This is a genomic window from Micromonospora sp. NPDC005215, from assembly GCF_040607915.1.
Lineage (GTDB): Bacteria > Actinomycetota > Actinomycetes > Mycobacteriales > Micromonosporaceae > Micromonospora.
In genome coordinates this window covers 1-57,671 of sequence record NZ_JBEXHQ010000007.1, presented here as the reverse complement: position 1 = coordinate 57,671, position 57,671 = coordinate 1, and the positions used below count along the sequence as shown (strand labels likewise).

49 protein-coding genes and 1 pseudogene (1 of these 50 running past the window's edge) are annotated in these 57,671 nt (G+C 71.7%); 26 read left to right on the top strand and 24 right to left on the bottom strand.

What is annotated here, in order from left to right; genetic code table 11:
• From ABZU25_RS08470 to ABZU25_RS08455, 4 genes are all read left to right on the top strand, one after another.
• Positions 1-707: the 3' portion of a sugar ABC transporter permease gene (locus tag ABZU25_RS08470; RefSeq protein ID WP_355028673.1), read on the top strand. Its footprint begins 286 nt before the window's first position; 707 of the gene's 993 nt are visible here — the last part of the coding sequence; its start codon lies off the left edge, out of view; it ends in the stop codon at positions 705-707.
• Positions 700-1,539 carry a carbohydrate ABC transporter permease gene (locus ABZU25_RS08465; RefSeq protein WP_355028672.1) on the top strand — a complete coding sequence of 280 codons (840 nt, stop codon included), beginning with the start codon at positions 700-702 and terminating at the stop codon, positions 1,537-1,539. Before ABZU25_RS08470 ends, ABZU25_RS08465 begins: the two co-directional genes overlap by 8 nt.
• A gap of 29 nt (positions 1,540-1,568) precedes the next feature.
• The gene (locus ABZU25_RS08460) at positions 1,569-2,945 is read left to right on the top strand and encodes a GH1 family beta-glucosidase (RefSeq protein WP_355028671.1); all 1,377 of its coding nucleotides are present in this window, start codon (positions 1,569-1,571) and stop codon (positions 2,943-2,945) included.
• A 106-nt stretch (positions 2,946-3,051) separates the two neighbouring features.
• Positions 3,052-3,720, top strand: coding sequence for a TMEM175 family protein (locus tag ABZU25_RS08455; protein WP_355028670.1), 669 nt, complete (start codon positions 3,052-3,054; stop codon positions 3,718-3,720).
• Here ABZU25_RS08455 and ABZU25_RS08450 read toward each other — a convergent pair.
• Entirely contained in the window at positions 3,707-4,297 is a 591-nt protein-coding gene (locus ABZU25_RS08450; protein ID WP_355028669.1) for a nucleotidyltransferase family protein, read from the bottom strand. The genes ABZU25_RS08455 and ABZU25_RS08450 overlap by 14 nt on opposite strands.
• A gap of 112 nt (positions 4,298-4,409) precedes the next feature.
• Between ABZU25_RS08450 and ABZU25_RS08445 the strand changes: the two genes are divergently transcribed.
• The 6 genes from ABZU25_RS08445 (at position 4,410) to ABZU25_RS08420 (ending at position 9,698) form a co-directional block, all read left to right on the top strand.
• The gene (locus ABZU25_RS08445; protein WP_355028758.1) at positions 4,410-4,943 is read left to right on the top strand and encodes a 2Fe-2S iron-sulfur cluster-binding protein; all 534 of its coding nucleotides are present in this window, start codon (positions 4,410-4,412) and stop codon (positions 4,941-4,943) included.
• Positions 4,940-5,923, top strand: a complete 984-nt coding sequence (locus tag ABZU25_RS08440; protein ID WP_355028668.1) for a xanthine dehydrogenase family protein subunit M — start codon at positions 4,940-4,942, stop codon at positions 5,921-5,923. The genes ABZU25_RS08445 and ABZU25_RS08440 overlap by 4 nt, the downstream gene beginning before the upstream one ends.
• Entirely contained in the window at positions 5,920-8,001 is a 2,082-nt protein-coding gene (locus tag ABZU25_RS08435; protein ID WP_355028667.1) for a xanthine dehydrogenase family protein molybdopterin-binding subunit, read from the top strand. The genes ABZU25_RS08440 and ABZU25_RS08435 overlap by 4 nt, the downstream gene beginning before the upstream one ends.
• Before the next feature lie 28 nt (positions 8,002-8,029).
• Positions 8,030-8,395 carry a metalloregulator ArsR/SmtB family transcription factor gene (locus ABZU25_RS08430; RefSeq protein ID WP_355028666.1) on the top strand — a complete coding sequence of 122 codons (366 nt, stop codon included), beginning with the start codon at positions 8,030-8,032 and terminating at the stop codon, positions 8,393-8,395.
• On the top strand, positions 8,395-9,036 hold the full coding sequence (locus ABZU25_RS08425; RefSeq protein WP_355028665.1) for an SRPBCC family protein: 642 nt from the start codon (positions 8,395-8,397) through the stop codon (positions 9,034-9,036). The genes ABZU25_RS08430 and ABZU25_RS08425 overlap by 1 nt, the downstream gene beginning before the upstream one ends.
• Positions 9,037-9,170: 134 nt before the next feature.
• Positions 9,171-9,698 carry an NUDIX domain-containing protein gene (locus ABZU25_RS08420; protein ID WP_355028664.1) on the top strand — a complete coding sequence of 176 codons (528 nt, stop codon included), beginning with the start codon at positions 9,171-9,173 and terminating at the stop codon, positions 9,696-9,698.
• 60 nt (positions 9,699-9,758) lie between these two features.
• Here ABZU25_RS08420 and ABZU25_RS08415 read toward each other — a convergent pair whose 3' ends face one another.
• From ABZU25_RS08415 to ABZU25_RS08405, 3 genes are all read right to left on the bottom strand, one after another.
• The gene (locus ABZU25_RS08415; RefSeq protein WP_355028757.1) at positions 9,759-11,705 is read right to left on the bottom strand and encodes an ABC transporter ATP-binding protein; all 1,947 of its coding nucleotides are present in this window, start codon (positions 11,703-11,705) and stop codon (positions 9,759-9,761) included.
• 75 nt (positions 11,706-11,780) lie between these two features.
• Positions 11,781-13,238, bottom strand: a complete 1,458-nt coding sequence (locus ABZU25_RS08410; RefSeq protein WP_355028663.1) for an ATP-binding protein — start codon at positions 13,236-13,238, stop codon at positions 11,781-11,783.
• Positions 13,239-13,293: 55 nt separating this feature from the next.
• Positions 13,294-14,952 carry an FAD-dependent oxidoreductase gene (locus tag ABZU25_RS08405; protein WP_355028662.1) on the bottom strand — a complete coding sequence of 553 codons (1,659 nt, stop codon included), beginning with the start codon at positions 14,950-14,952 and terminating at the stop codon, positions 13,294-13,296.
• A gap of 151 nt (positions 14,953-15,103) precedes the next feature.
• Between ABZU25_RS08405 and ABZU25_RS08400 the strand changes: the two genes are divergently transcribed.
• The 7 genes from ABZU25_RS08400 (at position 15,104) to ABZU25_RS08370 (ending at position 22,227) form a co-directional block, all read left to right on the top strand.
• Positions 15,104-17,341 carry a hypothetical protein gene (locus ABZU25_RS08400; RefSeq protein ID WP_355028661.1) on the top strand — a complete coding sequence of 746 codons (2,238 nt, stop codon included), beginning with the start codon at positions 15,104-15,106 and terminating at the stop codon, positions 17,339-17,341.
• Positions 17,342-17,366: 25 nt separating this feature from the next.
• Positions 17,367-17,858: an SsrA-binding protein SmpB gene (gene smpB, locus ABZU25_RS08395; protein WP_355028660.1), complete on the top strand. Its 492-nt coding sequence runs from the start codon at positions 17,367-17,369 to the stop codon at positions 17,856-17,858.
• Positions 17,859-17,987: 129 nt separating this feature from the next.
• A complete protein-coding gene (locus ABZU25_RS08390; RefSeq protein ID WP_355028659.1) occupies positions 17,988-18,380 on the top strand; it encodes an SCO5389 family protein in 393 nt (130 codons plus the stop codon).
• Positions 18,381-19,146: 766 nt separating this feature from the next.
• On the top strand, positions 19,147-19,569 hold the full coding sequence (locus tag ABZU25_RS08385; RefSeq protein WP_355028658.1) for a MerR family DNA-binding transcriptional regulator: 423 nt from the start codon (positions 19,147-19,149) through the stop codon (positions 19,567-19,569).
• A complete protein-coding gene (gene modA / locus ABZU25_RS08380) occupies positions 19,566-20,351 on the top strand; it encodes a molybdate ABC transporter substrate-binding protein (protein WP_355028657.1) in 786 nt (261 codons plus the stop codon). The genes ABZU25_RS08385 and modA overlap by 4 nt, the downstream gene beginning before the upstream one ends.
• Positions 20,348-21,163, top strand: a complete 816-nt coding sequence (locus tag ABZU25_RS08375) for an ABC transporter permease (protein WP_355028656.1) — start codon at positions 20,348-20,350, stop codon at positions 21,161-21,163. The genes modA and ABZU25_RS08375 overlap by 4 nt, the downstream gene beginning before the upstream one ends.
• Positions 21,160-22,227 carry an ABC transporter ATP-binding protein gene (locus tag ABZU25_RS08370; RefSeq protein ID WP_355028655.1) on the top strand — a complete coding sequence of 356 codons (1,068 nt, stop codon included), beginning with the start codon at positions 21,160-21,162 and terminating at the stop codon, positions 22,225-22,227. The genes ABZU25_RS08375 and ABZU25_RS08370 overlap by 4 nt, the downstream gene beginning before the upstream one ends.
• Positions 22,228-22,266: 39 nt before the next feature.
• On the opposite strand, the gene ABZU25_RS08365 is transcribed toward ABZU25_RS08370, so the two are convergent.
• The 4 genes from ABZU25_RS08365 to ABZU25_RS08350 form a co-directional block, all read right to left on the bottom strand.
• Positions 22,267-22,680, bottom strand: coding sequence for a type II toxin-antitoxin system Phd/YefM family antitoxin (locus ABZU25_RS08365; RefSeq protein ID WP_355028654.1), 414 nt, complete (start codon positions 22,678-22,680; stop codon positions 22,267-22,269).
• A 43-nt stretch (positions 22,681-22,723) separates the two neighbouring features.
• Positions 22,724-23,281 (bottom strand): GNAT family protein, encoded by a 558-nt coding sequence (locus ABZU25_RS08360; RefSeq protein ID WP_355028653.1) that lies wholly within the window; start codon positions 23,279-23,281, stop codon positions 22,724-22,726.
• A gap of 80 nt (positions 23,282-23,361) precedes the next feature.
• A complete protein-coding gene (locus tag ABZU25_RS08355) occupies positions 23,362-23,802 on the bottom strand; it encodes a hypothetical protein (protein ID WP_355028652.1) in 441 nt (146 codons plus the stop codon).
• Positions 23,803-23,835: 33 nt separating this feature from the next.
• The gene (locus tag ABZU25_RS08350; RefSeq protein ID WP_355028651.1) at positions 23,836-25,062 is read right to left on the bottom strand and encodes a hypothetical protein; all 1,227 of its coding nucleotides are present in this window, start codon (positions 25,060-25,062) and stop codon (positions 23,836-23,838) included.
• 176 nt (positions 25,063-25,238) lie between these two features.
• Between ABZU25_RS08350 and ABZU25_RS08345 the strand changes: the two genes are divergently transcribed.
• Both ABZU25_RS08345 and ABZU25_RS08340 read left to right on the top strand, forming a co-directional pair.
• A complete protein-coding gene (locus ABZU25_RS08345) occupies positions 25,239-26,795 on the top strand; it encodes an NAD(P)/FAD-dependent oxidoreductase (RefSeq protein ID WP_355028650.1) in 1,557 nt (518 codons plus the stop codon).
• A 102-nt stretch (positions 26,796-26,897) separates the two neighbouring features.
• Entirely contained in the window at positions 26,898-27,434 is a 537-nt protein-coding gene (locus ABZU25_RS08340) for an alpha/beta hydrolase (RefSeq protein WP_355028649.1), read from the top strand.
• 12 nt (positions 27,435-27,446) lie between these two features.
• On the opposite strand, the gene ABZU25_RS08335 is transcribed toward ABZU25_RS08340, so the two are convergent.
• Positions 27,447-28,277, bottom strand: a complete 831-nt coding sequence (locus tag ABZU25_RS08335) for an RNA methyltransferase (RefSeq protein WP_355028756.1) — start codon at positions 28,275-28,277, stop codon at positions 27,447-27,449.
• A gap of 362 nt (positions 28,278-28,639) precedes the next feature.
• Here ABZU25_RS08335 and ABZU25_RS08330 point away from each other — a divergent pair, with 362 nt between their 5' ends.
• Entirely contained in the window at positions 28,640-29,611 is a 972-nt protein-coding gene (locus ABZU25_RS08330; RefSeq protein ID WP_355028648.1) for a hypothetical protein, read from the top strand.
• A 24-nt stretch (positions 29,612-29,635) separates the two neighbouring features.
• On the opposite strand, the gene ABZU25_RS08325 is transcribed toward ABZU25_RS08330, so the two are convergent.
• Positions 29,636-30,454 (bottom strand): hypothetical protein, encoded by an 819-nt coding sequence (locus ABZU25_RS08325; protein ID WP_355028647.1) that lies wholly within the window; start codon positions 30,452-30,454, stop codon positions 29,636-29,638.
• Between the two features lie 312 nt (positions 30,455-30,766).
• Between ABZU25_RS08325 and ABZU25_RS08320 the strand changes: the two genes are divergently transcribed.
• A complete protein-coding gene (locus ABZU25_RS08320) occupies positions 30,767-31,876 on the top strand; it encodes a tetratricopeptide repeat protein (protein ID WP_355028646.1) in 1,110 nt (369 codons plus the stop codon).
• Positions 31,877-31,906: 30 nt separating this feature from the next.
• On the opposite strand, the gene ABZU25_RS08315 is transcribed toward ABZU25_RS08320, so the two are convergent.
• The gene (locus ABZU25_RS08315) at positions 31,907-34,705 is read right to left on the bottom strand and encodes a CHAT domain-containing protein (protein WP_355028645.1); all 2,799 of its coding nucleotides are present in this window, start codon (positions 34,703-34,705) and stop codon (positions 31,907-31,909) included.
• Positions 34,706-34,779: 74 nt separating this feature from the next.
• Between ABZU25_RS08315 and ABZU25_RS08310 the strand changes: the two genes are divergently transcribed.
• Complete coding sequence (locus tag ABZU25_RS08310) at positions 34,780-35,181, top strand: hypothetical protein (protein ID WP_355028644.1); 402 nt, start codon at positions 34,780-34,782, stop codon at positions 35,179-35,181.
• Positions 35,178-36,080, top strand: a complete 903-nt coding sequence (locus ABZU25_RS08305; protein ID WP_355028643.1) for a hypothetical protein — start codon at positions 35,178-35,180, stop codon at positions 36,078-36,080. Before ABZU25_RS08310 ends, ABZU25_RS08305 begins: the two co-directional genes overlap by 4 nt.
• A gap of 118 nt (positions 36,081-36,198) precedes the next feature.
• On the opposite strand, the gene ABZU25_RS08300 is transcribed toward ABZU25_RS08305, so the two are convergent.
• Positions 36,199-37,446, bottom strand: coding sequence for an MFS transporter (locus ABZU25_RS08300; RefSeq protein WP_355028642.1), 1,248 nt, complete (start codon positions 37,444-37,446; stop codon positions 36,199-36,201).
• A gap of 123 nt (positions 37,447-37,569) precedes the next feature.
• Here ABZU25_RS08300 and ABZU25_RS08295 point away from each other — a divergent pair, with 123 nt between their 5' ends.
• Entirely contained in the window at positions 37,570-38,529 is a 960-nt protein-coding gene (locus tag ABZU25_RS08295) for a LysR family transcriptional regulator (RefSeq protein ID WP_355028641.1), read from the top strand.
• A gap of 124 nt (positions 38,530-38,653) precedes the next feature.
• On the opposite strand, the gene ABZU25_RS08290 is transcribed toward ABZU25_RS08295, so the two are convergent.
• Entirely contained in the window at positions 38,654-39,277 is a 624-nt protein-coding gene (locus ABZU25_RS08290) for a hypothetical protein (RefSeq protein ID WP_355028640.1), read from the bottom strand.
• 43 nt (positions 39,278-39,320) lie between these two features.
• Entirely contained in the window at positions 39,321-40,682 is a 1,362-nt protein-coding gene (locus ABZU25_RS08285) for a serine hydrolase domain-containing protein (protein ID WP_355028639.1), read from the bottom strand.
• Positions 40,683-40,842: 160 nt separating this feature from the next.
• Between ABZU25_RS08285 and ABZU25_RS08280 the strand changes: the two genes are divergently transcribed.
• On the top strand, positions 40,843-44,307 hold the full coding sequence (locus ABZU25_RS08280; protein WP_355028638.1) for a ThuA domain-containing protein: 3,465 nt from the start codon (positions 40,843-40,845) through the stop codon (positions 44,305-44,307).
• Between the two features lie 278 nt (positions 44,308-44,585).
• On the opposite strand, the gene ABZU25_RS08275 is transcribed toward ABZU25_RS08280, so the two are convergent.
• The gene (locus ABZU25_RS08275) at positions 44,586-45,755 is read right to left on the bottom strand and encodes a DDE-type integrase/transposase/recombinase (protein ID WP_355028637.1); all 1,170 of its coding nucleotides are present in this window, start codon (positions 45,753-45,755) and stop codon (positions 44,586-44,588) included.
• Between the two features lie 303 nt (positions 45,756-46,058).
• On the bottom strand, positions 46,059-49,133 hold the full coding sequence (locus ABZU25_RS08270; RefSeq protein WP_355028636.1) for a S8 family serine peptidase: 3,075 nt from the start codon (positions 49,131-49,133) through the stop codon (positions 46,059-46,061).
• A gap of 239 nt (positions 49,134-49,372) precedes the next feature.
• Here ABZU25_RS08270 and ABZU25_RS08265 point away from each other — a divergent pair, with 239 nt between their 5' ends.
• Positions 49,373-49,717: a cupin domain-containing protein gene (locus ABZU25_RS08265; RefSeq protein WP_355028635.1), complete on the top strand. Its 345-nt coding sequence runs from the start codon at positions 49,373-49,375 to the stop codon at positions 49,715-49,717.
• Between the two features lie 210 nt (positions 49,718-49,927).
• Here the strand turns inward: ABZU25_RS08265 and ABZU25_RS08260 are convergent, their stop codons facing one another.
• The 8 genes and pseudogenes from ABZU25_RS08260 to ABZU25_RS08225 all read right to left on the bottom strand — a co-directional run.
• Positions 49,928-51,118 carry a hypothetical protein gene (locus ABZU25_RS08260; RefSeq protein WP_355028634.1) on the bottom strand — a complete coding sequence of 397 codons (1,191 nt, stop codon included), beginning with the start codon at positions 51,116-51,118 and terminating at the stop codon, positions 49,928-49,930.
• A complete protein-coding gene (locus tag ABZU25_RS08255) occupies positions 51,111-51,959 on the bottom strand; it encodes a sugar phosphate isomerase/epimerase family protein (protein ID WP_355028633.1) in 849 nt (282 codons plus the stop codon). Before ABZU25_RS08255 ends, ABZU25_RS08260 begins: the two co-directional genes overlap by 8 nt.
• Positions 51,956-53,107, bottom strand: a complete 1,152-nt coding sequence (locus ABZU25_RS08250) for a dihydrodipicolinate synthase family protein (protein WP_355028632.1) — start codon at positions 53,105-53,107, stop codon at positions 51,956-51,958. The genes ABZU25_RS08255 and ABZU25_RS08250 overlap by 4 nt, the downstream gene beginning before the upstream one ends.
• Positions 53,104-54,255 (bottom strand): Gfo/Idh/MocA family oxidoreductase, encoded by a 1,152-nt coding sequence (locus tag ABZU25_RS08245; protein WP_355028631.1) that lies wholly within the window; start codon positions 54,253-54,255, stop codon positions 53,104-53,106. The genes ABZU25_RS08250 and ABZU25_RS08245 overlap by 4 nt, the downstream gene beginning before the upstream one ends.
• A gap of 38 nt (positions 54,256-54,293) precedes the next feature.
• Entirely contained in the window at positions 54,294-55,088 is a 795-nt protein-coding gene (locus tag ABZU25_RS08240; RefSeq protein WP_355028630.1) for an ABC transporter ATP-binding protein, read from the bottom strand.
• A gap of 4 nt (positions 55,089-55,092) precedes the next feature.
• Positions 55,093-56,097, bottom strand: a complete 1,005-nt coding sequence (locus ABZU25_RS08235; RefSeq protein WP_355028629.1) for an ABC transporter substrate-binding protein — start codon at positions 56,095-56,097, stop codon at positions 55,093-55,095.
• Positions 56,098-56,120: 23 nt separating this feature from the next.
• Entirely contained in the window at positions 56,121-57,032 is a 912-nt protein-coding gene (locus ABZU25_RS08230; protein WP_355028628.1) for an ABC transporter permease, read from the bottom strand.
• A gap of 252 nt (positions 57,033-57,284) precedes the next feature.
• A pseudogene (locus ABZU25_RS08225) lies at positions 57,285-57,671 on the bottom strand (cupin); the annotation flags it as partial.

The window sequence follows — 57,671 nt, the reverse complement described above, 5'->3', positions numbered from 1 at the left end:
CCGGCAAGGAGCTGCTGCACTCGTTCTGGGTCACCCTGGCCTACAGCCTGCTCTCGGTCGGGTTCGCCTGGCTGCTCGGCATCGCGGCGGCGGTCGTGTTGCAGAAGCCGTTCCGGGGCCGGGCGATCCTGCGGGCGCTCTTCCTCACCCCGTACGCCCTGCCGGTCTACGCCGCGGTGATCACCTGGAGCTTCCTGCTGCAACGCGACACCGGCCTGGTCAACCACGTCCTGGTCGACCAGCTCGGGCTGCTCAACGAGCGGCCGTTCTGGCTGATCGGTGACAACAGCTTCTGGTCGCTGCTTGTGGTGTCGGTGTGGCGCAACTGGCCGTTCGCGTTCCTCTGCCTGATGGCGGGTCTGCAGAACGTGCCGGGCGAGCTGTACGAGGCCGCCGCGATCGACGGCGCCGGGTTCTGGCGTCGGCTGCGCTCGGTCACCCTGCCGATGCTGCGGCCGGTGAACCTGGTGCTGCTGCTGGTGCTGTTCCTGTGGACCTTCAACGACTTCAACACCCCGTTCGTGCTCTTCGGCGGCTCCGCCCCCGAGCAGGCCGACCTCATCTCCATCCACATCTACCGCAGTTCCTTCAAGACCTGGGACTTCGGCTCCGGCTCGGCCATGTCGGTGGCGCTGCTGCTGTTCCTGATGATCGTCTCGGCCGCCTACCTGCTGATCACCAACCGTCGGAGGGACGACCATGCGTGAGACCGCCGGTGAGCGCTGGGGCCGGCGCATCGTGCTGACCCTGCTCACCCTCTTCGTCGTCATTCCGCTCTACGTGATGGTGACCTCCGCGGCGAAGCCGTTGCAGGACGTGCAGAACGGCTTCACCTGGTGGCCGAGCCGGCCCACGCTGCAACCGTTCGTGGACATGTGGAGCACCGTGCCACTGGCCCGGTACCTGGTGAACAGCCTGGTGGTGTCGAGCATCGCGGCGCTCTGCTCGGTGGCGGTGGCCATCTTCGCGGCGTTCGCCGTCAGCCGGTACCGGTTCCGGGGCCGGGGTGTCTTCTCGGTGACGGTGCTGTCCACCCAGATGTTCCCCGGCATCCTGTTCCTGCTGCCGCTGTTCCTCATCTACGTCAACCTGGGCAACGCCACAGGCATCGAGTTGTACGCCAGCCGTACCGGCCTGGTGATCACGTACCTGACCTTCTCGCTGCCGTTCTCGATCTGGATGCTTGTCGGCTACTTCGACTCGATCCCCCGAGGGCTGGACGAGGCGGCGCAGGTCGACGGGGCCGGGCCGCTGCGCACCCTGTTCCAGGTCATCCTGCCGGCCGCCGTGCCCGGCGTCGTGGCGGTCACCGTGTACGCGTTCATGACCGCCTGGGGCGAGGTGCTCTTCGCGTCGGTGATGACCGACGAGGGCAGCCGCACCCTGGCCGTCGGCCTCCAGGGCTACTCCACCCAGTTCAACGTCTACTGGAACCAGATCATGGCCGCCTCGCTGGTGGTCAGCGTCCCGGTCGTCGTCGGGTTCCTGGCCCTGCAGCGCTACTTCGTGGCCGGTCTCACCGCCGGCGCGGTCAAGTGAGTCAGTCAATCCCAGAGGAGACCCGTCCCGTGCCCGACCTGTCCAAGCTGCCACCCGACTTCCTCTGGGGTGTCGCCACGGCGGCGTACCAGATCGAGGGGGCCGTCGACGTCGACGGCCGGGCGCCGTCCATCTGGGACACCTTCTCGGCGATCCCCGGCAACGTCGACAACGGCGACACCGGCGCGGTGGCCTGCGACCACTACCACCGGTGGCCGGAGGACCTGGCTCTGCTGCGCCGGCTCGGCGTGGACGCGTACCGTTTCTCGGTGGCCTGGCCCCGGGTGATGCCCGACGGCGTCGGTCGGGTCAACCCCGCCGGGCTGGACTTCTACGACCGGCTCGTCGACAGGGTGCTCGCCGACGGGATCCGGCCGTTCGTCACGCTGTACCACTGGGATCTGCCGCAGGCGTTGCAGGACCGGGGCGGCTGGCCGGAGCGCGCCACCGCCGAGGCGTTCGCCGACTACGCGGCGGTGGTGGCCGCCCGGCTCGGTGACCGGGTCGCCGACTGGAACACGGTGAACGAGCCGCTCTGCGTGTGCTGGATCGGGCACCTGGAGGGAAAGATGGCCCCCGGCGAGCGGGACCTCACCCGCGCGGTGCACGCCTCGCACCACGTGCTGCTCGGGCACGGCCTGGCCACCCAGGCGATCCGCGCCAACGCCGCCCGACCGGCCTCGGTGGGTCTGGTGCTCAACCTCAGCCCGATCGAGGCGGCCACCGACCGACCCGAGGACGTGGCGGCGGCCCGCCGGGCGGACGGGCACGTCAACAGGTGGTGGCTGGACCCGATCCACGGGCGCGGCTACCCGGCCGACATGATCGCCACCTACGGGGTCGAGCCACCGGTACGCGGCGACGACCTCGCGGTGATCGCCACGCCCACCGACTTCCTCGGGGTGAACTACTACTTCCGGCAACTGGTGGTCGACGACCCGACCGGCGCGGCGCCGTACGCCCGGCAGGTGCCGGTGCCCGGCTCGGTGGAGACCGCGATGGGTTGGGAGATGTACCCGGCGGGTCTGGAGCGGCTGCTTGTCGACGTGCACGAGGAGTACCGGCCGGGCCGGATCATCGTCACCGAGAGCGGCTCGGCCTGGCCGGACGAGGTCACGGTGGACGGCACGGTGGAGGACAAGGAGCGCACCGACCACCTGGAGCAGCACCTGGCGGCGTGCGCGTCGGCGGTGGCCCGGGGTGTGCCCCTGGACGGCTACTTCGTCTGGTCACTGCTTGACAACTTCGAGTGGGCGTACGGCTACGACAAGCGCTTCGGGCTGGTGCACGTCGACTACCCGACCCAGCGCCGGACGGTGAAGGCGAGCGGCCTGCGCTACGCCGAGCTGATCCGCGCCCACCAGCGTCTCGCCGGCGCGACCGGCGCCGCGACACCGGTGGCCTGACCGGCGGGCAGTGCGGCGGCCGCCCGGGGTGACCCTGGGCGGCCGTTCGTGTCCCGGTCGGACGAAATCGCCACCGGCCGTCGCGCCGAGTGGCTAGCCTGCGGCAATGTCCGCAGCACCCGACGAGGTCGAGCAGCCCGACGCCGGAGCGCGAGTGTCAGGCATCGACCGGATGACGGCCTTCAGCGACGGCGTCTTCGCCATCGTCATCACACTGCTGGTCATCGAGTTGCGGGTGCCGGAGTACCACGGGGGCGAGTTGCTGACCGGCCTGCTCGGCGAGGGCGCCTCCTACCTGGCCTTCGTGGTGTCGTTCGTCTACGTCGGGGTGCTCTGGCTCAACCACCACGCGCTGCTGCGGCTGATCCGCGGCACCACGCTCACGCTGAGCTGGATCAACCTCGGCGTGCTCTTCGGTGCGGTGATCATTCCGTTCCCCACCGCAGTGCTGGCGTCGGCGTTCACCCACGGCGACACCGACGACCAGCGCGCGGCCGTGGCCCTGTACGCCCTGGCCGCCGCCCTGATGTCGGCCCCCTGGCTGGTGTTCTTCAGCTACCTGCACCGACACCCGGCGCTGCTGCGGCGTGGGGTCGGTCCCGAGTACGCGCGCAGGCAACGGCTGCGACCGGTCACCGGCCTGATCCTCTACGGGCTCAGCGGTCTGCTCGGTTGGTTCGTCAACCCGCTGCTGGGCCTGATCGGCGTCATCGTCATGATCACCTATCACGCTGTGACAAGCGAGGGGTTGCCCCGCTGGCTCACCCGTCGCTGACCAGCCGCAGCAGGTCGGCCGGGGTGTCCACGTCGAGCGGAGCGCCGACGTCGTCGCAGGGCACCTCGACCACCAGGTCCGGCCGGTCGCGCAGCAGGTCACGGGCACCCCGGTCGCCGATCGCGTAGCTGTCCAGCAGCGGCCAGCTGCCCCGACCCAGCAGGACCGGGTGCCCCGGACGGCCGGCGTAGGTGGCGACGGCGACGAGCGCACCGCCGGCGTACGCCGCCCGCACCCGCCGGATGGCGACCGGGCTGAGCAGCGGCTGGTCGACGAGGACCACGACCGCGGCCGGCACGTCGGCCGGCAGCGAGGCCAGACCCCGGCACAGTGACGATCCCAGCCCTTCGGGCCAGCGGTCGTGGTGGACCGGCACCGCGCCGGGCAGGTCGGGCACCTCGTCGGCGCCCGCTCCGAGCACCACGTGCACGGGTGTGCAGCCGCCGTCGCCGAGCAGCCGGACCCCACGCCGCACCAGCGGCTCGCCAGCCAGCTCGACAAGCGCCTTCGGGCGTCCGTACCGCCGACCGGCCCCGGCGGCCAGCAGCAGTCCGGCGGTCATCGGCAGATCCTCCACCCAGGCCACCTCCCGCGTTATTCGCCCCTGTTCGTACCGGTAAAGCTAATCTGGGCCGGTGCAGGGCGGACCCGAGAACGCGACGACAACCGACGAGCGGCACTCGTCCCGGGTGGCGTTCGAGGTCAACGGCTCGGCCCGGGCGGTGACGCTGGACAACCGCACCACACTGCTCGACGCGCTGCGCGAGCACCTCGGCCTGACCGGGGCGAAGAAGGGTTGCGACCACGGCCAGTGCGGCTCCTGCACGGTGCTGCTGGACGGTCGCCGGGTGAAGAGCTGTCTGATCTTCGCGGTCACCGTGGACGGCCGCTCGGTGGTCAGCGTCGAAGGGCTGGCCGGTCCGGACGAGCTGTCCCCGATGCAGGCCGCGTTCATCGCGCACGACGCGTTCCAGTGCGGCTACTGCACGCCGGGGCAGCTCTGCTCCGCCCGCGGGATGCTCGACGAGGTCGCCCGGGGCTGGCCCAGCGCCGTCACCGACGACCTGAGCGCACCCGTTGAGCTGAGCGACACGGAGATCCGCGAACGGATGGCCGGCAACCTGTGCCGCTGCGCCGCGTACCCGCACATCGTGGCGGCCGTCCGCGAGACGGCGGGTCTGCGCGAGACGGCGGCCGGCGCGATGAGGGCGGCGACGCGATGAGGGCGTTCCGCTACCACCGGCCGGCCGACGTGGCCGACGCGGTCGCCGTGCTCAGCGCCGAGCCGCACGCGGCCTACCTGGGCGGCGGCACCAACCTGGTGGACCTGATGAAACTCGGGGTGCAACGCCCCGACGTGCTGGTGGACGTGACCGGGCTCCCGCTGGACACCGTCGAGGAGTTGCCCGAGGGCGGGCTGCGGATCGGCGCGACCGTCCGCAACAGTGACCTCGCGGCCCACCCGGTGGTCCGCCGGGACTACCCGGTGCTGGCCCGCGCCCTGCTCGCCGCCGCCTCCGGACAGCTACGCAACATGGCCACCACCGGCGGCAACCTGTTGCAGCGCACCCGCTGCGTCTACTTCCAGGACACCGGCAAGGCATGCAACAAGCGTGAACCGGGCAGCGGTTGCGCCGCGTTGCACGGCCAGAACCGCGACCTGGCGGTGCTGGACTGGTCCGAACAGTGCGTGGCCACCCACCCGTCCGACCTGGCCGTGGCGCTGACCGCACTCGACACGGTGGTGCAGGTGCACGAGACCGACGGGCCCCGCGACATCCCGATCGCCGCCCTGTACCGCTCCCCCGGCACGCACCCGGAACGGGAGACCACCCTGGCCCGGGGAACGCTGATCACCGCCGTCCGACTGCCGCCGCTGCCGGCCGCGCGACGCTCGACGTACCTCAAGGTGCGCGACCGGGCCTCGTTCGCCTTCGCCGCCGGCTCGGTGGCCGCGGTGCTGGACCTCGACGGCGACGTGGTCCGCGACGTGCGGCTGGCGTACGGGGCGGTGGCGCACCGACCGTGGCGGGCGTACCGGGCCGAGGAGGAGCTGCGGGGTCGACCGTTCAGCCCCGAGCTGGCCGCGCGGGCCGCCGACGCGGAGCTGGCCGAGGCCCGCCCGTTGCGACACAACGGCTTCAAGGTGCCGCTGACCCGGGCCATCACCGTGCGGGCGCTCAGCGAGCTGGCATCGTCGTGACCACCGACGCCGTCGGCCGCGCGTACCCCCGGTTGGAGGGCCGCGAGAAGGTCACCGGCACAGCCCGGTACGCGGTGGAGTACCCGGTGGACGGGGTCACCTTCGGTTGGGCGGTGCCGTCGGCGGTGGTCCGGGGCCGGATCACCCGGGTCGACACCACCGACGCGCTCGCGTCGCCGGGCGTGCTGGCCGTCCTGCACCACGGCAACGCGCCCCGCCTCGCGCCCGGCCCCGAATCGGAGCTGTGGCTGTTGCAGGAGCCGGCGGTGCACTACCGGGGGCAGTACGTCGCCGTGGTGGTGGCCACCAGCCTGGAGGCGGCCCGCGAGGGCGCCCGGCTGGTCCGGATCGACTACGACGCCGGCCCGCACAGCACAGTGCTCACCGACGAGCACCCCGGCCTGTACCGGCCGGATCACGTCAACCCCAGCTATCCGACCGACACCGCCGAGGGTGACTTCGACGCCGGGTACGCGGCGGCACCGGTGCGGGTGGACGTCACGTACCGCACGCCGGCGTACCACAACAACCCAATGGAGCCGCACGCCACGACGGCGCAGTGGCGCGACGGCCAACTGCTGGTGCACGACTCCACCCAGGGCTCGTCGTCGGTGCGGGCCACGCTGGCCGAGCTGTTCGAGCTGCCCCCGGAGGCGATCCGGGTGGTCGCCGAACACGTCGGTGGCGGCTTCGGCAGCAAGGGGTACGCCAAGTCCTCGGTGGTGCTGGCCGCCCTCGCGGCCCGGCACGTCGACCGGCCGGTGAAGCTGGCGCTGACCCGCCAGCAGCTGTTCGGGCCGGTCGGTTACCGCACCCCCACCATCCAGCGGGTCCGTCTCGCCGCCGACGCCGACGGGCGACTCACCGCGATCTGCCACGACGCGATCAGCCAGACCTCGACCATCCGGGAGTTCGCCGAGCAGACCGCCGTCTACACCCGCAGCATGTACGCCGCACCGCACCGCCGCACCACGCACCGGCTGGTCCGCCTCGACGTGCCCACGCCGTTCTGGATGCGCGCCCCCGGCGAGTGCCCCGGCGCGTACGCCCTGGAGTCGGCGATGGACGAGCTGGCCATCGCCGCCGGCATCGACCCGGTGGAGCTGCGCATCCGCAACGACACGGCGGTCGACCCCGACCAGGGGCGGCCGTTCACCAGCCGCAACCTGGTGGCCTGCCTGCGTGAGGGTGCGCAGCGGTTCGGCTGGACCGACCGGGACCCGACGCCCCGCGCCCGGCGCGACGGGCGCTGGCTGGTCGGCACGGGGATGGCCGGGTCGAGCTACCCGGCTCGGGCCAGGCCGTCCTCGGCGACGGCCACGGCCCGGCCGGACGGGAGTTTCCTGGTCCGGATCAACGCCACCGACATCGGCACCGGCGCCCGCACGGCGATCTGGCAGGTGGCCGCCGACGCCCTCGGGGTGCCGCCGGAGCGGGTGGAGATCCAGATCGGGGACAGCGCCCTGCCGACCGCGCCGGTGGCCGGGGGCTCGATGGGCACCGCGAGCTGGAGCTGGGCGGTGATCCGCGCCTGCCAGGCCGTGCGCGACAAGATGCGCGACAATTCCGGCGAGGTGACCGCCGAGGCCGACACCGCCGACGAGGTGGGCGGGCAGCCCGCGCTGCCCCGGTACGCGTACGGGGCGCAGTTCGTCGAGGTGCGGGTGGACGCGGACACCGGCGAGGTACGCCTGAACCGGATGCTCGGGGTGTTCGCGGCCGGTCGGGTGGTGAACCCGACGACGGCCCGCAGTCAGCTCATCGGCGGCATGACGATGGGGCTGTCGATGGCCCTGCACGAGGAGGGCCTACTCGACGAGCGGTACGGCGACTGGGTCAACCACGACCTGGCGACCTATCACATCACCGGCTGCGCGGACGTTGAGTCCATCGAGGCGTACTGGCTGGACGAGCGGGACGACGAGCTGAACCCGGCCGGGGTGAAGGGCATCGGCGAGATCGGCATCGTCGGCGCGGCGGCGGCGGTCGCCAACGCGGTGCACCATGCCACCGGTGTGCGGATCCGGGACCTGCCGATCCGGCTGGACAAGCTGATCGGTTCATCATCCTTGGCTTAAATAAGCTGCTGCTGATATAACTGTCGTCGTGCACGCCTTCGACGTGCTGGGCGATCCGGTCCGGCGCCGCATCCTGGAGCTGCTCGCCGCCGGCGAGCAGACCGCCGGCGCGGTCAGCGCGGTGATCCGCGACGAGTTCGGCATCTCCCAGCCCGCCGTGTCCCAGCACCTCAAGGTGTTACGGGACAACGGTTTCGCCACCGTGCGGCCGGAGGGCGCCCGGCGGCTGTACGCGGTCGACCCACTGCCACTGCGTGAGGTCGACGGCTGGCTGGAGCACTTCCGCCGGTTCTGGACCCCGCCCCTGGCGGCACTCGCCACCGAGCTGGCCCGGGGCCGACGCGAACGTCGGCTCTGCGAGCCGGCCGACCCACCCGACGAGAGGAACACCTGATGTTCGACGCCACCGAGCAGATCAACGCCGTGCAGCGCACGGTCGGCAGCCGCACCCTGGAGGCCGGCGAGGCTCGGGTGACCACGATCAGCCAGACCTACCAGGCGACGGCCGAGGATCTGTGGGACGCCTGCACCAACGCCGAGCGCATCCCCCGCTGGTTCCTGCCGATCTCCGGCGACCTGCGGCTGCACGGCAAGTACGAGCTCCAGGGCAACGCCCACGGAGTCGTCGAGAGCTGCGAGCCGCCGCACCGCTTCACCGCCACCTGGGAGTACGGCAACGAGGTGAGCTGGATCGAGGTGCGGATCACCCAGGTCGACGACGAGCGGGCGCGCCTCGACCTGGACCACATCGCGCACGTCGACCAGGACCGGTGGGCCCAGTTCGGGCCGGGCGCGGTCGGCGTCGGCTGGGATCTCGGGCTGCTCGGTCTCGCCTCCCACCTGGCCGGCGACGGCAGCGGAGTCACCCCGGAGCAGAGCGCCGAGTGGACCGCCTCCGCCGAGGGCCGACGGGCCATGGAGCTGAGCAGCCGACTGTGGGGCGCGGCGAGCATCGCCGCCGGCACCGACCCCGACGAGGCGAACGCCGCCGCCGCGCGTACCACCGCCTTCTACACCGGCGCCCCGGAAGCCTGAGCGCAGCGGCTCAAGCGCGGGACGGCTGCCCGAGCAGCACGGCGGCAATGCGGGGGCGACGCCCCGGGCGCCGGCCGCACAGTGGGCACCGGACGGCGGCAGCCCGAGCGGCGATCGGAGTAACGTGCTGCGCCATGACCGGCACGCCGTACTCGCACTGCTCCTACTGCGGCGCGGCCTACCCGGCGGCGGCCGGGTGGCCGCGGGTCTGCGCGGTCTGCGGCGAGACCGTCTGGCGCAACCCGCTGCCGGTGGCGGTCGCGGTGCTGCCGGTCCGCACGGCCGAGGGCCTGGGCGTGGTGGTGGTCCGCCGGGACATCGAGCCGGCCCGTGGCCTGCTCGCGCTGCCCGGCGGGTTCATCGAGTACGGCGAGGAGTGGTCCGACGCGCTCGTTCGTGAGCTGCGGGAGGAGACCGGCCTGGTCGCGTCCGCCGAGGACGCCCGACTGTTCGCGGTGCACGGCGCCCCGGCGGGCGGCACGATGATGATCTTCGGCCTGCTGCCCGAGCAGCAGGCCGAGGACCTGCCCCCGTCCAAACCGACGGAGGAGGCAACCGAGTGGCTGGTGCTCACCGACCCGGTCGAGCTGGCCTTCTCCACCCACACCCAGGTCCTAGCCCGCTTCCTGACAACCCCACCCCCCCGCCCACGCCCCCGTTGATCAAGAGGTTTGCGTCACCACCAGCCCCGATCCTGACGCAAACCTCTTGATCAACTCCGGTCAGTGGGTGTCGGCGGGGCGGCGTTCGTCGGTGCCCGTCAGGTAGCCGCTGGCCTGCAGGTTGAACAGCTCGCGGTAGAGGCCGTTGGCGGCCATCAGCTCGTCGTGGTTGCCGTGCTGGACTAGTCGGCCCCGTTCGAGCACGAAGATCCGGTCGGCGTGCCGGACGTTGGCCAGCCGGTGGGTGATCAGCACGACCGCCCGGTCGGGGCGACGGCGTAGGTGCTGGAACAGGGCGTGTTCGGCACGCGCGTCCAGGGCGGCCGAGGGTTCGTCACAGATCAGCAGGGCGGCGTCGCGGTAGAGGCCGCGAGCCGCGACGAGCCGCTGCCACTGCCCGCCGGACAGTTCGTGGCCGTCCTTGAACTCCCGGTCGAGCAGCGTGTCGTAGCCGTGCGGCAGGCCGACGATCATGTCGTGCGCGGCGGCCGCACCGGCGGCCTCCTGCACGCTCGGGCCGGATCGGTCCGGTGGGCGGTCGTGCCGGCCGACGCGGATGTTCTGCCCGGCGGTGAACGGGAACTTCCACCACTCCTGGGTCATCACGGCCACCTGGGCGCCCAGGGTCCGTGGGTCCAACTCGGCGGCGTCGACACCGTCCCAACGGATCGCCCCACCGGTCGGTCGGTAGAGCCCCGCGATCAGTTTGGCCAGGGTGGTCTTGCCGGAGCCGTTCTCGCCGACCAGTGCGATCACCTCGCCCCGGCGGACGGTCAGGCTGACCCGGTCCACGGCCGGGGCGCCGGTGTCCGGGTAGCGCAGGCTCACGTCGTCCACCTCGATCACGTCGACACCGTCGGCCACCCGGTTGCCGCCGATCGGCACCCGGGCGTGGGCGCGCGCCAGGAAGTCCCGGTAGTCCTGGTAGTAGAGGGCGTCCTCGTACAGCGAGTTGGTGGCGACGACCGCCACGCCCAGGCTGGTCCGCGCCGACTGCAACGCGAGCAGGGCGGTGGCCGCGGCGGCGAGGGCCACCATCCCACCCAGCAGCAGGCCGCCCAGGACCGCGTACACCCCGAAGGTGGCCAGGCCCGCGACCGTCGCGCCGGCGACCCGGGTGCCGGTCTGCGCGCGGACCAACCGCAGGTGGGCGCGGGTCTCGACGGCCATCACCCCGCGGTACTCGGCGAGCAGGAAATCGCGCATCTGGTACGCGCGCACCTCGGCGGCGGTGTGCCGGTTGGCCATCAGGTGGGCCAGCATCCACATCCGACGCTGCCGGGTGATCCGGGCCAGCATCGCCAGGTACTCGCGGCGGGCCATCCGCACCGCGGTGATCGCCTGGGGCACGGCGGCGAGCAGCAGACAGGGCAGCAGCAGCGGTTGGATGACCGTCACCGCCACGGCGGTGGCCAACATGCCGACCACCCCGGTGACCAGGTTGACAGTGTGGTCGACGATGTACGCCGCCTCCGCCATCCCCCGGTCCCGTGCCCGGTCCATCTCCTCGGCGAAGCCGGCGTCGTCGAACGCGGCCAGTTCCACAGCGGTGGTGGCCTCGAACAGCCGCAGCTCCACCTGGTAGTTGATCTGCGGGGTGAGCCGGGCCTGGGCCCAGCCGGCCGCGATGGCCAGGCCCCCGCGCGCCGAGACCGCCGTTGCCGCCACGACCAGCGCGGGCAGGGCCGCTCGGACCCGGTCCGGGGTGGGACCGGCGGCGAACAACTCGCTCAGCACGCTGGTCGTGGCCAGCAGACCGAACGTGGTCATCACCCCGGCGGCGACGTTCAGGCCGATGGAGGCGAGCGTGTCCCGACGGTTGGTGACCCAGGCCAGGCCGACGGCCTCGCGGACCAGCCGGGGCAGTCGGCGGGCCACCGCCCAGAAGCCGGTGTGTGCGAACTCGTGCGCGTGATGCAACCAGTCGGGATCCTCCAACTCCGGCAGCATCGTGCCCGGTGGATCATCCGGCTGGTCGTTCTCGGCGGGGGTGCGCTGGCGGGCCATCGACTCCACGGACCCTCCTCGGGGGCGGGATCACCAACGCTGCCCGAGACTACTGGCGGCCACCGCCTGTTGTCTCTAGGTAGTCGGCGCGTCGCGTGGCGCCTCCGGTGCGCCCTCCGTGATCGGCAGCAGCACCCGGAACGTGGTCCGGCCAGGCTCGGTCTCCACCCGGATGTCGCCGTGGTGCTTGTGCACCACGATCCGGTACGAGATGTCCAGCCCCAGGCCGGTGCCCGCGCCGACCGGCTTGGTGGTGAAGAACGGCTCGAAGATGCGCGGACGCACCTCGGGCGGGATACCCGGGCCGGTGTCGGTGACCTCCACCGCCAGCAGGTCGCCGACCCGTCCGGTGTGGATGGTCAGGACCCCCTTCTCCCCCATCGCACCCAAGGCGTTGTCGATCAGGTTGGTCCACACCTGGTTCAGCTCGGCCGCGTACGCCGGGACCGGCGGGATACTACGGTCGTACTCGCGGACCAGCTTGACCTCGGCGGGGATCTTCCCCTTGAACATCACAAGCGTGGCGTCGAGCAGGTCGTGCACGTCCACCACCCGGTGGGGTGCGCGGTCCAGCTGCGAGTACTGCTTGGCGGCGCCGACCAGGCCGGAGATCCGGGTGACCGAGTCCCCGATCTCGCGCATCAGCAGCTCGGTGTCCACAGTGTAGGTGAGCCAACGCACCGCCGCCTCCAGGTCCGCGGCACCGACCGCGGCCTTCACCTGCGCCAACCAGGCCGCGTCGAGACCGCCGCCCACCAGGATCGGCGCCAGGTCCCAGGCGCCGTCGACCCCGTGCTCCTCCAACCAGTCGGTGAGGGTGTCCTCGGCGTCGGCGGTGGCCATCGGGGTCAACGTCGGCGCGGTGGCCACCCGGGCCACCGCCTCCTCCTGCAACGCGACGAGGCCGTGCAGGGCGGTGCCGTCGAGCCGACCATCGGCGATCATGGCGAGCTTGTGCCGCATCCCGGCGACCCGGTCACGCAACACCGAGGTGGCGCGCACCGCTGCCGCGGCCGGGTTGTTCAGCTCGTGGGTCAGCCCCGCCGACAGCGAACCGAGCGCCAACAGCCGCTCCCGTTCGCCGACGATGGTCTGCGAGTCCCGCATGCCGAAGAACAGCCCCTCCAGCAGGTGCATCGGCATCGGGAACCAGGACCGCAGCGCGTGCGCGAAGTCCTCCGCCGGCAGCACGAAGAAGTCCGAGTCGGTCACCGCCCGCAGACTGTTGCGGTAGACCTGGTCGACCTGGTCCCCCAGGTACGCCTGGACGGCCCCGCCGTACACGCCGCGCTGGTCGGTCCGGCTGACCTCGACATCGTCGCCACGCACCTGCCGGCTCAGCGCCACCGCGCCGCGCACCAGCACGAAGAAGCAGGTCGCCGCCTCGCCCTCGGCGTACACGAGGGTGCCGCCGGCACGCTGCTCGACGCGGCCACGCTCCGCCAGCCAGTCCAACTGCCCGTCGTCGAGCGTCTCGAACAGGAACAGGGTGCGCAACTGCGCGGGTGTCAGCCGATCAGACGCGGTGGTCACAGGGTCTCCTTCGGTCGCGACTGCGGGGCGCGCGGCACCGGCTCACTCCCCGCGCTCACTGGGCCTCCAGGTAACGGTGCACGAGCGAAACGGCCATCGCGCCTTCGCCGACGGCCGAGGCGACCCGCTTGACCGACTCGGCCCGCACGTCCCCGGCCGCGAACACCCCCGGCACGCTGGTCTCCAGGTGGTACGGGTCCCGCGACAGCGACCAGCCCGCCGGCCGACGCCCGCCGGCCAGCAGGTCCGGGCCGGTGACGATGAAGCCGCGCCCGTCCCGGACCAGCACTCCGTCCAGCCAGTCGGTACGCGGCTCCGCGCCGATGAAGATGAACAACCAGGAGGTGTCGACCGAGCGGGCCGCCCCGGTCCGGGTGTCGCAGAGGGTGAGCCGTTGCAGGTGGTCCTCACCCGCCCCGCCCACCACTGCCGTGTGCGGGTGCACCGTGATCCGGTCGATCCGCTCCAACTGGTCGATCAGGTACCGCGACATCGAGGCGGTCAGGTCCGCGCCCCGGATCAGCAGGTGCACCCTCGACGCGTACCGGGAGAAGTGCACCGCCGCCTGGCCGGCGGAGTTGGCCCCGCCGACGATGTAGACCTCCTGCTCGACGCAGCTCGGCGCCTCGGTGGCGGCGGCGCCGTAGAACACCCCCCGACCGGTGAAGTCAGCCAGCCCGGGAGCGTCAAGCACCCGGTACGACACCCCGGTGGCCAGCACCACGGTGTGCGCAGCGATCTCGGAGCCGTCGCCGAAGCGCAACAGCCGGGCACCGCCGGCCTCACTCAGACCGACCACCTCCCGGGCACTGAGCAACTCGGCACCGAACTTGACCGCCTGCCGCCGGGCCCGATCGGTCAACTGCGCACCCGAGACGCCGTCGGGGAAGCCCAGATAGTTCTCGATCCGGCTACTCTGCCCGGCCTGCCCGCCGGTCGCCCGCCGCTCGACGAGCACGGTGCGTAGCCCTTCCGACGCACCGTACACCGCCGAACCGAGGCCGGCCGGGCCGCCGCCGATCACCACCAGGTCGTAGAAGTCCGACGCGGGCACCACGGTCAGCCCCGCCAGCGCGGCCAACTCGGCCTCGCTCGGGGCGATCAACGCCTTACCGTCGGCCGTCACCACCAGCGGCACGTCCGCCTCGGTGGCCCCGGCCGCGTCGAGCAGGCGGACGCCCTCCGGGTCGTCGGACAACATCCACCGGTACGGCACCAGGTTGCGCGCCAGGAAGTCACGGACCTTGAACGACGGCGCCGACCAGCGGTGCCCGACGACCCGGATCTCGGCGCTTGCCGCGTCCGGGGTGACCGACCACGCCTCCAACAGCCCGTCGACCACCGGGTACAGCTTCTCCTCCGGCGGATGCCAGGGCTTGAGCAGGTAGTGGTCCAGGTCGACGACGTTGATCGCCTCGATCGCGGCGTCGGTGTCCGCGTACGCGGTGAGCAGCACCCGGCGGGCCGCCGGGAAGATGTCCATTGCCGCTTCCAGGAACTCCACGCCGGTCATCTCCGGCATCCGGTGGTCGGCCAGGAGCAGCGCCACCTGTTCGCCGCGCAGCTTGACCTCCCTCAGCGCGTCCAGCGCCTCCGGTCCGGAGGAGGCCCGCAGCACCCGGTAGCGGTCGCCGTAGCGGCGGCGGATGTCCCGAGCCACCGCACGGGACACCACAGGGTCGTCGTCGACGGTCAGGATCACCGGGTTCGCCATGGCGCCATGAAACCACCTGTCGAGGGTCGGCCGCACCACCGCCCAGCACGGCGGCACGGTTGACCGGGTTCGGGATGGGTAAGCCGGGGAGCCGCGTGGGTGGTCGTACGTCGACGACACGCGCGGCTGCCGCGCACACCTCGGGGGGCCCATGGCGGACGTGTCGCCGACCGGACCGACCACGTCGGGCGGGATCGTGGAGCTGCGGGTGCACGGCGTCTCCGGCGCGGGAGCCGACCAGGTTCTGGACCGGCCGTACGTGCACCAGGTCGCCGGGGACCGCAGTGGCGGGTTCTACCGACCGCGCCCCGGCTACCCGGACTCGACCGGGACGGACGGGGTGACGCTGGAGGCGTACCGGTGGAGCGACCTGCCGTCCGGCACGGCCGTGCGGACGCTGTCACTGGTGTTCCTGTTGCCGTTCATGCTCTGCAACGTGGCGCTCTGGATGCGCCCGGCGAACCCCGCCTCGAAGCTCGGCTTCATGGCGCTGTGCCGGGTGCTCGCCCTCACCCTCACCATGCTCTACGTGCTCTCCATCGTCGGGGTGGCGTTGGACCTGGTCGCCTGGCGCTGCATGGACACCCCGTCGTGCCTGGCCGGGCGGAGCTGGCTGTCCTGGCTCGGCGGACGCCCGACCGGGCTGCGCCTGGGTGTGCTGGCGTTGGTGCCGGTCGCCGCCATCGGGCTGGTCTGGTGGCTCGGCGCCCGTCCGGGCCACTCGTTCGACGCGTTCCGGACCCCGTCGACCCCGACCTCGAAGCACCAGTTGAGCGCGGTCGGCCAGTGGGACGGCGAGCCACTGGTGGGTCGGCTGCGCTCGGTGCACGTCGCGGCGGCGTTCGCCACCCTCGACGGCAGCCTGCTGGCCGCCCGTGCCAGCCAGCACCGCTCGTGGGTGATGGTGATCCTGCTGACGGCCACCGCGGCGGTACTGCTGAGCTGCCTGGTTCTGGTCACCGTGGTGCCGAGCATCGACCGCACCGACCCGTTACCCCGGGTGGACGGCGTCTTCCGCGGGCTGCGCACGATCGCCTGCGGCCTGACGATGCTGGTGATCGTGCACGTCGTCATCAGCCCGGCCCCGTGGCCGCAGGGCGGTGCGCTGCCCGGCTACGGCGCGATCGTGGCCTGGCTGTTCGTCAGCCAGGAGATGCTGGTGGTCGTGCTCGCCGCGCTGGTGATCTGGCGGCGGGGTCGCGGGCAGCGCGGGTCGCCGCTGCGCGCGTTGGGAGCGCCGGTCCTCATGACGATCTCGGCCGGGCTCGCCGTGGCGTTCTCCGCCGAGCTGGTCTACCGGGTGGCGGACCTGCTCGACCGTGACGGGACGACCGCGGACAGCTTGGAGACCAGCCCTCCCCTGGCGTACAAGTGGGCGATCTTCGGGTTCTTCCTGGCGGTGGTGACCGCGTTGCTGGTGGCCGGCCTGGTCACCAGGCTGACCCGGCGCGGGCGGCGGCGGGCCGCCCGGACGATAGTGGCCGCCGACTTTCCGCACGCGCCCCCGGAGGCGGCGGACCGGCTGCGCCGGGTCGAGCAGGCGGTGGCCCGGGCCCGGTTCACCGAACGGCTGGAACCGCTCTCCGTGGTGTACGCCGGCCTCGCGGCGCTCGGCCTGGCCACCAGCGTGCTCGGCCTGCTCCAGCTCCTACCGGGCGACGTGACGCAGCGCTACGTCGGAGTGCCCGAGGGCATGGTCAACTTTCTGATCGGGTCGGGCAGCTACGCGATCGCCGCGATCCTGCTCGGCCTGGTGGTGGGCGGCATCTTCGCGTACCGGACCGCGCAGTTCCGTCGGTACGTGGGTGTGCTCTGGGACCTGGGCACGTTCTGGCCCCGGGCGGCGCACCCGTTCGCGCCGCCCTGCTACGCCGAGCGGGCCGTGCCGGAGTTGGCCAAGCGAATCTCCTACCTGGTGGAACAGGGACAGGGCGTGCTGCTGGCCGGGCACAGCCACGGCTCGGTGCTGCTGGCCGCCACGGTGCTGCAACTGCCCACCCGGATCACCGACCGGGTCGCTCTGCTGACCTACGGGTCGCCACTGGGTCGGTTGTACTCGCGGCTGTTCCCGGCCTACGCCGATGACCCGGCGCTGCGGGAGATCGGCGAACGGGTCGGCTGGCGGTGGATCAACCTGTGGCGCGACACGGACCCGATCGGCGGTTGGATCTTCGCCTCCCACCGGCCCGGGGAGGCCGAGACGCTGACCGGGCCGGCGGCGATGGTGGATCGCCGGTTGGTCGACCCGCAGGACGTGGTGCCGGCGCCCAGCGACAGCGTTCCCCCACCGATCCTGGGGCACTGGCCGTGCGAGTCGCAGGAAGAGTTCGCCGAGGCGGTACGGGAGCTGACCGGGCGACTGCGCCCCGAACGCCGGACGACCGGCTGAGGCAGCGGCCGGATATCGTCGCGGGGTGAGCCCGTCCAAGCAGCCCGAACGCCGGTTGATCGCCTCGAACAAGAAGGCCCGGCACGAATACACAGTGCTGCGCACGTACGAGGCGGGCATCGTGCTTGTCGGCACCGAGGTGAAGTCGCTGCGTGAGGGGCGGGCCTCGCTGGTGGACGCGTTCGCGCACGAGCGCGACGGTGAGATCGTGCTGTACGGCCTGCACATCGCCGAGTACGCGTACGGCACGTGGACGAACCACGCCCCGCGCCGCAACCGCAAGCTGCTGCTGCACCGGGCCGAGATCGACCGGATCCTGGACAAGGTCCGCGAGGGCGGGGTGACCCTGGTCCCGCTGTCGATGTACTTCGAGAACGGCTACGCCAAGGTCGAGCTGGCCCTGGCCAAGGGCAAGCGCTCCTACGACAAGCGGCAGACGCTGGCCGAGCGGGACGCCAACCGGGAGATCGCCCGCGAGCTGGGTCGGCACCTCAAGGGCCATCCCCGCCGACCCTGACCTGCTGTCATTCACGATTTCCGCGCGCGGGTCGCGCCCGCAGATCGTTGACGTCCGCCCGATGACGTGGTCTGCTCGGTCGACACCGTTAATGAAAACGGTATTCGTTGGCTGAAGCGGAGGAGAACCATGTCACTCACCGTCCCGCCCGCCCTGCTCGACGCCGCCGAACGCGGTCCCGTCGACGACGAGGCCTTCATCGCCTGCGTCCGCGACTCACTCCCGTACGCCTGGGCCACCGTCAGCCGGGTGGTCGCCGAACTGGAGGCCGGCGACGCCGACCTGGCCGACAACGTCGTCCCGCCGCCCACCGACGCCGACCGGGGACAACTGCTACGCGCACTGGCGAGCGACGCGATCCGCGCCGGCCTGGAACGACACTTCGGCGTACGCCTGGCCTTCCAGAACTGCCACCGCGTCGCCGCGTTCCGCCCGTCGGCCGTGGACGGGGAGCGCTACGGCCGCTTCGTGTCGACCCGTGGCCAACTGCTCAACCAGTCCCCCGAACTCCGCAACTGCTGAGGGGGTCGTCGGGGCGGGCGGAGCCCCTGCGGCCCGCCCGCCCCCGCCGTCCCGCACCCCACGCCCGCACGCCCCACGCCCCGCACGTCCCGCGCCCCGCGCCCCGCGCCCCGCGCCCCACGCCCCCCCACGCCCCGCGCCCCGCACATCCCACGCCCCCCACGCCCCGCGCCCCCACGCCCCGCGCCCCGCACATCCCGCGCCCTGCGTCCCGCGCCCCGCGCCCTGCGTCCCGCGCGCGCCCCGCGCCCCGCGCCCCGCACCCCGCACCCCGCACCCCGCACCCCGCACCCCGCACCCCGCACCCCGCACCAAGATCTACGCAACTTCGCTGATGTTGCTGCCTCCGACGCGCGTGAGACAGCAACATCCCTGATATTGCGCGGATCTTGGCGCCAGGCGCGGATCTTGGCGCGGAGCGCGGAGCCCCGAAGCGCGGAGCCCCGAAGCGCGGAGCCCCGAAGCGCGGAGCCCCTAAGCGCGGAGCCCCGAAGCGGGAGCGGGAGCGCGGAGCCCCGAAGCGCGGAGCCCGGGAGCGCAGAGCGGGAGCGGGTTCGGGTGGCGCGCGTCCGTTGGTCACGCTCGATCCAGGAAGTAGTGGCCTCACCAGCAGACCGCCGCCACTACTTCCTGAATCGAGCACGATCTCGCCTCGTGACGCGCAGGAACGGTGGCCGCAACTGCCGGCACCGACGCCCTTTTGTCTATGCGAGTGCTGCCCGGTAGGACGTTATGGGCTCGCACCTGCGGGCGTTAGGGTGAGCGGGTGACGACGTACCGGATCGGGGAGGCCGCGGACCTGCTCGGCGTCAGCGCCGACACCATCCGCCGCTGGGTGGACGCCGGGCGGCTCGCCGCCGGGCGCGACGAGCACGGCCATCGGATCATCGACGGCGCCGACCTGGCGGGTTTCGCCCGCGCCCAGGCCGCCGACCCGGACGCGGGCGCCGAGTTCTCCTCGGCCCGCAACCGGCTGCGCGGCATTGTGGTCGACGTTCGCAAGGACGCCGTCATGGCCCAGGTCGACATCCAGGCCGGCCCGTTCCGGGTTGTGTCGCTGATGAGCCGGGAGGCGGTCGACGAGCTGGATCTGCGGGTCGGTTCGGTGGCCGTCGCGGTGATCAAGTCGACGACGGTGGTGGTGGAGCGGGCCGCGTCCGCCCCGGCCCGGGGGCGGTCGGCGGGATGAGCACGCGGGCGGTGCGCACGGCGGTGGCCGTGCTGGTGGCGCTGGTCGTCGCCGGCTGCGGGGCGGGCGGCGACCGGGCATCCGGTGGTGCCGTCGACGGCCGGGTCACCGGCACGGTGACGGTCTTCGCGGCCGCCTCGCTGACCGAGTCGTTCACCCGCATCGGCAAGGACTTCGAGGCCGCCCACCCGGGCAGCATCGTGACTCTCAACTTCGCCGGCAGCTCCGCGCTGGCCAACCAGATCAACCAGGGTGCGCCGGCGGACGTGTTCGCCTCGGCCGCTCCCACGACAATGACCACTGTCACCGAGGCCGGCAATGCCGACGGCGTACCGAGCATCTTCGCCCGCAACCAGTTGGTGATCGCGGTGCCCCGGGGCAACCCGGCAGGGGTGACCGGGCTGGCCGACCTGAGCCGGTCCGGCGTGAAGGTGGCGCTCTGCGCCAACCAGGTGCCCTGCGGCGCGGCCGCCCGCACCGCCCTGGACGCGGCCGGCGTCGCGCTGACCCCGGTCACCCTGGAGCAGGACGTCAAGGGCGCGCTCGCCAAGGTGAAGCTCGGCGAGGTCGACGCGGCCCTAGTCTACCGTACGGACGCGCGGGCCGCGAGCGCCGACGTGACCGGCGTCGAGTTTCCCGAGTCGACGCGGGCGGTCAACGACTACCCGATCGTCGCGTTGCGGGACGCGCCGAATCCGGCCGGCGCGCGGGCCCTCGTCGCGTACGTCCGCTCGGCGCCGGCGCAGGCCATCCTCGCCGAGGCGGGCTTCCAGACTCCATGAGTCGGGTCCTCGATCACGCCACACCCCGACGGCGCGGGCGGGTGCCGGCGGCGCTGTTGATCCCCGCCGGGTTGGGGCTGCTCTTCCTCGTCCTGCCGCTGTTTGGTCTGGTGATCCGGGCGCCCTGGACGACCCTGCCGCAGCGCCTCACCACGCCGGGGGCGCTGACCGCGCTGCGGCTGTCGGTGCAGACCGCGACCCTGGCCACCGTGTTCTGCCTGCTGCTCGGGGTGCCGCTCGCCTGGATGCTGGCCCGGGTCGAGTTTCCCGGCCGCCGACTGGTCCGCGCGCTGGTCACCGTGCCACTGGTGTTGCCGCCGGTGGTCGGTGGGGTGGCGCTGTTGCTGGTGTTCGGCCGGCGGGGGCTGCTCGGCGGTTGGCTGGACGCCACGTTCGGCATCACCCTGCCCTTCACCACCGCGGGCGTCGTGTTGGCCGAGTCGTTCGTCGCCATGCCGTTCCTGGTCATCGCCGTGGAGGGGGCGCTGCGCGCCGCGGACCACCGCTACGAGGAGGCCGCCGCCACCCTGGGTGCCGGCCGGTGGACCACCTTCACCCACGTCACGTTGCCGCTTGTGGCACCCGGGCTGGCCGCCGGGGCGGTGCTCTGCTGGGCGCGGGCGTTGGGCGAGTTCGGTGCCACCATCACCTTCGCCGGCAACTACCCCGGTCGGACACAGACCATGCCGCTCGCCGTCTATCTGGCTCTGGAGACCGACCTGGAGTCCGCGATCGTGCTCAGCCTGGTGCTGCTCGTCGTGTCGGTAGGCATTCTGGTGGCGTTGCGGGATCGCTGGATGACAAGCGCATGAGGCCGCCGCTGCTCGACGCCCGGCTCGTCGTCGACCGGGGCGCCTTCCGGCTCGACGTCCCGCTGCGGGTGGCACCCGGCGAGGTGGTCGCGCTGCTCGGGCCGAACGGCGCCGGCAAGACCACAGCGCTGCGCGCGCTGGCTGGGCTGCACCCCCTCACGGCCGGGCACGTCACGCTCGACGGCGTCGATCTGGATCGGCCGGCGGACCGGGGCTGGGTGCCCACCGAACGCCGGTCGATCGGCGTGGTCTTCCAGGACTACCTGCTCTTTCCGCACCTCAGCGCCCTGGACAATGTGGCCTTCGGGCCGCGCCGGCACGGCGTGGACCGGCGGGCCGCACGTGCCACAGCCCGGGAGTGGCTCGGCCGGGTGGGGCTCGACACGCAGGCGCACCGCCGCCCCCGGCAGCTCTCCGGGGGCCAGGCGCAGCGGGTGGCGTTGGCCCGCGCGCTGGCCGTGGCGCCGGCACTGTTGCTGCTGGATGAGCCGCTCGCCGCGCTGGACGCCCGCACCCGGCTGGACACCCGCGCGGAGCTGCACCGGCACCTGTGCGCGCATCCGGGTGCGACGGTGCTTGTCACCCACGACCCACTGGACGCGCTGGCGTTGGCCGACCGGCTGGTCATCGTCGAGGGTGGCCGGGTGGTGCAGGAGGGCGACGGGCCGAGTGTCACCGCCCGCCCGCGCACCGACTACGTCGCCCGGCTGGTCGGGCTCAACCTCTACCGGGGCAGGGCCGAAGGGCATGCGGTACGTGTCGCGCCGGGCCTGACCCTCACCGTCGCCGACCGGCTGGACGGCGAGGCGTTCGTGGCGTTCCGTCCGGCGGCGGTGGCCCTGCACCCGTCCCGTCCGGAGGGCAGCCCGCGCAACACCTGGGCGGGAACGGTCGCCGGCGTCCAGCGGCACGGCGACAACGTGCGGGTGCAGGTGGATGGCCCGATCGGGGTGGCCGCAGACGTCACGCCGGCCGCCGCCGCCCAACTGCGGCTGATCCCCGGTCAACGGGTCTGGGTGGCGCTCAAGGCGACCGAGACCCACGCGTACCCGGCTACCGGCTGACCGCTGGCAACGCAGGTGGCACAGGCGACGCGGACGCGGTCAGCCGGCGAGCAGGTCGTTGTGCGCCGCGCGCAGCCGGGCCAGCGTGCTGTCGCTGCCCGGGACCACCCGGCGATCCAGCTCGGCCCACGCCTCGGCCAGCGCAGCGCGGATCGCGGACAGCTCGGCGGCGTGCCGCTGGGTGCTGCGTCGGTGCTGCTCGTCGAGGCGACGCGCCCAGCCGGCGGTGACAGTGGCGAGCCGGTCGGCGTCGGCGCGGGCCTGGGCGCCGCTGCGGGCGGCTGCGGCGGGAACGATCGCGGCGACCGGGCGGGGATCGCCGTCGCGGGTGACGACGGTGACCGCGTCGGTCAGCTCGGCGAGCGCGACAAGCTGACTGAACCGCGTGCGCGCCTCACGCAGCGGCACGGAACGCGGCTGGTCGGGACGGGGGGTGAGCGCGGGGACGGCCATGGATGGATGGTGCCGCCGGGGTACGACAAAAAGCGCCGGTCGGCTACGAGGTGCCGGGCTGGGCCAGCCACTCGTCGGCGAGCACCGACCAGACCTCCAGGTCGATGCGTCCGCGAGGGCTCGGGTAGAGCTGGCGCAGGGTGCCGTCGTGGCGCAGGCCGAGCCGGCGGGCCAGGGCGATGCTGCGGGCGTTGGCGGCGTTGGTACGCCACTCGACCCGCTGGATGCCGCGCTCGCGGACGGCCCAGTCGACGATCCGGCGGATCGCCGGGGCGACCATGCCCCGTCCCTGCGCCGCCGGCTCCAGCCAGCAGCCGACCTCGCAGACGCCCAGCACGACGTCGAACGACACGAACATGACGCCGCCGACGAGCGTGCCGCGCCACCACAGCCCCCAGATGCCGCCGGTGTCGCTGGCCCACCGGTCGGCGTACCGCTGCAACACCGCGCGGGCCGACGGCAGGTCGGTGGCGACGAACGACGGCGACACCCAGGGCTGGATGTGCTCCCGGGCCCGATCCAGGTGGGCGAGGAACTCCTCGGCCCGCCACGGGTTCAGCGGGCGCAGCTCGACCTCCTCGGTCAGCGGCAGGGCGAACACCGGACCTCCACTCGGGTTGGCGGCAGGGACGGGAAGCAGCCTCGCACAGGTTCGTCGCCGTGGTCCGGCTGCCCGCGTGCTCAGGTGGGCAGGTGGGTACGCAGTGCCGCGAACTGCGCCACGGTCAGGTACGACGGGTTGGCCGCCTGCGGTTGGCGGAACACCTCCAGGGCGGCGAGCCGCTCGTCGGCGCGTAGTCGCCGCCGGGGCACCCGGTCCTGCTCGGCGAGAATGGGCAGGTCCAGTGGCACCGACCACTGCTGCCCCGGCGGCCCTGGTTCGGCCGGCCCGGTGACCCGACCGATCCCCCACAACCCGTAGGGCAGTCGACAGCGACTGCCGCTGGCCCAGAAGACGATCGCCTGTCCGGCGCTCATCAGCCGCGCCCGGTAACCGGGGCGTACGCACCAGCTGGTCACCTGCGGGTCCCGGGCGAACCGGGCGGTCAGGTCGACCAGGTCGGCGTTGCCCTTGATCAGCCAGGCCCCGAGGTCATCGAGGCGCACCCGCGGCTCGCTCACCGCCTCATTCTGCCCCGTGGACGGCCGGACCAATCAGATGATCATGTGGGTCCAGTAGGTGAGCCACAGCACGAACAGCACGCCCTGCACCACGGCGAGGGTCGCGGTCAGCCACACGTCGACGCCGGCGTGGCGGGCCCACCGGGCCAGCACCAGGGCCACCGGGAACGCGGCGAGCAGGTACCGCAGCAGGCTCCGGTACACCGCCGGGCCCATCGACAGCGGCACCAGCACCATGAGTACGCCGTACACCAGGTAGGCCACTTCCCGGCGGCGGAACCCGGCGACCAGCACGGCCAACACGGCCACGGCGAAGAGGACCCGGGCGGCGTCGCGGGGCTCCCCGGCCAGCCCGTTCAGCAGCACCGGCACCGGGTTCTGCACCTCGATGCCCCAGCCGGTGTGCTGGGCGTGCTGGTAGGCGAACCAGTCTCCGCCGCGCCACCGGCAGAACGCCATGAAGGTGAACCAGCCGGCGGGCAGCAGCAGCAACGGCCAGCCGATCCGTAGGTAGCCGAGCAGGGCGCGGGGGCCGAGCCGCCAGTCGTGCTGGCGCAGCAGGACCAGGGCCAGCGGCAGCGCGACGAGCAGGCCGACGGAGCGGCTCATCGCCAGGAAGTAGCCGAGCACACCGACCAGCAGCCACTGGCGTCGCTCGGCGTGGTAGAACGCGGCCAACGCGAGACAGACGAAGAGCGACTCGGTCAACGCGGCCTGAAACAGGAACGCGGTCGGCAGCAGCACGAGGTACCTGGTGAACCGGCGGGCGGCGGGTGCGTCGCCGAGCAGCACCTCGGCCAGCCGGTAGCCGTACCAGAGCGCCAGCAGGAACGCGACGTTGCTGATCAACAGTAGGGCCAGCGCGTTGTCGCCGCCGAGCAGCGCGCCGACCGGCCGGGCCAGGAACGGGTAGAGCAGCGGAAAGCCGAAGTCCCGCCACGGCCCGGTCAGGGGCAGCTCGCTCAGCCGCAGGTAGAGCAGCCCGTCCCAGGCGAACCAGAAGGAGATCCACCGGTGCCCGGAGATTTCGCGCTGCTGCGCCCACATCAGCGCCTCGTCGGGCGGCGGCGCCCCGGGCACGCCGTCCCAGGCGTGCAGGACCAGTAGCCCGAGCAGGGTCAGCAGCAGCTTCGCGCCGAGGAACAGGCCGATCACGTACGGCCAGGGCGTCGGCACCCGACGGGCCACGCGCGCTCCGGCGCGGCCTGCCGCGGCCAGTCGGACGGCAAGCGTCGCCGCGCCGCTTCGCCACCGGTGCATCCGCCCCGCCCCCCGGTTCGCCGGCCCACCCGCCGCACAGGAGTGTGGTCCAACCCGTTGTACGCCGCCAGACGCCACTCCGGAGTGGAAACGATCGTTGACCGGGAGTGACATTCGGCGCAGAACGGGTAGGCGCGGCACCTCCGACGATGGCGCAGAGCAGGGAGTGCGGCAGCATGGGCGAGCAGCACGGCACGGTGGTCATCGGCGCGGGACCCGCGGGGCTCACGGCGGCGCACGAACTGCTCCGGCACGGTCGGACGGTCCGGGTCTTCGAGGCCGACGAGGTGGTCGGCGGGATCAGCCGGACCGTGGAACGCGACGGGTGGCGGTTCGACATCGGCGGGCACCGCTTCTTCACGAAGGTCCCCCGGGTGGAGGCGTTCTGGCACGAGATCCTGCCGGACGAGGACTTCCTGACCCGGCCCCGGATGAGCCGGATCTTCTACCGGGGCGCACTGTTCAACTACCCGCTCAGCGCCGTCAACGCGCTGCGCAACCTGGGGCTGTCGGAGGCCGCCCGCTGCCTCGGCTCGTACGCCCACGCCCGGCTCCGGCCGCCACGGGACCAGTCGCACTTCGAGGGCTGGGTGTCGGCCCGGTTCGGCTGGCGGCTGTATTCGATCTTCTTCAAGACGTACACCGAAAAGGTCTGGGGGATGCCGGCGGACCGACTACAGGCGGACTGGGCCGCGCAGCGGATCAAGAACCTGTCACTGGCCAAGGCGATCCGCAACGCGCTGCTGCCCAAGCGGTACCGCACGGACGTGACAAGTCTGATCGAGCAGTTCCAGTACCCGAAGTACGGGCCGGGGATGATGTGGGAGCGCTGCGCCGAGCAGGTGCGCCAGCGCGGCGGGCAGGTGTCGACGGGCACCTGGGTCACCGCGGTGCACCGCGACCCGACGCGACGGCGGGCGATCAGCGTGACGGTCAACGGCGCGGGCGGGCAGCGCACCGAACCGGCCGACCACGTGATCTCGTCGATGCCGATCTCGGAGCTGGTGTCCGTACTGCGTCCGGCGGCGCCACCGCAGGTGCTGGCCTGCGCCGCCGACCTGCGCTACCGCGACTTCCTGACGGTCGCGCTGGTGGTGCCGGCGGAGTTCTCGTTCCCGGACAACTGGATCTACGTGCACGATCCGGGGGTACGGGTGGGCCGGATCCAGAACTTCGGCTCCTGGTCGCCGTACCTCGTCAAGGACGGCCGCACCTGCCTGGGCCTGGAGTACTTCGTCTTCGAGGACGACGAGATGTGGCGTACCCCGGATGCCGACCTCGTGGTCCTGGCCACCGCGGAGCTGGAGCGGCTGGGGTTGGCGCGGCCCGGCGTGGTGGAGGCCGGCCACGTCGTGCGGATGCCGAAGGCCTACCCGGTGTACGACGAGCGCTACCAGCACAACGTGGACGTGATCCGGGCGTGGCTGGCCGAGGCGGTGCCGAACGTGCACCCGGTGGGGCGCAACGGCATGCACCGCTACAACAACCAGGACCACTCGATGCTCACCGCGATGCTCACCGCCGAGAACATCGCCACCGGCAGTACGCATGACGTCTGGACGGTCAACGTCGAGCAGGACTACCACGAGCAGTCCTCCGGGGGCGACCGGCGCGGCACGGGCCGGGACGCGCCGGTGCTGCCCAGCCGGATCGTCGCCGCCCCGATCGCCGCTCCCGTCCCGGTCCGCGCCGGGGGCGACGGCGACCGGGCCGCGCAGGTGCCGCTGGCCTGACAGGACCGGGACACTCGGGCCGCGCCGGCCCCGCAGACCCCGCGCCGCAGTCGCTCGTACGGATCACGTGGTTTGATCTGGCGTCGATCCGAAGGGGGCAGGGTGGGGCGCAGAGCGATCATCTTTCACGGGACCGGTGGCAACCCGGACGTCGTCTGGTACCGCTGGCTGGCGCAACGGCTGGAGGCCCGGGGCTACGCCGTCGAGGTGCCGCACCATCCGGGCATCAATGTCGAGCCGATCGCCACGTTCCTGCCAAAGGTGCTCAACGGGCACCGCTTCGACGAGGACACGGTCCTGGTGGGCCACTCCGGCGGCGCGGCGCTCCTTTTGGCGCTCCTCGAACATGTCGACGCGACAGTCGACCAGGCGATCCTGGTCGCCGGCTACTGCACCCGGCCCAACGACAGCGACGAACCGGTCCTGCAGCAGAGCTACGACTGGGCCGCGATCCGGTCCCACGTGCGGGACATCTACTTCGTCAACTCCCGCAAGGATCCGTACGGCTGCGACGACCGCCAGGGGCGCGCAATGTTCGAGCGACTCGGCGGCACCCAGATCGTGCGCGACGACGGGCACTTCGGCGACCACGACCAGCCGTACGAGCGGTTCGACCTGCTCGACCGGCTCATCCCCTGACGCGCGGGGCCGCTATCCGCGCTTCCCGCGGGCCCTCTGGCGAGCCGATTCGTAGAGGACGACGGATCCGGCCGTGGCGGCGTTGAGGGAGCTGGCCATTCCCACCATCGGTATCCGGATGAGGTGGTCGCAGGCGTCGCGCCACGCCGAACTCAGCCCGGACGTCTCGTTCCCGACCACCAGCAGTGTCGGCTGGGCGAAGTCGTACTCTGCTGCCTCCGCCGCGCCGCTCTCGTCGGTGCCCACCACCTGCACACCGACGCCGTCTGCTCGAATGGCCTCGACCCAGTCGAGCACCGGCCGGTGTGAGGGCACCCGCACCGCGGGGACCGAGAAGAGCGAGCCCGTGCTGGCCCGAACCGATTTGGGGTCATAGACATCGGCGGCATGGCCGGTCAGGATGACGCCACTGGCGCCGAAGGCGTCCGCCGACCGGACCAGCGTCCCGATGTTTCCGGGACTGGTGGGCCTGTCGAACACGACAGCGAGCAGGTCGGGACCAACCGGGATGCGACCCAGGTCGTCATCGGGCAACGCCACGATGGCGAGCAGCTCCGGGGCGACGTCCACCTTGCCGCCCAGCTCGAACATCAACTCGCCGGCGACGGCAACCTTTGTCGCGCGGGTCGCGTCGAGGGTCTCGTGCGCCCAGGCCGACAGGTGCGCGTCCGCGTTGTACAGGAGCTGGCGGACCTGCCACCCGAGTTGGATCGCCAGCTTGATGGGTCGGACGCCCTGAACGAGGAACTCGCCGCTGCGCTGGCGCTTGGTGCGGTTGCCCAACAGCGCCTCCCACTGTTGGAACCGTGCGTTGCGAGTTGTCACCCGTAGGACCGCCACCAACCCCGCCTCCATCGCGTCTGGCCGTTCGTTGTTCGGCACGCCGCGCGCCGGCCGCACAGCCAGCCGGAACGGGCGGGAGCGTCGGCCACCCTGGCCCGGCGAGGCAGGCAGGCACCGACTGTCAGAACTGACGAATGGCGCACCAGAACGTACCGAGCGTACTGGGGCGGGCACCGCGACCGGAACGCGCTCCGGGAGGAGTCTGTCGTGCTCGGCCCCACGGCCCCTCCCCCGGCCGGGGCAGGGGTTCCCCTGCGGCGGGGAGGAGGGGGCCACCCCTCGCCAGAGATCATCGGTCCATGGCTGTCCCTGTGGTTGCCAACCTCCGCGCTGGCTCGCCCGCACGTCGCGGGCAAAGGTGGGTGCCAGCGGGCACCGCGCTGTGGGTCACGGCGTACGCGGTCGTGCATGCCTGGTGGGCTGTCCGGGGCGCGCCACCATTCGCCGAACCGGGTGAATCCTTCTTTCCCGGCGGGTGGCTTCCGGTGGTGCCCGCGCTGCTGTCGGCAGCAGTGGTCCTGCTGATCAGATCGGGCACCGAACGCGACCGGAGCACCGGGGTTCGCTGGGCGCTGGCCGCACTCGGCTGGCTGTCCGGTGTGTCGATGGTCCTGTACTCGTTCATGTTCCCGCTGAGCCTCCTGATGATCCTCGGCGGCCTGTTCGGGATGGATCTGGACGCGATGGACTGGGTGACCCTGCTGGCACAGGGCAGTGGCGCCCTCGGCGGCGCCCTGACCATCGCCATCGCCAACGCGGAGCAACGGCGGGCACGCGGGGCCTGCCACGGCTGCGGTCGCGTTCATGGCCGCTCGCCCGAAGGGCGAGACGCTCCCGCGCCCTCCTGGGCGTTGTTCGCGGGATACCTGGCGGTCGCCGCCTGCCTGGCACGCTTCGTCGCCGAGATCGCGCACGGCTTCGTGTCGAGCAAGGCACCGGAGATCCCCTGGAGCTTCATGATCACTTTTATCGTCCTGATGCTCCTCGCGGGCACGCTGCTGCCGCTGGCGTTGGTGCACCACTGGGGTCGGATCTGGCCCGGATGGGTGCTGCCGCTCGCCGGCCGAAAGGTCCCGCGCTGGCTGGTGGCCGGCCCCGGACTCTTCGTCGGCGCGGGCCTCACCACCTATTTCGGCATCGGCGGCATGACCGCCTGGGCCACCGGCAACAACGTGGACGGGGCGGCGTGGTTCCTGGCCATCGTGCTGCCGGCCTACACCCTGTGGGGCCTGGGGCTGATGGTCGCCGCCAGTTCGTACGTCAGCCAGACCAAACCCGAGTGCGCGCTGAGTCGAACGGGCACTCCAGGGCCCGTACCTCGCCCCCAGCCGTAGCCGGGTCCACCTCGCGGCGAACCCTCAGCGCGACAGGTACGGGCAGTACGCCACAGTGGCGTCGTCCGGGGCCGGACCATCGGGGCCACCGCCGGCTTCGGCTTCGGCCTGGCGGACGCGACGGATGACGCCGGCCGGGCCGTCGGCGGCGAGCAGTTCCAGCACGCCGGGCCAGTCGGTCCGGCCGTACGGACTGACGATGCGGCTAGCGCCGTTGCTGAACAGCGCGATGCCGTTCAGATCGGCAAGGCGCCGGCTGCCGGTCACCGCCTCCAGCGCCGCGCGCGGGTCGTCCTTGGCGATCCAGTAACCACCCGGCCGGTTCCGGCGGGCACGCAGCGCCCTGGCACAGGAGGCGCGAATGCTGTCGTACTCCGGTGTTTCCCGGCCAACACCGCTCAGCGGGGCGGAGCAGTCGCGCCGGGCTATCACCTCGCGCTCGTCGGTGATCACCTGCGGGCCACCGTGGGCCTGGTCGAGGACGAGGAAGGAGTCCGCGAGGAGCAGATAGTCCAGGCGGCCCCGGTGTGCGCGGGCCAGCACGACTGTCGCCTGCGGGCTGCTGGGATCCGCGATGTCGCAGGTGTGCCGGTGCGCGGCGGCGATCTCGTCGATGGCGGCGGCGAGGATGGCTCCGAGGTCCCGTCCGTCGTCGGGCGACAGCTGGCCGAGCAGCGCGCCGCCGAGTCGGTGGGTATACCAGGCGACCCCGTGCCGGCAGAGCGACTCCGCTCCCGGGATGCCAGCGCCGTCCAGCAGGACGACAGCACCGGGCACCGCACCGACGAAGTCCTCGTTGCGCCGGTCTGCCCTGCCAGCGCTCGTCGCCAGACTGGTGTGCACCACCGACTCCTGACCTCGCGGGCGCCGATCCGCAGGGGCACCCGCCCTGCCACCGCCTGCGCATGCTCGGCGCACGGGTCGCGGTCGCGTCGTGGCTCGTGGTCCGAGTCGTCGCCGTCGGCACAGCTGCGGCTGATCCCAACCACGCCATTTTATCTTTAGCGAACCTGTGCCAGAGATACGGCGCGCGACTGCCCTGCGTCCTCCGGCACCGGCCACGAAAAGACCAGGGGCGATATCGTTTGACGTCGACACGTAGTCTGCCGTCGATGACGGGTCGTAAGGTTGTCGACACTGCGGGAGGTGCGGGCGGTGGGCAGATGGTTCAACCGCAGCCGGAAACGCGACGACGAGCCGCCACGCGAATCGACGCCGTCCGGGCCGGTCATCGAGATCACCGTCACCCAGGGCGGTCGCTCGACCACCAGGACGGTCGGTGGTCTCACGGCCTTCGGGCTGCAATACCACGCCTACCACGAGCAGTACGGCGCGACCGACGCGCGGACGTTGGAGGCGGGGTCCCGTTACGCGCAGGAGCTGATGCGCGGCAACAACATCGACGAAGCTGTGGCCGTCTATCAGGAGATCGTCGGGTTGCGCAGCTCGGCGCTGGGGCCGGAGCATCCAGACACCCTGCGCAACAAACACAGCCTGGCCTTCGCGCTCTGGCAGCGCGGCTCCCACGCCGAGGCGGAACGGGTGCAACGGGACGTCTACGATGCGCGGCGCCGGGTGCTGGGCGACGGGGACGCCGAGACGTTGCGCAGCGGCAACAACCTCGGCTGGTTGCTGATCGAGCTGGGTCGGGTCGACGAGGCCGAGCCGCTGCTGCGGCGGGTCGCCGACGGCATGGCGCGGACGCTGGGCAGAGACGACACGGACACCCTGTCCTGCCAGATGAAGCTTGCCGGGATCCATCACCTGCAGGGTCGCAGCCAGCAGGCCGAGCGGGCCCTGCGGGACGTGGTCGAGCGGGTGACCAGGACGTTGGGCCCCACCAGCCCGGTGTCACTCCAGGCCCGCAGCAACCTGCTGGTCGTCCTGCTCGACAACGGCCGGGCGGCCGAGGCGGTCGACGCGGCCCGTTCGCTGGCGGACGACGCCGGGCGCGCCCTCAGCAACACCGACGGTGTACGCCTGCATGCCCGGCACTCCCTGGCCAGAGCGCTGGACGGAGTGGGCCGGCGGGCCGAGGCGATCCAGTTGCTGGCGGACACGCTGCCGGACAGTGAACGGGGCCGAGGCGCCGACCATCCCGCGACCCTGGAGATGCGGACGCTCTTCGCACTGCTGCTGGTCGAGGCGGGTGACCGGCGGGCGGGCCAGGAGGCGCGGGCCGCGCTGGCCGGGTGCGAACGCGTGTACGGCCCGGCTCACCCCGACACGGAGAAGGCCCGGGCACTGGTCCGGCTCACCCGCTGACGCCGCCGGGGGGTGGCCGGTGGGCGGCGGTCAGCCGCCGGTGTGGATGTGCGCCGCCCACAGCGTCGGCGCCAGCGGGTAGCGGTCCCGCAGCACCCGCACGGCCGAGTGCAGCGCGTACGCCGCCGCCCCGGTCGCGTCGTTGTGCTCGTAGAAGGCGGTGGTCAGGGCGAGGGAGACCGCGTCGTCGATCTCCCACAGGGTGCCGATGACATGCCGGAACCCGGCGAGCTGGAAGGCGCCGGTGATGTGCAGCGACTCGTCGACCAGGGTCGGCGGGGCCTGGGCGGTCGCGCAGGCCGACAGGAAGGCGAACTCCGCGTCCAGGTCGAGCCGGGACACGTCGGCCACGGTGAGCGGGCTGTCCTGGTGGTCGTGTACGAGCAGCCGACCCTGCGCCGGGTCGTGCGGATCGGCCAGCGCGTGGCACGCGAAGTGCGCGTAGGCCGAGCCGGCCAACCGGTCCAGGACCTGCTGCCGGGTGGCCGTCGCGTCCAGCCCCAGCCACGCTCCGGGCAGCGCCCGCGCCGCCGACGCGGCCTCGCGTTCGGCGCTGGGCAGCGCCCCCGGGCCACCGGGGGTGGCGCGCATCGCCACGACGCAGGACCGGGCATCGGGCCGGGACTGTCGCGGCCCGGTGCGTTTACGGGCGAGCGCGGTCACGGTCGGGGTGTAGGAGGAGACCACCCGGTCGAGGGCGGACCGGCCGGCGCCGGCCTGCGCGGCGTGCAGGGGGAAGAACGCCAGCGGGCCGACCGGGCACCACCAGACGCGCGGCAACTCGCCGGCTGCCCCGGGCGCGTCGATTCGGTCCAGCACCGGCCCGACGAGGGTATGCCACAACCATTCCAGTACGCCGCTGAGCGCCGACTGGGCGCGCAGCCGACTCCGCGCGTCCGCCGCCGGATCGTATGCCGTGGTAGTGGCCTCCTGGAGCAGCCGCAGGTGTGCCATCGCGTCGGTCAGCGACAGATCCGGCAGGGGCAGCACCGCCACGCGGTGCTGCCGCAGGATGAGCGCGTCGCAGCGCAACTCGCTCGCGATCGGCACGATCACGGTCCCGTCGACCTGGTCGAGCAGCTGCTGGGCGCTGGGCGGACGCAGGAAATCGCCCAGGCCGGGCAGCTCCCGGATCGTTGCCAGCAGCACGTTCCACTCGGTTTCCCGGTCCCGGCCGAAGGTGGTGGGCCGGGACGATTCGGGGACGGGCGCTTCGAAGTCGCGGCGCATCCGTTGGAAGTCGGCCGCCAGACGCCCGTCGGCGCGTTGGAGCGCTGCCCACTCGCCGTCCGCCGTCAACCGCTGGTGCAGTAGCAGGCCCCGGCCACGCTCCAGCAGCTCCAGGGCCCGCTCCGGCTGCCCGGCGCCGACCGCGCAGGAGGCGGCGGTCGCCGCCAACCCGGCCGTCGAGCCGAGGTCCGCGTACTGGTCGTGTCGGGTACGCCCCCGGGAGGCCAGCCGCGGCAGCAGGGTGATGGCCTCGTCGAAGGCATCCGTCGCCTCCTTCCACCGGCCCAGCGCGGTCAACGTGTAGGCCGCCTTGTCGAAGGCCTGGATCCGGACCGGCACGGCGCCGGAGTCGGTGCGGCCGGCGGCGCGCGCTCGCTCGACGGCCTCGGTGAGCAGGGCCGGCTCACCGGTACGCAGATAGGTCGCCCGCAGCGCCTGGGCGATGGACAACCCGGTTTCGGCACGCTGCGGATCGCGCGCGGGCAGGGCGTCCAGCGCCCTCCGCAGCAGGACGAGCGCCTCCTCCAGGTAGGCGGGCTCCCCGGTGGCGTCGTAGAGCAACCGGAGGCTGTAGCCCAACTGGTCCAGGTACAACGCGTGATTGGGCTCCCCGCGTACCGAGAGCGCGAGCGCCCGGCGCAGCAGGCCGATCGCCGTCTCCAGGGAAGAGATGTCGCCGGTCAGCTGATGCGTCTTCATGCCGACGGTGGAGAGGCTGGCGAGCGCTGTCCGATGGTGCGGATGCCGCTCGGGGACGGTGTTCAGCGCGGCGGCGAACTCCTCCCAGGCCTGGCCGAGCAACTCGGGGCGGCCGGTGCGGTCGACCAGGGTGAGCAACGTCTGCCCGGCCAGGAAACGCGCATCGTCGCTCCGCGGGGTGTGTTCCCGCAGCAACGCGACGGCCCGTTCGACATCAGCGGTGTGGGTGGTCCCGGCCGCCCTGGCCAGCAGGCACCGGGCACGCAGCATGACGACCTGGTCCTGGTTGGGCCCGGTGGCGTCCACCGAGGACACCAGCTCCATCGCCTCGTCGACGTAGTCCTCCACCCCGGTGAGCTGGTAGGCGCGCAACAGTGCCTCCGCGTGAATGCCCCGCAACGCGGGCCGATGCTCCTCGCTGATCCACCGCTCGGCCATCTTGGCGATGGCCGTGAGCCGGTAGAGCGTGTCCACCGAGCCGTCGAAGTCGTGCCGGACCCGATAGACCTGGCAGGTCTTCAGGCTGAGCAACGCGCTGTTGCCGAGGTCGGCCGAGGCGTCGTCCGCGAACTGCAGATACTGCTCGGCGATGTCCAGCAGCTGCGGCTCACTGTCGATCCGGGCTCTGGCCAGCAGCACATCGGTGAACGTGGCAAGCGCGCGGACACCGTGCGCGGTGCCCAACTCTTCAGCCAGAAAGGAGTCGGCCATCGTGCGGATCGCCGCCTCCAGCACGACGGTGGCCTCGATCAGGTCCTGCCGCGCCTGGTCCGCGTGGTATCGGTCGAGCAGCGCGGCCCCCAGCTCCACCTGGGCCTCGGCCCATCGCCGGTCGCCGCGCGGCTGCCCGGCCGCGGCACGACGCCAGTGGCCGACGGCGTCCCTTGAATAGCGACTCACCGGCGCACCTCCCCGTCGCGGTTGCTCCCCAGCCTGCCAGCCGCGCGCCCACATCGACAGGAGATAATCAGCCGATGAGTCAATCGGCGCCGGACAGGCGACTCGACGACGACCGGGCGACCCGGCTGGCCCGGGTTTGCGCGGACATCGCGCAGGTGGGCGACCTGCTCGGCCTGGAACCGGCCCAGGCCCTGGCGCGGCTGCGGGACCGGTCGCTGTCCGACCAGGGCGTGGACGCGGTGCTCGCCGAGGTGACCGAGTTGATGCGCCGCAGCGGGCTGGTCGGGGGTGACACGACCGTCCGCGGAGACCGCTACCTGCCACTGGCCGGCATCCACGGCCACCGCCCGGAGGTCGTCCAGGTGTGTCCCGGTGACCTGTGCGACCGGGTGGAGATCCCCCGGCCGGACGCCGGCCCACCGCCGCGCTGCGCCGTGTGGGACTGCCCGCTGCCGACGTTTCGGATGGACCGGTGAACGCGGTCATCGCCTCGCTCGGCGGGAGGCTGGCAGAGCGGTGGCTCGCCGGGCTGGCGCTGCCCGGTGTGGTGTTGGTGGCGGTGTGCGCCGCGGCGGTGCGGCTCGGCCACGCCCACTGGTGGGACCTGCGGCTCCTGCGGCAGGAGGTGGACCGGCTCGCCCTCGGGTCACCGGACCGGGGCACCGGATCCGCGCTGCTGATCGTGCTCGGTGTCGTGCTAGCCAGCGTCGTCGCCGCGACGGCCGCCCAGAGCCTGGAACGCCTGGTCGTGGCCCTGTGGACCCAGGACTGGGGCCGGGCCGGCAATGCCGTGACCCGCCGGCGGCGGCGCCGGTGGCACGCCGCCTTGGACCGCTACGAGAACGCCCTGCGGGACAAGGCACGCCGGTTGCGGTCTGCCGACGGCGGCACCGAACCGCTGCCGGACACCCAGGCGCTCGCCCGCGCCTGCGACCGGATCGCGTTGACCGAGCCGGACCGGCCGACCTGGATCGGTGATCGCATGCTCGCCACGGCGGTACGGGTGCGGGCCTGCTACGGCCTGGACCTGGCCGCGGCTTGGCCCCGACTGTGGTTGCTGCTGCCCGAGGAGACCCGGGACCCGGTCGCCCTCGCGCAGGCCGACTTCACCGCCGCCGCCCGACGGGTGGGCTGGGGGCTGCTGTATCTCGCGCTCGGCCTGCTGTGGTGGCCCGCGGCGGTCATCGGCCTCGGCCTTTGCGTGGCGGGTTGGCGACAGGGCCGCGGCACGGTGTCCGTGCTGGCCGACCTGGTGGAGGCGGTGGTCGATCTGCACGTGCGCACCCTCGCCGCCGAGCTCGGACACCCCACCGACGGCACCTTCGGCACGGCCGACGGACAGGCGGTGACCGTCCTGCTCCGTAAGGACCGGTGATCCCGGGCGACCCGTCCCCGCGCTGGGCGCACGCGGCCCAGCTTGGGCCACGGCAGGCTTCCACGATCCGAGGAGAACGCCACCCCACGGTCCACGCCCCGCCGAAGCGCAGAGTGGGTCATGCGACCCGGACGTCTTCGGCCGGCAGGGCCGGCTCCCGGATCGACCAATCCATCCGCCTGGGCAGCAGGAGTGGCGTGGCGAGCAGGAGTACGCCGGAGACGGTGATCGCGGCGAGTGGGCTGGTGAGGGTGGCGAGAACGCCCCAGATCACCATCAGGACAGCCTGGAGGAGCCTGCCGCTGGCACTCCAGGTGCTGAGGACCCGGGCGGTGTGCGACACCGGAGTCCGTCGCAGGCGTTCGGTCGCGTAGATCGGATTGAAGATGCCCATGCAGGTGATCAGCAGGCCCTCGACGACGATCACGGTGAGGAGCCCGGAGACGCCGGGATGGACGAACGCGAGACCGAGTGGGAAGACCGATCGCAGCCACCCGGAGACGACAATGACCCGGTGCCGGCCGTGGCGGTGCGCGAGACGGGCGGACAGGCGGGCACCCACGAACCCGCCGAGCGCCGGGATGCCGAAGGCAAGACCGTACTGCCAGGCGGGGATGTGGTACTCGCCCAGCAGGAGGACGGCCAGGAGCGGGGCGGTGGCCATGATGAGGCCGCCAACCAGCACCGAGTTGAGAAACAGACCCCGCAGGACGCGGTCGCCGAGGATGAGTCGCCAGCCGTGCAGGAGGTCGGCGGGGCGCAGCCGGGTGCCCCGGTCGCGGGGCGACGCGACGTCGCCGCCCCGGATACGGAGGACCGCGAGCGCGGACAGCAGGTAGCTCAGGGCGTCGGCCAGGACCGTGACGACCGGGCCGAGCAACCCGACCAGCGCACCACCGAGGGGCGGGCCGGCGGCGGTCGCCGTCCAGGTGGTGCCCTCGAACCTCCCGTTCGCCACCAGGAGATGCTCACCGCGGACGAGATACTTCAGGTACGCGCCGGACGCGGCAGCGAACGCGATGCTCGCCGTTCCGGAGACGACCGAGACAACCAGCAGTTGGCCGTACGACAGCACGCCGAGGACGTACGCGATCGGGACACTCACCATCGCCGCGAACCGGACCAGGTCCATCGCGATCATCACCGGGCGCTTGGCCCGGTGCTCGACCCACGGCCCGAGCGCGAGGGCCACCATCGCCGCGACGGCAAGCCCCGCCGCCTCCAGCAGCGACACGGCGAATGCCGACGAGTCCAGCACTCGCACCGCGAGCAGCGGAAACGCGCCGAAGGCGAGCCACGTGCCGTACGCGCTGACACCGTAGGCCGACCACAGCCAACCGAAGTTCGACCCCAACCGCGTACGCATGCGACTCCCCCGTGACAACCGACGTTCCGGTCCGGGCATCCCACCGCAGGGACCGGCGCGGAATCAAACAACCGACGTCCGGGCGAGCCACAACCACCGGTTGTGGGTACGCATAATTCATCAGTGGATACCGAGGCGGTGCGATCGTTCGTCCGGGCGGCGGAGCTCGGGCAGCTGCAACAGGCGGCCGACGAGTTCGGCGTGACGCAACAGGCCGTGTCGAAGCGGATCGCGGCCCTCGAACGTGAACTCGACGTGCGGTTGTTCACCCGTACCGCCCGAGGGGTCGAGTTGACGCTCGACGGCCAGGCTTTCCTCCCGCACGCCCGGGACGTCGTCGCCGGTGTCGACCGTGCCGTCGCCGCGACCAGGCCGGGCTCGCGGGCCCTGCGGATCGACGTCCTCGGCCTGCGATCCGCACAGGCCGTCGTCCTGCACGACTACTGGCGGTCGCACCCGGAGACCAACCTCGACGTGGTGACCCTGCGGGTCGACGACCCGCGCGAGGCAGCCGCCGCCGTCCAGGCCGGCGACATCGACGCCTCGTTCCGCTCGGTCACCGACGCGGCCACCCTGCCGCGCGACGTGCGGATGATCCACGCGTTCGACTCCCCGCTGGAACTCCTCGTCGGCCCGAGGCACCCGCTCGCCGCCGCCCGATCACTGACACCGGCAAAGCTGCGCGGTCATCGGATCTGGGTGCCGGGTATCGCACCGCGCAGCGAATGGGCGGACTTCTACGACCAGCTCGCGACGGACTTCGACCTCCGCATCGACGCGGCGGGCCCGCACTTCGGCGACGAGGTCCTCCTCGACATCCTCGCGGACTCCGCCGACGTGGCAACGCTCGTCGGCTCGCGCGACAGGTACCTCTGGCCGGCGAACCACGACCTGCGCCGCATCCCGATCGTGCGTCCGACGCTCGCGTACCCGCTGTCGCTCATCCTCCCCCGGGCGAACCCGCACCCGGGCCTGCGGGCGGTCATCGACCACGTCGCGCGCCTGACTCCGCTCCCCGCGACAACCTGGCGCCCATCCTGGGCGCCGGCGAGTATGTGCTCTTCGGCCTCGAAGTCGGCGTAGTGCTGGGAGGGATAGACGTCCTCGTACGGGCTGACGCACAAGTGGGTTTCCCGGCTCACGCTGGACACGCTGTCGGGCCCACCTGCTTCGTCGTCCCGTTCCTCGTCGGGCAGGACGGATTGGGTCAGTCGGGCGGCGGGGTGGCGGCCGATCGGCGGCCCCCGTGCGAGGTGACCAGGGCGTCGGCCACGATCGCGGCGTCCGCCTCGGCGATGTCGGCGGGATACTCCGGGAGGAGATCGTCCCAGATGACCAGCCACGATCCGTAGAGCTGCGTCTGGCCCTCGGGCCTTGCGAAGAACCAGACGTGCAGGTGGGCGGCGCCGTCACCGACGCGGTAGACGTGGGCTCGCGAGATGTGCGGCAGGGCCTGCACGTGGCGGACGATCCGGGTGGTCAGCAGTCCCAGCTCCGCGGCGAGTTCGTCGGGGAGATCCGCCATGTCGTAGTGGTCGCGCGGGTACAGCATCAGCGCCAGCGGCACGCCCACTCCCGTGACCCGGGCCAGCCGCCAGTGCTCGTTGAACCAGATTCCCTCGTCACGCTCCTGGCAGTTCTGGCACTCTGCCGGGTCCTCGCCGTGTCGGGCGGGCTCGGGCAGCACCGGGGGGCGCAGCGGCGCGACGCGTAACCCATCCAGTTCGAATGGGCTGATGTCCCACCCCGTCATGCGTGCCAGCGGTAGCCGCCGCTCGCCGTCCGCGACGGCGGTCGCGTGGTCGTGGAACTGGTCTGGTCGCAAGGCCATGGCGCGAAGACTAGTACAGCCATGATCCTTTTGGTGACCGTCGTTACGACGTGGATCGTGTCGCGGTCTGCGTGATGCCTTCCTGCCGCAGTTCCAGGATGCCCGGCTGGCCGTTGTTCGGTAGAAACCGGATCTCCAGATCGAGTCCTGGGTGGAGGTAGCGACCGTCCGGGCCGGCCAGCAGCGCCACCGGTTGCTGGGCAGCGGCAGAGAAGATCAGCTGGCCGTCGGTGACCGCGATGTCGATCGGATAGTCGTCGCGCAGGACGTAGTGGCCCGACACGTCGCCAAGGGGTGCGGTGGTGAGACTGGTGGCGTGCCGACGGTCCGCGGCGGCGCGGATGCTGGTCAGCAGCTCCCAGCCATCCTGTGAGTTGGTCATCGCGGCGACCGCGGTGCCGCTGTCGGGCCACACGAAGGAGAAGCAGGTATATCCGACGTTCATCCCGGTGTGTCCGAAACGCCGACGTCCGGCGTGGTCGTCGACCTCGGTGCCGAGCCCGTAGGAGCCGCCCGGAATCTGCGGTGTGCACATCTGGGTGGCCAGGTCGCGGTTGAGCAGCTTCGAATTTCCCCAGGCCGCTCGGGCGATCTCGAGGTCGAGCCGGAGCAGGTCGGTCGGGGTGCTCCACAGCCCAGCCGCGGCGGCCTCCGGTTGCGTCCGCCACCCGCGGGGGATTCCGGTGCCGCCGAGGTGATGGCCCCGCGCCGCCAGTTGCGGTCGCTGGTGCGGAAACTGCTTGTCGAAGCTGCTGTCGGCCATGGCCACCGGGTCCAGCACCAGAGTCCGCATGAGGTCCTCGAACGGTATCCCGGTCGCGTCCACCATCAACTGCTCAAGGACGGAGTAGTGGCTGCCCGAGTAACGGAAACGGCTGCCCGGCAACACTGTCGACCGTACCGGTGCGGTGGTCGTCGGGCCGCTGCCTTCCAGGACCTGCACCAGCGACGGGACGCGATCTGCGGCGTAGCCGCGGTACCAGGTGTCGGACAGGCCCGCCGTGTGCGCCAGCAACTGTCGTACGGTGACTCCCGGTTGCTGGCCCGCGCGGTCGCGCAGCTGCCACGAGGTGAGGTATTCGCGGATGTCGGTGTCCAGGTCGAGGACACCGTCCTGGACCAGTCGCAGTGCGCCGAACGCGGCGACATGCTTGCTGATCGAACAGGCCGCGAACGTCGTGCGCTCGGTCACCGACGTCGACGTCTCGCCACCCGTGACGCCGTACCCGGCCGCCCACACCCACCCGCTCAGGTGCCCGACGGCGATGCTGACTCCCGGCACCTGGTAGATGCTCATCAGGTCGGACAACGCCGCCGTGTCCGGCGAGAGCTGACCGCTAGACACCTGCCGGTCGAGGTGGCTCAACAACTGGACCCAGCCCTGCGAAAAGTCCCCGTTCTCCACGGCGCCGATTCTCGACCAGACACGCCGATGGATCAAGAGACTCGAACGGCAGGAAACCGCTTACCTTGCGCTATTGACGGTCGTCACTGGCTGTCAGTACCGTGATGCGGGCAGCGAGAAAGCGCTTTCCGACCCTCACCGTCCGACAGGGAGCGCCCCCATGCCCCGACACCTCCGCGCGTTCTGCCTCATCCTGCTCGCCATCGCCACAGTGGTGAGCACCACCACCGCCCTGCCCGCCGAGGCCGCCCCCCGCTTCCGGGTGCTGGTCTTCTCCAAGGTCACCAACTTCTACCACGACTCGATCCCGGCCGGCGTCGCCGCGATCCAGCAGCTCGGCACCGCGCACAACTTCGAGGTCGTCGCCACCACCGACGCGGCCGCGTTCACCAACGCCAACCTCGCCACCTTCGACGCCCTGGTGTTCAACAACACCAACTCGCTCCCGACCTCGGGGGACCTGCTCAACGCCAGCCAGCGGACCGCGTTGCAGACGTTCATCCGCAACGGCGGCGGCTGGGCCGGCCTGCACGCCGCCTCGGCAAGCGAACGCGACTGGCCGTGGTACGAAGGGCTGGTCGGGACGATCTTCGACTACCACCCCGACTTCTCGGCCACCGGCGGCACGTTCCCCGGCCGGGTCAAGGTGCTCGACCGGGCCCACCCCTCGACGCGTAACCTGCCGGAGCTCTGGGAGCAGAGCGAGGAGTGGTACAACTGGCGGACCAACCCGACCGGCAACGTGCACACCCTCGCGCAGATCAAGGTGCGCGACGGGATCAGCGGCCTGGACGAGGGCGTCGACCACGCGTACTCCTGGTGTCAGCGCTACGACGGCGGCCGGTCCTGGTTCACCGCCGGTGGGCACGCCAGCTCCCAGTTCAGCACGCCGACGTTCCTGGAGCACCTGCGCTACGGCATCGAGTGGGCGGCCGGTGCGGTCGCCGGTGACTGCTCGGCCACCAGGACCAGCAACTTCGAGCGGGTGGGGCTGGTCACCGAGAACCTGGCCGACCCGTTCGAGCTGGCCGTCGGCCCGGACCGGAAGGTCTACTACATCCAGCGCACCGGCGCGTTGAAGGTGGTCAACTCCGACACCCTCCAGGTCACCACGCTGCTGGACTTCGCGTACACCTCGGCGATGACCGACCAGTCCGACGGGCTGCTCGGGATGACCCTGGACCGCAACTTCGCCAGCAACGGCTGGATCTACCTGCTCTGGTCGGACAAGACCCTGAAACAGCTCAACCTGTCCCGGTTCACCGTCGCCACCAACAGCGTCGCGCTCTCCTCCGAGAAACGCCTGCTCACCATCCCCACCCACCGGGGTGAGGGCCGGGCCAACTCGCACATGGGCGGCTCGCTGGCCATGGACGCGGCCGGGCGGCTCTACGCGGCGATCGGCGACAACACCGACCCGTTCGGCTCCAGCGGCTACACCCCCGTCGACGAGCGGTCCGGCCGGGCCGCCTGGGACGCGCAGGGCACCGCCGGCAACACCAACGACCTGCGCGGCAAGATCCTGCGAATCACCCCGCAGGCCGACGGTACGTACACCGTCCCGAGCGGCAACCTCTTCGCGCCCGGCACCGCGAAGACCCGGCCGGAGATCTACGCGATGGGCCTGCGCAACCCGTTCCGGATCACCATCGAACCGCAGACAAACGCCGTACTGGTCGGCGACTACGGCCCGGACGCTCGCGCCGCCGACGCCAACCGGGGTCCGGAGGGGACTGTCGAGTTCAACCGGATCACCGGCGCCGGCAACTACGGCTGGCCGTACTGCGTCGGCAACAACATCCCGTTCAACGACTACAACTTCGCCACCAGCACCTCCGGGGCGAAGTTCACCTGCGCCGCACCGGTCAACAACTCCCCCAACAACACGGGCCTGACCACCCTGCCGGCGTCGAGGTCCGCGCTGGTCTGGTACGCGTACTCGGCCTCCACCCAGTTCCCCGAGCTGGGCACCGGCGGTGGCGGGCCGATGAGCGGGCCGGTCTACGACTACGACCCGGCCATCACCCGCACCACGAAGTTCCCGGAGTACTTCGACGGCAAGTGGATCACGTACGAGTTCACCCGCAGGTGGTTCAAGACGCTCTCGATCCACCAGACGGCGCAGACCTTCAGCAACTCCCGCTTCGGCCCGACCGCCGTCGGTGACCTCCAGTCGATCAACGGCATCTTCGACAACATGAGCTGGATCCAGCCCTTCGAGGCGGAGTTCGGCCCGGACGGGTCGCTCTACGTCATCGACTTCGGCGAGGGCACCGGCAGCGGTCGCGGCGGCAGCAACGCCGGCGCCGGCATCTACCGGATCGACTATGTCGCCAACGGGCGGCCCCCGACCGCGAAGATCGCTGCCACCCCGGACAGCGGACGCACACCGCTCGCTGTGACGTTCTCGTCGGCCGGGTCGACCGCCGGTGACGGGTCGACGCTCAGCTACGCCTGGGACTTCACAAACGACGGCAGCACCGACTCCACCGCCGCCAACCCGACCTTCACCTACTCGGCGGCCGGGAAGCACACCGCCCGGTTGACCGTGCGCAACGGCGGCAACGGGTTGACCGCCACCGCGGTCACCGACGTGGTGGTCGGCAACACCCGACCCACGGTGACCATCAGCGTGCCCGACGGGGGGTTCTTCGACTTCGGCGACAAGATCCCGTTCACGGTGACGGTCACCGACCCGGAGGAGACCAGCATCGACTGCGCCAAGGTGACAGTGCAGACGCAGCTCGGCCACGACTCGCACGCCCACCCGCTGGACGTCTACACCGGCTGCTCGGGGCTGCTCGCCACCGAGGCCGACGCCGGTGACGGACACGGGCCGGGGCAGAACCTCTACACCCTGGTCACCGCGCAGTACACCGACGGCGGCGCGGCCGGCGGCGTACCGGCACTGACCGGCTCGACCCGGGTGCAGTTGCAGCCCAAGAGCAAGGAGGCCGAGCACTTCAGCGCCCAGTCCGGCCTCGTCGTGAACGACCGGGCCACCGCCCGCGCCGGCAAGCGACTCGGCGAGGTCGACCACAACGACTGGGCGGCGTACGGGCCGGTGGACCTGCGCAACGTCGGCTCGGTGACGCTCGGGGTGACCAACGGCGGGCTCGGCGGCACCATCGAGCTGCGGACCGGCTCACCCACCGGCACCCTGATCGGCGCTGCCACCATCGCCTCCACCGGCGGGTGGGACAACCTGGTGTCGCCGACCGTCACGCTCACCAACAAACCCACTGGCACCACCACGCTGTACGCGAAGTTCGTCAACGCCGCCCAGGTCGGCGGCACCCCGGACCTGCTCTCGCTGGACTGGCTGCGATTCAACGGGGCCGGGGTCAAGCAGGAACCGGGCGGGACGCTGACCCTCGCGGCCAACCCGGCCAGTGGCACCGCCCCTTTGACCAGCACGCTCACCGCCACCGCGACAGCGCCATCCGGGCAGAGCATCACCGACTACGCGTGGGACTTCGGTGACAACAGCGCCATCACCCACGGGGCGACGCTGAGGTCGAGCGCCCATACCTATTCCCGAAAGGGGACCTACACCGCCCGGGTCACGACCACCTACAGCAGTGGGGAGACCCGCTCGATCAACCTGACCATCACGGTCAACTGACCGTCGAGCGGTGGCGGGCGGGGGCCACCCCGTCCGTCATCGCTGGAGCCCGCCGAGACGTCCAGAAGGGCGTGTTTCGGATGGCTGGGCCGACCATTCAACCAGTGTCGCGCCCCAGACGATCTATCCCACTGACCCCGACCGTTTCAGCGACGCCGGTCGGGGCTTGGGCGAGAGCTGGCAGGGTAGATCTTGGACAATTTCCGTTCGGGCGGAACTGTGCTGTCCCGAGACATGTGTCAAGGGGAAGTCCCGATAGATGTGTCATGAGTTGTTGATCAGGCTGTTCGGGTGAGGCTGGTGTAGGTCTGGTCGGGGGTGAGGTGGAAGTGGCCGAGGGGTTGGCCGTCGCGGTGGTAGACGGTGATCCGGTTTTGGTCGCGGATGGCGGTGACGGTGGTGCCGGCGTGGGTGGTGCCGACGCTGGTGCGGTGTCCGGCGACGGAGATGACGCCGGTGCTGCCCACGAGGCAGCGGTGCAGGGTGGCGTCGGTCTGCATGGGTAGGCTGGCCGGCCCGCCGAGGCTGGATGCGTCTGTCCACGCCTGGGTGGGGGTGGCGCGTCGTGGCAGGGCGCTGTGGCGTCGTTCGTTGTTGTAGTAGTGGCGGTAGGCGTTGAGGAGGTTCTGCAGTTCGGCGCGGGTGCCGGGGGCGGGTTGGGTGCTCAGCCATTTCTTGAGGGTTTGGTGGTGGCGTTCGACCTTGCCGCAGGTCTGCGGGTGGTAGGGGCTGGAGTTGATCGGTCGGACACTGTGGTCCAGGAGGCACTGGACGAACGTGGAGATCGATCCGGGCCGGGTCAGTCGGCTGGTGAACGCGGTGCCGTTGTCGGACAACACGATCGCGGGGGCGCCGTACTCGGTGAACGCCTGCCTGACCGCGGTGAGGGCGCCTTCGGCGGTCTCCGCGGTCGTCGCGTGACAGGCGACGAGGGTGCGGGTGCAGTCGTCCAGGACGTCGAAGACCGCGGCGAGGCTACCGTCGGCGAGCCGGACGTTCGTGGCGTCGATCTGGTAGCAGTCCCGGGGCCGGGCGTAGACGAACCGCCGAAACGAGCTGCGCGGCCGTTTCGCCGGGTTCCGTTCAAGCAGGTCGTGGCGGGCCAGGACCCGGTTGATCGTCGACCTCGAGGGCACCCGCCACCCCGGACCGGTAGCGTCGTGCACCTCGATCAGCGCGTCGTGGATGAAGTCAGCCCCGTTGTCCACGCCGAGTTCGGCGCGCAGCTTACAGATCCACGCGTCCAAATCCGGTGGCGTCACCCGCGGGCTGCTACGCGGTCGCCGGGACCGCTCACGCCATTCGCCCACGTCCCGGATCCGCGCCTGATGCCGGTACACGGTACGGACCGACACACCATGCTCACGCGCGAACTCGGCCGCGTTCATCCGCACCCCAGCAGCCAACTGGGCATCGAGCAGGTTCATGACATGCCGCCGAGAAGCCATGCCAGGCACCATCTACCAGCACACCCAAGATCCCTACCAACTGACACATGTATCGGGACTTCATCACTGACAGATGTCATGGGACTGAATAGTTCGGGCGGAACGGAAACTGTCCAAGATTGTCAGCTGCGGCGGAGTGAAGCTGCCTGGGCCGAGCCCCGCGGAGCATCCCGCACCTCTCGTCATCGCGGAATCAACTCGCCGCGACAAGTCCAGGAACGAGAAACATGGGCCGCCGACGTACTTCAGGCCGGGAAGAGCGTGGGGCGATGCAGAACGCACCGCCCCACGGACAGGTGCGGATTACTGCCAGGCGCTCTGCTGGGTGTAGACGAGGTTGCCAGGGATGACCGTGCCGTTGGTGCTGTACTCGGTGTAGGCCCAGAAGTCGCCCTCGGGCAGCGGCTTGTTCGGCTTCAGCGTGAATCCGTGCGTCAGACCGCGCTCCACAGTGGAGGGCAGTGTCAGCGCGGCACCCGAATACTTGGCGTTCTGGCCGACGATGGCGTGGCCGAACTGGAAGTCGACGACCGGACCACCCGGGAACTGCGCGAACACGTACGCGGTGTAGCGCCCCGGCTCGGGCAGGAACTTGTACGCCTGCTCCGCGCTGGTCCAGTACCTGTCACTGCTGTAGATCAGGGTGTCGCCCTTGTACAGGTAGAGGTCCAGGTTCGTGTTCGGGTCGTCGGTGTTGGCGTCGACCACGATGCCGGCGGTGTGAGCCGGCACGGTGAAGTCGAACTTCTTCACCCCGGTGGCACCCGGGTCGAACACGCCGCCGTAGACGCCGGCCGGCATCGAGTACGACGCGCGCTGCATCGGCGTGTAGCCGGTGCTGCGACCCGCGAGCGGTCCGGTGAAGCCGGGCTGGATCGAACCGGACACCCCGCTGGTCATCCGGCCGAATTCTTCCCCGTCGTCACCGTACGGCCGGGGCATGATTCCCCACGGCCGGGCGGCGACCGGGATCCGGGCGCTGTGGGCCTTGCCGCGCCAGCCGATCGAACCGGTCACGTACCGGTCCCAGGGCGCATTTCCCCGGCGCAGCGTGATGGTCACTGTCGCGGATTTGCCGGGTGCCAGCGTCACCGACGCCGGCGTCACGGTGACCTTCATGCCGTCCAACCCGGACACCGACGAGCGGTAGGTCTCCGGGGTCTTGCCCACGTTGGTCAGGGTGCGGGTGAGCGTCACCGGGCGGGTTGCGTCGTACTCGCGCAACGAGATGGCCGGCAGGTTGAGTTCCTTGCCGTCCGGCACGGCCGTCTCGCTGAAGGCGACCAGGTCCGCCGCGGTCGGTTCGATGACCAGTCCGGGGTCGGTGGCCCCGGCCAGGTTGATGAAACCACTGCCCTGATCGAGAGGACTGCTGGTGCCGACCGTGTCGGTCGCGGTGGTCCGCAGCGCCGAGGCGATCGCGCCCGGCGACCAGTTCGGGTGCGCGGCACGCAGCACCGCAGCCGCGCCGGCCACGTACGGCGAGGCCATCGAGGTGCCCGAGTACGCGTCGTACTGTCGCCCGAAGTTGCCCGCTGGTGAGACCGCGGCGATGATGTCCGAGCCCGGCGCGACCAGGTCCGGCTTCAGGACGCCGAGGGTCACCTTGTCCGGGCCGGTGGAGGAGAAGTCCGCGACGCTGGGCACGCCGGGGACGCTGGAGCCGTCCCCGCCGCTGCGCAGGGACACCCGCGCGTCGGTCGGGTGGCGCATCAGGTAGTTGAACAGCGTGCCGGCCTGCTTCTCGGTCGGCAGGTAGACGACCGGGAAGTTGAAGATCGAGTTGATCCGGTAGTTGCCGGCCGGCTCGAACACCACCATCGCCGCGCCGCCCTTGGCCTTGATCTCGGCGGCCGAGCCGAACATGTCGGACAGCGCGCAGGCGACCACCTTGCCCTTGATCTTGGCCGGGTCGAGGCTGCCCGGTTCGCAGTAGACCGCACCCAGATCCGGTGACCCGGCCTGCTCGCCGAACACCATCGGCCGCGAGTCGCCACCGGGCAGCGCGTCCAGCGAGCCGCCCACGAGCTTCGTGCCGTCGCCCAGCTTGACGGTGGCCTCGTCGAGGTTGGTCACCGCCGCGCCGACCGTGGTCACCCACGGTGCCGCGTTGCTGATCGCCCCGCTCACGATGCCGGTGTTGCCGGCGGAAGCCGCCACGAAGACTCCGGCCAGCGTGGCGTTGAGGAAGGCGATGCCGATGGGGGTGTTGGCCTCCCAGTCGCCGAGGTCGCTGCCGATCGAGAAGTTCAGGACCTGCACGCCGTCGGCGACTGCGGCGTCGATGCCGGCGATGATGTCGGCGTCGAAGCCCATGCCGTTCCACAGCACCTTGTAGACGGCGATCTGGGCGTCCGGCGCCACCCCGGAGACGGGACCGAAGCGCCGACCGTCGATTGTGACGTTCGGGATCGGCAGACCGGCCGCCGTGGACGCGGTGTGCGTGCCGTGCCCGGCCATGTCGCGGGGAGACAACACCTCACCCTCGGGCACCGAGCCGCCGCCCGCGAGCCACGTGTCGGCAAAGTACCGGGCGCCGACGATCTTGCCGTTGCAGTGCTCGGCCACGAAGGCGACACCGGTCTGGCAGGTGCCGTGCCAGGTCGCGGGGGCCGGCATCTTCTTGGCGAACGACGCGCTCTCCGGCCAGATGCCGGTGTCCAGGACGCCGATCACCATGCCCGCGCCCGTGCCGGGGCCGGGCTTGACCGGTTTGCCGGCGGGACCTCCAGCCGGGGCCTGGTCCGGCGCGGCCGGGTCAGTGGCGGCCGGAGCGCCGGGGGTCGACGCGGTCGACGGCGCGGTGGGCGGCGGCGTCCTGGTGCCGAGGGCCTTCGAGGCGGTCACCGCGCGGACGCGCTTGTCCGCCCGCAGGGTGGTCGCCTGCTCGGCGGTCAGCTTCGCGGAGAACCCGTTGAAGGCGGTGGTGTACGCCGCGTTGACGGTGACTCCGGCGGCGGCAGCGACGGCCGTGCGCTGCGCGTCGAGGTGTCCCCGGTAGGCCCGCGAGGGTGCCGACGTCACGTCCAGCCGGTGGCCCGCCTCCGGACGGGTCCGCGCCAGCCCGGACACACCGCCTGCGTACGCGGTCAGCGGCTCCTCGGCCAGCTCGACGACGTACATGCCGGAACCGGTCGCGTCCGTCGTGGCCCGCTGGCTGGCCGCGTTCCGGCCGTCGGGTCGACGATCGGCCCCGTCGGTCAGGGTGACCCTCTTGTCGTGCCCGGCGGTGAAGTAGCCGCCGGTGCCGCTGCCCGACGCCCCGCCGGGGGCGGCCGACGCCGATCCCGCAACCCCGGTGGTGCCGGTGATCAGCGCGACGACCAGCGTCGGTATCGCTAGTCGTCGCAGCCTGTTTCCGCTCGTGCCTGTAGCCACGAGGCTCCTTTCGATGGCTCCCTTGGGGAGCTGTTCCTCGATCACGATCCGCTCATGGGAGCGCTCCCCCACCTAAGCCGCCGACGGTTAATCGATGGTTTGCGCGGTGTTACGGATCGCTGGTGCGTATAAGATCACGTTCGGTCAGTCGCGACTAGATCAAGTTTCTGCGATGCCGCCGGAGCAGGGCGTACACCCCAACCAGCCCTCGCCGGCCGTTGCAGCACTAGGCTTCCGCCATGCTGATCATCGAAGGCGCGGGCCGGTGGACCGCACCCGCCGGGGCCGCCAACGACTGGGTCGAACAGCTGAGAGTGCCGGACCTGTCGGTGGGGACGTACTGCATCCCGGCGGGTGGTCGCGACGGTCAGAGCCCGCACACCGAGGATGAGATCTACGTGGTCACCGCGGGGCGGGCCCGGATCGTGACCCCGGACGGCGCGGCCGAGGTCGGCCCGGGTTCGGTGATCTTCGTGCCGGCCGGCGAGGAGCACCGGTTCGACGAGGTGACCGAGGACCTGGCGCTGCTTGTGGTGTTCGGCCCGGCGTACGGCTCGCGCGCTCCGGGTCGGCCAGCCGAGTAGGCCGAGGTCTCCAGATCCGGGGTCGCGGACGCGGCGAAGGGCGCTCGCCATCCGCTGTGGCTGGCCCACCATGTGATGTGCTGGTGAGCGGTATACCTCAGAGGTATGAATATGACTCAGAGGTATACCGCTCACTACCGCATCCGCCCCGGACGGAGGTGACCGACGGTCACCGTCGGCCGCGGCCAACGGTCACAGCTCGAGCCAGGGTTAGGAATTACTCGTCCAGGCACCAGCAGGAGCCGTGTCTCCCCGCCGGCGCCAGAGCACCGTGCCCGCCCCGGCCAACGCCAGCCCGAGCAGTGGCGCGACGCCGATCCCGGCGAGCGTGCAGGCCACCGCGAGCAACGCCGGCGGCACCCAGCACCAGGCGGGCACGGTCCGCGGCGCACGACCGCGCCGCCGCGCGGCGGCCTCGGTCGCCATCGGCACCACAAGCACCGGCAGCGCGGCGGCCAGCACCGTCAGCCAGGGCAGCACGAGGCGGTCGAAACGCGCCACCGCCAGCACTCCGCCGAGCACCGCGACGGCGAGCATCGACACCGGGGCCGGCACCCGCGGCAGCAGGCCGCGCATCGCCAACGCACCGGAGTACGTGGTGGTCAGCGCCGCGGCGAAGACCGCCACCGCGACGAACAGATTCGCGTACGCGGCCAGTCCCGACCCGGTGGCGAGCAGCGCGACCACGTCCGCCGAGCCGGTGCGCAGCCACAGGCCGGCACCGGCGAGCACACCGAGCAGCGCCGGGCCGATCAGCAGCCCCACGCACCAGGCCAGGTCCCGCCGCCGGGCCAGGCCGACGCTGAAGTCCGGTGCGCGCAGCGCGAACACCGCCGCGTACCCGATCAGCGCGGCGGCGTCGCCGAGACCACCGGCGGCGAGCCGGACCGGCGCGCCGGGCGGCGGCAGCACGGTCAGGCACCACCCGACCAGCACCACCGCGCTCAGCGTGGTGAACACCGCGACCCGGTTGCGCAGCCGGGCCGGCCCCCAGGAGACGGCGAGGACCGCCGCCTCCAACAGCACCGGCCCGGCCCAGCCCGGTAGATGGGTCAACGCGGCCAGGGACGCACCGCCGAGCCCGACGTTGAACCCGTTCCAGCCGACCATCGACACGGTCAGCACCGCCGCCAGCAGCAGGCGCGAGGTGTTCCCCAGGTACGCGGGCAGCACCGCGGTCAGCGTCCCGCCGTCACCGAGCGGCCGGCGCAGACCGATCCGGCCCTGCCCCCAGAGCAGCGCCGCCATCAGCGCCCCACCGAGCAACAGCCCGGTCGCCGGCACCGCACCGCCGTGCCGGGCCGCCATCGCCGCGCCCAGCACCAGGGTGGCCGGCGCGGTCCCGATGCCCAGCCACGCGCCGACCGCCGCCGGCCACCGCCGTTCGAGCGGCTCAGACAACGTGGCGCAGGTAGCCGGTGATCGCCGCGTCCAACACCTCCGCGCCCGGACGCGCCCACACCTCGGCGGAGAAGACCTCCACCTCGATCGGGCCGCCATACCCGGCCGCGTCCACCGCCTCGCGCAGCCGACGCAGGTCGATGCAGCCGTCGCCGGGTAGCGCCCGGCCGAGCAGCACCCCCTCCGGCAGCGGCGTCACCCAGTCGCAGACCTGGAACGCGGCGATCCGTGGCCCCGCCCGCTCGATCTGCGCGTACACCGTGTCGTCCCACCAGACGTGGTACGCGTCCACGACCACGCCGACCACCGTCGGGTCGAACCGCTCGGCGATGTCCAACGCCTGGGCGAGGGAGGCGATCACGCAACGGTCGGCGGCGAACATCGGGTGCAGCGGCTCGATCGCCAGCCGGACTCCCGCCGCCGCCGCGTGCGGAGCCAACTCCCCGATCGCGTCGGCGACCCGACGACGCGCGCCGTCGAGGTCCCGACCGCCGGGCGGCAACCCACCGGAGACCAGCACCAACTCGGGGGCGCCCAGCGTCGCCGCCTCCTCGATGGCCCGCAGATTGTCCGCCCGCCAGTCGTCGGCGGAGAAGAACCCGCCCCGGCACAACGAGGTGACGGTGAGGCCGGCGTCGCGGACCAGCTTCGCCGACCGGGCCAGCCCGTGCTCGGCGACCGGCTCGCGCCACAGCCCGATGCCCGGCACCCCGGCGGCGACGCAGCCGGCCACCACGTCGGGCAGTGGCCACCGCTGGGCGGTGGCCTGGTTGAACGAGAAGCGCCGCAGCTCGTCGGCGCTGCTGCCCGCCGCCGCCCCGACCGAAAGAGCGACGCTCATTGGGTCACCCCGGCCACCGTGAGGAACGCGCGCGCTCGGGAGGCGGCCAGGTCGGCGTCCGGCAGCAACCCGGCCGCGTCGGCCAGGACGAGCACTGTCGCCAGGTGCGCGGCGGACCGGCCGGACTGCGCGCCACCGACCATCGTGAAGTGGTCCTGGTGCCCGGCCAGCCAGGCCAGGAACACGATCCCGGTCTTGTAGTGCCAGGTCGGCGCCGCGAACAGGTGCCGGGCCAGCGGCACCGTCGGCGCGAAGATCTCGGCGTACGTCGCCAGATCGCCTCGGTGCAGGGCCGCCAACGCGGCGGCGGCGGCCGGCGCGATGGCCGCGAACACCCCGAGCAGCGCGTCCGAGTGACCCAACTCGTCACCCCGGATCAGCTCCGGGTAGTGGAAGTCGTCACCTGTGTAGAGGCGCACCCCGGCGGGCAACCTGCGGCGCAGCGCGACCTCCCGGCCGGCGTCCAGCAACGACACCTTGATGCCGTCCACCTTGGACTCGTGCGCCTTGATCAGCTCGGTGACCGTGTCGGCGGCCACGTCCAGGTCGACAGCGCCCCAGTAACCGGTCAACGCCGGATCGAACATCGGACCCAGCCAGTGCAGCACCACCGGCTCGTCGGCGGCGGTGAGCAGCTCGTCGTACACCCGGAGGTAGTCCTGCGGGCCGCGGGCGGCGGCGGCCAGGTGCCGGCTGCACATCAACACCGGCCGGGCGCCGGCCGCACGGACGTCGCCGAGCTGCTCGGTGTACGCGGCGGTGACCGCCGCCAGGGTGGCCGGCCCGGGTGGCAGCTGGTCCGTGCCGACGCCGGCGACGATCCGCCCGCCCAGCGCGCGGGCCTCGGCGGCGCTGCGACGGATCAGCTCCCGGGTGGCCGGATAGTCAAGCCCCATCCCCCGCTGGGCGGTGTCCATCGCCTCGGCGACCCCCAGCCCGTACGACCAGAGGTGCCGCCGGAACGCGAGCGTGGTGTCCCAGTCCACCACCGCCGGGGCACCCGGCACGTTCTCCGCGTTCGGGTCGGCGACCACGTGCGCGGCGGCGTACGCGATCCGGCTGCTCGCCGGCGCGTCCGGCCGGGCGAAGCCGCTCCCCCCGGCCAGCCGGTGCCGTCGCCCGCCCGGCAGCACCACCTCCGCGGTCATGAGCGCAGCTCCGGCACCTCGACGCGACGGCCCTCGCGGGCCGAGCGCAGCCCCGACTCGGCGAGCTGGACGCCGCGGGCGCCGGCCAGGAAGTCCCACCGGAACGGCTCACCGGCCACGACGTGCCGCAGGTACGCCTCCCACTGCACCTTGAAGCCGTTGTCGAACTCCTCGTTGTCGGGCACCTCGGCCCACTGGGCCCGGAAGTCCTCGGTGGCCGGCAGGTCCGGGTTCCACACCGGCTTCGGCGTGACCACTCGGTGCTGCACCCGGCAGTTGCGCAACCCGGCCACCGCGCTGCCCTCGGTGCCGTCGACCTGGAACTCCACAAGCTCGTCGCGGTACACCCGCACACCCCAGGACGAGTTGATCTGCGCGATGATCCCGCCGTCGAGTTCGAAGACGGCGTACGCGGCGTCGTCGGCGGTGGCCTGATACACGTGGCCGGCCTCGTCGACCCGTTCGGGAATGTGGGTGGCGGTCACGCAGGAGACGGCGGCGACCCGACCGAACAGCTCCTCCAGCACGTAGTGCCAGTGCGGGAACATGTCGGAGGTGATGCCGCCGCCGTCCTCGGCCCGGTAGTTCCACGACGGACGCTGAGCGGGCTGCCAGTCGCCCTCGAAGACCCAGTAGCCGAACTCGCCGCGCACCGAGAGGATCCGGCCGAAGAAGCCGCCGTCGATCAGGCGCTTGAGCTTGCGCAGACCGGGCAGGAAGAGCTTGTCCTGGACGACGCCGGTGCGGACGCCGGCCGCGTCCGCCGCCCGGGCCAGGTCGAGCGCGGCGGCGGTGTCCTCGGCGAGGGGCTTCTCCGTGTAGATGTGCTTGCCGGCCTCGATGGCCTGCCGGATCGCCTTCTCCCGCTGCTGGGTGACCTGGGCGTCGAAGTAGATCTCGACGTCGTCGCGGGCCAGCGCCGAGGTCAGGTCGGTCGTCCAGTCGGTCAGCCCGTGCCGTTCGGCGAGTTCCCGGAGCTTCGTCTCGTTGCGCCCGACCAGGACCGGTTCCGGCCAGATGGTCGTGCCGTCGGCCATCGCCACACCACCGGACTCGCGGATGGCCAGCAGCGAGCGGACGAGGTGCTGCCGGTAGCCCATCCGTCCGGTCACGCCGTTGACGATGATGCCGATCGACCTGCGGGTCATGGTGTTCCTTCCGTCGTGCTGGTCGTGCCGATCCGCGCTCAGTGGTTGGCGGCCGCGCTGCCGAGCAACCCACGCAGGTCGGTGGCGAGCCGGTCGAAGCGGGAGTCCGACATCACCTGCGCGTAGTCGCGGTGCGCCGGCAACTCGACCGGGGAGATGCGGATGATCCGGCCGGGCCGGGCACTCATCACCACGACCCGGGTGCCGAGGAAGACCGCCTCGGCGATGGAGTGGGTGACAAGCACCACAGTGGTGCCGGTCTCCCGCCAGATCCGGTGCAGTTCGGCGTTCATCTGCTCCCGGGTCAGCGCGTCGAGGGCGCCGAACGGCTCGTCCATCAGCAGCACCGGCGGGGAGTGCAGCAACGCGCGGCACAGCGCCACCCGCTGTTGCATGCCGCCGGACAGCTCGTGGGGCAGCGCCTTCTCGAAGCCGGTCAGCCCGGTCATCTCGATCAGCTGGTCCGCCCGGCGGGCCGCCAGCGCCCGGTCCATGCCCCGCATCTCGGCCTGGAGCAGGATGTTGGCCCGAGCGCCACGCCACTCCAACAGCGCGGCCTTCTGGAAGACGAAGCCGATGTCCTTCTGCGGGCCGCGTACCGGGCGTTCCAGCAGCGACACCGTGCCACTGGTCGGCGTGACCAACCCCGCGACGATCTTCAACAGGGTGGACTTGCCGCAGCCGGACGGGCCGACGATCGTGACGAACTCCCCCGGCTCGATGTCCAGCGACACGTCGTCCAGCGCGGTGGTCTGCGCCCGCCGGGTGGTGAACCGGACGGTCACCCCGGACATTCCGATGGCGGCGCCGGTGGCGGTGGGTGCGGCGGTCACCGGGTCACCCCTGGGCCGCGTACGAGGAGTCCCAGTACGCCTTCGGCGCGCCCGGGTCCTTCAGCTCCGCGTAGCGGGACATCAGGTCGATGGTCTCGGTCCACTGGGCCTCGGTGTTCACCCCGGCCGGCCCCTCGCCCCCGAGCAGCGGCAGGACCAGGGTGAGCTGCTTGGTGAGCACCTCGGGCGCGGGCTCGTTCTCGGCGAGCGCCGTCATCGCGCCCACCGCGCCGGCCGGGTCCCGGGCGGCGTCGGCCCAGGACTTCTGGGTGGCCCGGACGAACTTGCGGGCCAGCTCCGGGTCCTTCTGCAGGGTCTGGGTGTTGGCGATCAGGCCGGTGCCGAGCAGGTTCATCCCGTAGTCGGCGAAGAGCAGCACGTCGACCTTCTTGCCGGTCTTGCTCTCGATGGTGGGCGCCTGGTCGTGGAAGAAGCCCATGATGGCGTCGACCTTGCCTTCGGCCAGGGCGGCGATCTTGCCGGCAGCGTCCACGTTGACCACCTTGACGTCGCTCTGCTTGACGCCGTTCTTCTCCAGCCAGGCCGGGAAGGTCGCGTAGAGGGCGTCGCCGGGGGTGCCGCCGACGGTCTTGCCCTTGAGGTCGGCCGGGGTCTTGATGGCCTCCTCGGTGAAGAACTCCACCGAGGAGGGGCCCTTCTCCAGGTACGCGCCGAGGCTGCGCACCGGCATCCCGCTGGCCACCGACTTGAGCAGCACCGGGCTGTCGGCCCAGCCGAAGTCGGTCTGCTTCTGCGCGACCTGCTTGACCGTGTTGCCGGAGCCGTTGCCGGGCAGGATCTTCAGGTCGATGCCCTCGGCGGAGTAGTAGCCCTTCTGCAGGCCGTAGTAGAACGGCGCGTGTTCGCCGTAGGGGACCCAGTTGAGGGTGAGGGTGACCTGCTTGCTGCCGTCGGCGCCGGTCTTGCCGGCGGAGTCGTCCCCGCCGCAGCCGGCGGCGGCGAGCAGCAGGGCGGCGGTGGCCAGGATCGTGGTGGCGGTGCGTTTCATCGGTGCCTCCGTGATGGGGTCGGTCAGGAGGTGGTGAGGGACACGGCGGCGCGGCGGCTGGCGTGCCACGGGATGAGCAGTGCCTCGGCGATCTCGACCAGGACGAACAGGACGATGCCGATGGCGGACATCAGGATCAGGTCGGCGAACAGCAGCGGGGCGTCGAGGTTGCCGTTGGCCAGCAACAGGACGTAGCCGAGCCCTTCGCTGGCGCCGACGAACTCGCCGACCACGGCACCGACCACCGCGAGGGTGACGGCCACCTTCAGGCCGGCCATCAGGTGCGGCAACGCGTTCGGGAAGCGGATCTTGCGGAAGGTGCGCCACGGGCCGGCGCCCATGGTGGCGGCCAGGTCGAGCAGCTCCGGGTCGGTGGAGCGCAGCCCGGCCACGCCGGAGATGACCACCGGGAAGAACGCGATGAGCACCGCCAGGATGATCTTCGGGGTGAGACCGAGACCGAACCAGACCACAAGCAGCGGCGCGATGGCGATCTTCGGGATGACCTGTGCGAAGAGGACGATCGGGTAGAGCGCCTTGTCCAGGGTGCGCGAGTAGGCGATGGCGACAGCGGTGGCCAGCCCCAACGCGGCGGCCAGCACGAAGCCGAGCACCGTCTCGTAGAGGGTGACCAGTGTGTGTCGGGCCAACTCGGACCACTGGCCGGTCATCGTCTCCCAGACCTGGCCGGGCGTGGGCACCAGGTAGTTCGGCACGTACTCCCGGGCGGCCACGAACCACCAGGCGGCCACGAAGGCCGCGAGCACCAGCGCCGGGCGCCAGAGCGAGTCGGCGAAGGTCACCACCCGGCGACCGAGCGCACCCCCGGGTGCGGACGCGGGCCCGGACCCGGACGCGGCGGCGGCCGCCTGCGCACCGCTCGCCTGGTCGGCGGCGGCCTGCCGGCCCGCCGTGTCCAAAGAGTTCTCGGTCACGCGGAACCTCCTCGGGGGCCCGGCACGGCACCCGTGGACCGGGCCGGTCGGCGGATCAGGCAAACGCTTTCCTGGAGCGTAGGCGGCCCCTCGATGCCGGGCAAGGCCTTTCCTCGATCTATTCGTCGATTGCCGGCCCAGCAGATCCGCCTCCCTCCGAAATGGACGCGACTTCCTGGAAACCGGGCCTTCCCCACCCCTCGGACACCGCGACTTCAAGGAAACCGAGTGGATCTGCGCGCGTCCGCGACGTCAGCTCGCCGCCGGATAGGTGTCGAGCAGGCCGCACATGCCCAGCCGACCCCGCTCGATTGGCTCGTCCGCCGCGTACACCCCGGCCTCGCCCAGGTGGCGGCCATCCCCCCGCTCCAGGGCGTCGAGGTGGACGCCGGTGCTGGTGGCGGCTCGACCCGCGCCGGCCTCCCACCGCTGCCGCCACCGCGCCAGCAGCGGCTGACGCAGGGCGACAGCGGCGGCGTGGAAGGCGGCCAGCGCCGTCGGCCCACCGGACCGCAGCGCCTGGAAGCCGGTCACCGCGAGATCACGTCGGCGGTACGCGGCACGCACGTCCGCGCCCGGCGCTCCCCCGTCCGGCAGCGCCGCCGCGGCGGCGTACGCGCCCGGATCGGCCAGCACGTC

What these genes read in the sequence shown, in the direction of transcription:
- ABZU25_RS08465 (WP_355028672.1), top strand. Translation starts at nt 700, where the DNA reads ATGCGTGAGACCGCCGGTGAGCGCTGGGGCCGGCGCATCGTGCTGACC.
- ABZU25_RS08455 (WP_355028670.1), top strand. Translation starts at nt 3,052, where the DNA reads ATGTCCGCAGCACCCGACGAGGTCGAGCAGCCCGACGCCGGAGCGCGA.
- ABZU25_RS08440 (WP_355028668.1), top strand. Translation starts at nt 4,940, where the DNA reads ATGAGGGCGTTCCGCTACCACCGGCCGGCCGACGTGGCCGACGCGGTC.
- ABZU25_RS08425 (WP_355028665.1), top strand. Translation starts at nt 8,395, where the DNA reads ATGTTCGACGCCACCGAGCAGATCAACGCCGTGCAGCGCACGGTCGGC.
- ABZU25_RS08420 (WP_355028664.1), top strand. Translation starts at nt 9,171, where the DNA reads ATGACCGGCACGCCGTACTCGCACTGCTCCTACTGCGGCGCGGCCTAC.
- ABZU25_RS08415 (WP_355028757.1), bottom strand. Translation starts at nt 11,705, where the DNA reads ATGGCCCGCCAGCGCACCCCCGCCGAGAACGACCAGCCGGATGATCCA.
- ABZU25_RS08405 (WP_355028662.1), bottom strand. Translation starts at nt 14,952, where the DNA reads ATGGCGAACCCGGTGATCCTGACCGTCGACGACGACCCTGTGGTGTCC.
- ABZU25_RS08400 (WP_355028661.1), top strand. Translation starts at nt 15,104, where the DNA reads ATGGCGGACGTGTCGCCGACCGGACCGACCACGTCGGGCGGGATCGTG.
- ABZU25_RS08390 (WP_355028659.1), top strand. Translation starts at nt 17,988, where the DNA reads ATGTCACTCACCGTCCCGCCCGCCCTGCTCGACGCCGCCGAACGCGGT.
- modA (WP_355028657.1), top strand. Translation starts at nt 19,566, where the DNA reads ATGAGCACGCGGGCGGTGCGCACGGCGGTGGCCGTGCTGGTGGCGCTG.
- ABZU25_RS08375 (WP_355028656.1), top strand. Translation starts at nt 20,348, where the DNA reads ATGAGTCGGGTCCTCGATCACGCCACACCCCGACGGCGCGGGCGGGTG.
- ABZU25_RS08370 (WP_355028655.1), top strand. Translation starts at nt 21,160, where the DNA reads ATGAGGCCGCCGCTGCTCGACGCCCGGCTCGTCGTCGACCGGGGCGCC.
- ABZU25_RS08365 (WP_355028654.1), bottom strand. Translation starts at nt 22,680, where the DNA reads ATGGCCGTCCCCGCGCTCACCCCCCGTCCCGACCAGCCGCGTTCCGTG.
- ABZU25_RS08350 (WP_355028651.1), bottom strand. Translation starts at nt 25,062, where the DNA reads ATGCACCGGTGGCGAAGCGGCGCGGCGACGCTTGCCGTCCGACTGGCC.
- ABZU25_RS08345 (WP_355028650.1), top strand. Translation starts at nt 25,239, where the DNA reads ATGGGCGAGCAGCACGGCACGGTGGTCATCGGCGCGGGACCCGCGGGG.
- ABZU25_RS08310 (WP_355028644.1), top strand. Translation starts at nt 34,780, where the DNA reads ATGAGTCAATCGGCGCCGGACAGGCGACTCGACGACGACCGGGCGACC.
- ABZU25_RS08300 (WP_355028642.1), bottom strand. Translation starts at nt 37,446, where the DNA reads ATGCGTACGCGGTTGGGGTCGAACTTCGGTTGGCTGTGGTCGGCCTAC.
- ABZU25_RS08290 (WP_355028640.1), bottom strand. Translation starts at nt 39,277, where the DNA reads ATGGCCTTGCGACCAGACCAGTTCCACGACCACGCGACCGCCGTCGCG.
- ABZU25_RS08280 (WP_355028638.1), top strand. Translation starts at nt 40,843, where the DNA reads ATGCCCCGACACCTCCGCGCGTTCTGCCTCATCCTGCTCGCCATCGCC.
- ABZU25_RS08275 (WP_355028637.1), bottom strand. Translation starts at nt 45,755, where the DNA reads ATGGCTTCTCGGCGGCATGTCATGAACCTGCTCGATGCCCAGTTGGCT.
- ABZU25_RS08265 (WP_355028635.1), top strand. Translation starts at nt 49,373, where the DNA reads ATGCTGATCATCGAAGGCGCGGGCCGGTGGACCGCACCCGCCGGGGCC.
- ABZU25_RS08255 (WP_355028633.1), bottom strand. Translation starts at nt 51,959, where the DNA reads ATGAGCGTCGCTCTTTCGGTCGGGGCGGCGGCGGGCAGCAGCGCCGAC.
- ABZU25_RS08250 (WP_355028632.1), bottom strand. Translation starts at nt 53,107, where the DNA reads ATGACCGCGGAGGTGGTGCTGCCGGGCGGGCGACGGCACCGGCTGGCC.
- ABZU25_RS08245 (WP_355028631.1), bottom strand. Translation starts at nt 54,255, where the DNA reads ATGACCCGCAGGTCGATCGGCATCATCGTCAACGGCGTGACCGGACGG.
- ABZU25_RS08235 (WP_355028629.1), bottom strand. Translation starts at nt 56,097, where the DNA reads ATGAAACGCACCGCCACCACGATCCTGGCCACCGCCGCCCTGCTGCTC.